At 63.2% G+C, this 55,315-nt stretch carries 59 protein-coding genes and 3 pseudogenes (2 of these 62 cut by a window edge); 20 read left to right on the plus strand and 42 right to left on the minus strand.

Going from position 1 to position 55,315, the window contains the following annotated elements:
- Positions 1-493 carry the 5' end (the start) of a peptide chain release factor 3 gene (locus tag V1288_RS30230; protein ID WP_334360495.1) on the minus strand. It extends 1,127 nt beyond the left edge of the window, so only the first 493 of its 1,620 coding nucleotides appear in the window; its start codon is at positions 491-493; its stop codon lies beyond the left edge, outside the window.
- 155 nt (positions 494-648) lie between these two features.
- Between V1288_RS30230 and sugE the strand changes: the two genes are divergently transcribed.
- Positions 649-972, plus strand: coding sequence for a quaternary ammonium compound efflux SMR transporter SugE (sugE, locus tag V1288_RS30235; RefSeq protein ID WP_334360496.1), 324 nt, complete (start codon positions 649-651; stop codon positions 970-972).
- Here sugE and V1288_RS30240 read toward each other — a convergent pair.
- The 7 genes from V1288_RS30240 to V1288_RS30270 all read right to left on the minus strand — a co-directional run bounded on the left by V1288_RS30240 (position 964) and on the right by V1288_RS30270 (position 7,439).
- The gene (locus V1288_RS30240; RefSeq protein WP_334360497.1) at positions 964-1,968 is read right to left on the minus strand and encodes an inorganic phosphate transporter; all 1,005 of its coding nucleotides are present in this window, start codon (positions 1,966-1,968) and stop codon (positions 964-966) included. The two genes, sugE and V1288_RS30240, sit on opposite strands and share 9 nt — an antisense overlap.
- A 15-nt stretch (positions 1,969-1,983) precedes the next feature.
- A complete protein-coding gene (locus V1288_RS30245; RefSeq protein ID WP_334360498.1) occupies positions 1,984-2,628 on the minus strand; it encodes a DUF47 domain-containing protein in 645 nt (214 codons plus the stop codon).
- A gap of 141 nt (positions 2,629-2,769) precedes the next feature.
- On the minus strand, positions 2,770-3,738 hold the full coding sequence (locus tag V1288_RS30250; RefSeq protein ID WP_334360499.1) for a branched-chain amino acid ABC transporter permease: 969 nt from the start codon (positions 3,736-3,738) through the stop codon (positions 2,770-2,772).
- A gap of 1 nt (position 3,739) precedes the next feature.
- Positions 3,740-4,603: a branched-chain amino acid ABC transporter permease gene (locus V1288_RS30255; RefSeq protein WP_334360500.1), complete on the minus strand. Its 864-nt coding sequence runs from the start codon at positions 4,601-4,603 to the stop codon at positions 3,740-3,742.
- 88 nt (positions 4,604-4,691) lie between these two features.
- Complete coding sequence (locus V1288_RS30260) at positions 4,692-5,909, minus strand: ABC transporter substrate-binding protein (RefSeq protein ID WP_334360501.1); 1,218 nt, start codon at positions 5,907-5,909, stop codon at positions 4,692-4,694.
- 38 nt (positions 5,910-5,947) lie between these two features.
- Positions 5,948-6,691 (minus strand): ABC transporter ATP-binding protein, encoded by a 744-nt coding sequence (locus tag V1288_RS30265; protein WP_334360502.1) that lies wholly within the window; start codon positions 6,689-6,691, stop codon positions 5,948-5,950.
- Positions 6,684-7,439, minus strand: a complete 756-nt coding sequence (locus tag V1288_RS30270; protein WP_334360503.1) for an ABC transporter ATP-binding protein — start codon at positions 7,437-7,439, stop codon at positions 6,684-6,686. Before V1288_RS30270 ends, V1288_RS30265 begins: the two co-directional genes overlap by 8 nt.
- A 369-nt stretch (positions 7,440-7,808) precedes the next feature.
- Between V1288_RS30270 and V1288_RS30275 the strand changes: the two genes are divergently transcribed.
- Positions 7,809-8,411 carry a PAS domain-containing protein gene (locus V1288_RS30275; RefSeq protein WP_334360504.1) on the plus strand — a complete coding sequence of 201 codons (603 nt, stop codon included), beginning with the start codon at positions 7,809-7,811 and terminating at the stop codon, positions 8,409-8,411.
- Here the strand turns inward: V1288_RS30275 and V1288_RS30280 are convergent.
- Positions 8,408-8,779: an ArsC family reductase gene (locus tag V1288_RS30280; RefSeq protein ID WP_334360505.1), complete on the minus strand. Its 372-nt coding sequence runs from the start codon at positions 8,777-8,779 to the stop codon at positions 8,408-8,410. The two genes, V1288_RS30275 and V1288_RS30280, sit on opposite strands and share 4 nt — an antisense overlap.
- A 250-nt stretch (positions 8,780-9,029) precedes the next feature.
- Positions 9,030-9,734, minus strand: a complete 705-nt coding sequence (locus V1288_RS30290; protein WP_334360506.1) for a glutathione S-transferase family protein — start codon at positions 9,732-9,734, stop codon at positions 9,030-9,032.
- 78 nt (positions 9,735-9,812) lie between these two features.
- Between V1288_RS30290 and V1288_RS30295 the strand changes: the two genes are divergently transcribed.
- Positions 9,813-10,685: an SDR family oxidoreductase gene (locus V1288_RS30295; RefSeq protein ID WP_334360507.1), complete on the plus strand. Its 873-nt coding sequence runs from the start codon at positions 9,813-9,815 to the stop codon at positions 10,683-10,685.
- A 20-nt stretch (positions 10,686-10,705) separates the two neighbouring features.
- Positions 10,706-11,341: an HAD-IA family hydrolase gene (locus V1288_RS30300; RefSeq protein WP_334360508.1), complete on the plus strand. Its 636-nt coding sequence runs from the start codon at positions 10,706-10,708 to the stop codon at positions 11,339-11,341.
- A gap of 42 nt (positions 11,342-11,383) precedes the next feature.
- Here V1288_RS30300 and thpR read toward each other — a convergent pair whose 3' ends face one another.
- The 7 genes from thpR to V1288_RS30335 form a co-directional block, all read right to left on the minus strand.
- Positions 11,384-11,926 (minus strand): RNA 2',3'-cyclic phosphodiesterase, encoded by a 543-nt coding sequence (thpR, locus tag V1288_RS30305; RefSeq protein ID WP_334360509.1) that lies wholly within the window; start codon positions 11,924-11,926, stop codon positions 11,384-11,386.
- 76 nt (positions 11,927-12,002) lie between these two features.
- Positions 12,003-13,682 (minus strand): dihydroxy-acid dehydratase domain-containing protein, encoded by a 1,680-nt coding sequence (locus V1288_RS30310; protein ID WP_334360510.1) that lies wholly within the window; start codon positions 13,680-13,682, stop codon positions 12,003-12,005.
- 122 nt (positions 13,683-13,804) lie between these two features.
- Positions 13,805-14,155, minus strand: coding sequence for a Lin0512 family protein (locus tag V1288_RS30315; protein WP_334360511.1), 351 nt, complete (start codon positions 14,153-14,155; stop codon positions 13,805-13,807).
- Positions 14,156-14,360: 205 nt separating this feature from the next.
- The gene (locus tag V1288_RS30320) at positions 14,361-15,221 is read right to left on the minus strand and encodes an NAD(P)H-dependent oxidoreductase (RefSeq protein WP_334360512.1); all 861 of its coding nucleotides are present in this window, start codon (positions 15,219-15,221) and stop codon (positions 14,361-14,363) included.
- Positions 15,222-15,343: 122 nt separating this feature from the next.
- Positions 15,344-16,060 carry an IclR family transcriptional regulator gene (locus tag V1288_RS30325; RefSeq protein WP_334360513.1) on the minus strand — a complete coding sequence of 239 codons (717 nt, stop codon included), beginning with the start codon at positions 16,058-16,060 and terminating at the stop codon, positions 15,344-15,346.
- 108 nt (positions 16,061-16,168) lie between these two features.
- Positions 16,169-17,119 (minus strand): 5-dehydro-4-deoxyglucarate dehydratase, encoded by a 951-nt coding sequence (kdgD, locus tag V1288_RS30330; protein ID WP_334360514.1) that lies wholly within the window; start codon positions 17,117-17,119, stop codon positions 16,169-16,171.
- A gap of 95 nt (positions 17,120-17,214) precedes the next feature.
- Positions 17,215-18,108 carry a LysR substrate-binding domain-containing protein gene (locus V1288_RS30335; protein WP_334360515.1) on the minus strand — a complete coding sequence of 298 codons (894 nt, stop codon included), beginning with the start codon at positions 18,106-18,108 and terminating at the stop codon, positions 17,215-17,217.
- A gap of 206 nt (positions 18,109-18,314) precedes the next feature.
- Here V1288_RS30335 and V1288_RS30340 point away from each other — a divergent pair, with 206 nt between their 5' ends.
- The 3 genes from V1288_RS30340 to V1288_RS30350 all read left to right on the plus strand — a co-directional run bounded on the left by V1288_RS30340 (position 18,315) and on the right by V1288_RS30350 (position 21,322).
- Positions 18,315-19,295, plus strand: a complete 981-nt coding sequence (locus V1288_RS30340) for a Bug family tripartite tricarboxylate transporter substrate binding protein (RefSeq protein WP_334360516.1) — start codon at positions 18,315-18,317, stop codon at positions 19,293-19,295.
- Between the two features lie 67 nt (positions 19,296-19,362).
- The gene (locus tag V1288_RS30345) at positions 19,363-19,821 is read left to right on the plus strand and encodes a tripartite tricarboxylate transporter TctB family protein (protein ID WP_334360517.1); all 459 of its coding nucleotides are present in this window, start codon (positions 19,363-19,365) and stop codon (positions 19,819-19,821) included.
- Between the two features lies 1 nt (position 19,822).
- On the plus strand, positions 19,823-21,322 hold the full coding sequence (locus V1288_RS30350; RefSeq protein ID WP_334360518.1) for a tripartite tricarboxylate transporter permease: 1,500 nt from the start codon (positions 19,823-19,825) through the stop codon (positions 21,320-21,322).
- A 276-nt stretch (positions 21,323-21,598) separates the two neighbouring features.
- On the opposite strand, the gene V1288_RS30355 is transcribed toward V1288_RS30350, so the two are convergent.
- The 4 genes from V1288_RS30355 to V1288_RS30370 form a co-directional block, all read right to left on the minus strand.
- Positions 21,599-22,348 carry a DUF899 domain-containing protein gene (locus tag V1288_RS30355; RefSeq protein ID WP_334360519.1) on the minus strand — a complete coding sequence of 250 codons (750 nt, stop codon included), beginning with the start codon at positions 22,346-22,348 and terminating at the stop codon, positions 21,599-21,601.
- Between the two features lie 48 nt (positions 22,349-22,396).
- Positions 22,397-22,930 (minus strand): SRPBCC family protein, encoded by a 534-nt coding sequence (locus tag V1288_RS30360; RefSeq protein ID WP_334360520.1) that lies wholly within the window; start codon positions 22,928-22,930, stop codon positions 22,397-22,399.
- Between the two features lie 3 nt (positions 22,931-22,933).
- Complete coding sequence (locus tag V1288_RS30365; protein WP_334360521.1) at positions 22,934-23,287, minus strand: ArsR/SmtB family transcription factor; 354 nt, start codon at positions 23,285-23,287, stop codon at positions 22,934-22,936.
- A gap of 86 nt (positions 23,288-23,373) precedes the next feature.
- Positions 23,374-24,459: an adenylate/guanylate cyclase domain-containing protein gene (locus V1288_RS30370; protein WP_334360522.1), complete on the minus strand. Its 1,086-nt coding sequence runs from the start codon at positions 24,457-24,459 to the stop codon at positions 23,374-23,376.
- A gap of 121 nt (positions 24,460-24,580) precedes the next feature.
- On the opposite strand from V1288_RS30370, the gene V1288_RS30375 reads away from it, so the two are divergent.
- Entirely contained in the window at positions 24,581-25,036 is a 456-nt protein-coding gene (locus V1288_RS30375; protein ID WP_334360523.1) for an SRPBCC family protein, read from the plus strand.
- A 21-nt stretch (positions 25,037-25,057) separates the two neighbouring features.
- On the opposite strand, the gene V1288_RS30380 is transcribed toward V1288_RS30375, so the two are convergent.
- The 3 genes from V1288_RS30380 to V1288_RS30390 form a co-directional block, all read right to left on the minus strand.
- Entirely contained in the window at positions 25,058-25,753 is a 696-nt protein-coding gene (locus V1288_RS30380) for a GNAT family N-acetyltransferase (protein ID WP_334360524.1), read from the minus strand.
- Between the two features lie 37 nt (positions 25,754-25,790).
- Entirely contained in the window at positions 25,791-26,762 is a 972-nt protein-coding gene (locus V1288_RS30385; RefSeq protein WP_334360525.1) for an SDR family oxidoreductase, read from the minus strand.
- 62 nt (positions 26,763-26,824) lie between these two features.
- Positions 26,825-27,358: a MarR family winged helix-turn-helix transcriptional regulator gene (locus tag V1288_RS30390; RefSeq protein WP_334360526.1), complete on the minus strand. Its 534-nt coding sequence runs from the start codon at positions 27,356-27,358 to the stop codon at positions 26,825-26,827.
- 150 nt (positions 27,359-27,508) lie between these two features.
- Here V1288_RS30390 and V1288_RS30395 point away from each other — a divergent pair, with 150 nt between their 5' ends.
- Both V1288_RS30395 and V1288_RS30400 read left to right on the plus strand, forming a co-directional pair.
- Positions 27,509-28,186 carry a VOC family protein gene (locus V1288_RS30395; protein WP_334360527.1) on the plus strand — a complete coding sequence of 226 codons (678 nt, stop codon included), beginning with the start codon at positions 27,509-27,511 and terminating at the stop codon, positions 28,184-28,186.
- Positions 28,187-28,268: 82 nt separating this feature from the next.
- Positions 28,269-28,757 carry a cupin domain-containing protein gene (locus tag V1288_RS30400; RefSeq protein ID WP_334360528.1) on the plus strand — a complete coding sequence of 163 codons (489 nt, stop codon included), beginning with the start codon at positions 28,269-28,271 and terminating at the stop codon, positions 28,755-28,757.
- Positions 28,758-29,567: 810 nt separating this feature from the next.
- On the opposite strand, the gene V1288_RS30405 is transcribed toward V1288_RS30400, so the two are convergent.
- Entirely contained in the window at positions 29,568-30,779 is a 1,212-nt protein-coding gene (locus tag V1288_RS30405) for an MFS transporter (RefSeq protein ID WP_334360529.1), read from the minus strand.
- A 354-nt stretch (positions 30,780-31,133) separates the two neighbouring features.
- On the opposite strand from V1288_RS30405, the gene V1288_RS30410 reads away from it, so the two are divergent.
- On the plus strand, positions 31,134-32,144 hold the full coding sequence (locus V1288_RS30410) for a calcium-binding protein (protein WP_334360530.1): 1,011 nt from the start codon (positions 31,134-31,136) through the stop codon (positions 32,142-32,144).
- A gap of 94 nt (positions 32,145-32,238) precedes the next feature.
- Here V1288_RS30410 and V1288_RS30415 read toward each other — a convergent pair whose 3' ends face one another.
- Entirely contained in the window at positions 32,239-33,117 is an 879-nt protein-coding gene (locus V1288_RS30415; RefSeq protein WP_334360531.1) for an NAD(P)/FAD-dependent oxidoreductase, read from the minus strand.
- 132 nt (positions 33,118-33,249) lie between these two features.
- On the opposite strand from V1288_RS30415, the gene V1288_RS30420 reads away from it, so the two are divergent.
- The 4 genes from V1288_RS30420 (at position 33,250) to V1288_RS30435 (ending at position 35,172) form a co-directional block, all read left to right on the plus strand.
- Entirely contained in the window at positions 33,250-33,660 is a 411-nt protein-coding gene (locus V1288_RS30420) for an Rrf2 family transcriptional regulator (protein ID WP_334360532.1), read from the plus strand.
- A 94-nt stretch (positions 33,661-33,754) separates the two neighbouring features.
- Positions 33,755-34,189 carry an antitoxin Xre-like helix-turn-helix domain-containing protein gene (locus V1288_RS30425; RefSeq protein WP_334360533.1) on the plus strand — a complete coding sequence of 145 codons (435 nt, stop codon included), beginning with the start codon at positions 33,755-33,757 and terminating at the stop codon, positions 34,187-34,189.
- Positions 34,186-34,671 carry an RES family NAD+ phosphorylase gene (locus V1288_RS30430; RefSeq protein WP_334360534.1) on the plus strand — a complete coding sequence of 162 codons (486 nt, stop codon included), beginning with the start codon at positions 34,186-34,188 and terminating at the stop codon, positions 34,669-34,671. The genes V1288_RS30425 and V1288_RS30430 overlap by 4 nt, the downstream gene beginning before the upstream one ends.
- Positions 34,672-34,674: 3 nt before the next feature.
- Positions 34,675-35,172, plus strand: coding sequence for a peptide deformylase (locus tag V1288_RS30435; protein ID WP_334360535.1), 498 nt, complete (start codon positions 34,675-34,677; stop codon positions 35,170-35,172).
- 491 nt (positions 35,173-35,663) lie between these two features.
- Here the strand turns inward: V1288_RS30435 and V1288_RS30440 are convergent, their stop codons facing one another.
- The 4 genes and pseudogenes from V1288_RS30440 to V1288_RS30445 all read right to left on the minus strand — a co-directional run.
- The gene (locus tag V1288_RS30440) at positions 35,664-38,174 is read right to left on the minus strand and encodes a DEAD/DEAH box helicase (RefSeq protein ID WP_334360536.1); all 2,511 of its coding nucleotides are present in this window, start codon (positions 38,172-38,174) and stop codon (positions 35,664-35,666) included.
- Between the two features lie 49 nt (positions 38,175-38,223).
- Positions 38,224-38,336, minus strand: a pseudogene (locus V1288_RS34180) (GMP synthase (glutamine-hydrolyzing)); the annotation flags it as partial.
- A gap of 4 nt (positions 38,337-38,340) precedes the next feature.
- Positions 38,341-38,433: pseudogene (locus V1288_RS34185) on the minus strand (GMP synthase (glutamine-hydrolyzing)); the annotation flags it as partial.
- A 43-nt stretch (positions 38,434-38,476) separates the two neighbouring features.
- Positions 38,477-39,835: pseudogene (locus V1288_RS30445) on the minus strand (amidase); the annotation flags it as partial.
- Positions 39,836-40,391: 556 nt separating this feature from the next.
- On the opposite strand from V1288_RS30445, the gene V1288_RS30450 reads away from it, so the two are divergent.
- Positions 40,392-40,658, plus strand: coding sequence for a hypothetical protein (locus V1288_RS30450; protein WP_334360538.1), 267 nt, complete (start codon positions 40,392-40,394; stop codon positions 40,656-40,658).
- A 21-nt stretch (positions 40,659-40,679) separates the two neighbouring features.
- Here V1288_RS30450 and V1288_RS30455 read toward each other — a convergent pair whose 3' ends face one another.
- The 12 genes from V1288_RS30455 to V1288_RS30510 all read right to left on the minus strand — a co-directional run bounded on the left by V1288_RS30455 (position 40,680) and on the right by V1288_RS30510 (position 50,387).
- A complete protein-coding gene (locus V1288_RS30455) occupies positions 40,680-41,255 on the minus strand; it encodes a histidine phosphatase family protein (RefSeq protein ID WP_334360539.1) in 576 nt (191 codons plus the stop codon).
- Between the two features lie 11 nt (positions 41,256-41,266).
- Entirely contained in the window at positions 41,267-41,755 is a 489-nt protein-coding gene (locus V1288_RS30460; RefSeq protein WP_334360540.1) for a hypothetical protein, read from the minus strand.
- A gap of 6 nt (positions 41,756-41,761) precedes the next feature.
- Positions 41,762-42,118 (minus strand): DUF6152 family protein, encoded by a 357-nt coding sequence (locus V1288_RS30465; RefSeq protein ID WP_334360541.1) that lies wholly within the window; start codon positions 42,116-42,118, stop codon positions 41,762-41,764.
- A complete protein-coding gene (locus V1288_RS30470; RefSeq protein ID WP_334360542.1) occupies positions 42,115-43,416 on the minus strand; it encodes an adenylate/guanylate cyclase domain-containing protein in 1,302 nt (433 codons plus the stop codon). The genes V1288_RS30465 and V1288_RS30470 overlap by 4 nt, the downstream gene beginning before the upstream one ends.
- 126 nt (positions 43,417-43,542) lie before the next feature.
- Positions 43,543-43,764, minus strand: coding sequence for a hypothetical protein (locus V1288_RS30475; RefSeq protein ID WP_334360543.1), 222 nt, complete (start codon positions 43,762-43,764; stop codon positions 43,543-43,545).
- Positions 43,765-43,800: 36 nt separating this feature from the next.
- The gene (locus V1288_RS30480) at positions 43,801-44,025 is read right to left on the minus strand and encodes a hypothetical protein (RefSeq protein WP_334360544.1); all 225 of its coding nucleotides are present in this window, start codon (positions 44,023-44,025) and stop codon (positions 43,801-43,803) included.
- A 109-nt stretch (positions 44,026-44,134) separates the two neighbouring features.
- Positions 44,135-45,232, minus strand: coding sequence for an ABC transporter ATP-binding protein (locus tag V1288_RS30485; RefSeq protein WP_334360545.1), 1,098 nt, complete (start codon positions 45,230-45,232; stop codon positions 44,135-44,137).
- A 154-nt stretch (positions 45,233-45,386) separates the two neighbouring features.
- Entirely contained in the window at positions 45,387-46,673 is a 1,287-nt protein-coding gene (locus V1288_RS30490; RefSeq protein WP_334360546.1) for an extracellular solute-binding protein, read from the minus strand.
- A 49-nt stretch (positions 46,674-46,722) separates the two neighbouring features.
- Complete coding sequence (locus V1288_RS30495; protein WP_334360547.1) at positions 46,723-47,559, minus strand: carbohydrate ABC transporter permease; 837 nt, start codon at positions 47,557-47,559, stop codon at positions 46,723-46,725.
- A 4-nt stretch (positions 47,560-47,563) separates the two neighbouring features.
- Entirely contained in the window at positions 47,564-48,457 is an 894-nt protein-coding gene (locus tag V1288_RS30500) for a carbohydrate ABC transporter permease (RefSeq protein ID WP_334360548.1), read from the minus strand.
- Between the two features lie 404 nt (positions 48,458-48,861).
- Positions 48,862-49,377, minus strand: a complete 516-nt coding sequence (gene ldtR / locus V1288_RS30505; protein ID WP_028345688.1) for a transcriptional regulator LdtR — start codon at positions 49,375-49,377, stop codon at positions 48,862-48,864.
- A gap of 536 nt (positions 49,378-49,913) precedes the next feature.
- Positions 49,914-50,387, minus strand: coding sequence for a DUF6163 family protein (locus tag V1288_RS30510; protein ID WP_334360549.1), 474 nt, complete (start codon positions 50,385-50,387; stop codon positions 49,914-49,916).
- 214 nt (positions 50,388-50,601) lie between these two features.
- Between V1288_RS30510 and hemB the strand changes: the two genes are divergently transcribed.
- From hemB to V1288_RS30530, 4 genes are all read left to right on the plus strand, one after another.
- Positions 50,602-51,663, plus strand: coding sequence for a porphobilinogen synthase (gene hemB / locus V1288_RS30515; RefSeq protein ID WP_334360550.1), 1,062 nt, complete (start codon positions 50,602-50,604; stop codon positions 51,661-51,663).
- Between the two features lie 169 nt (positions 51,664-51,832).
- Entirely contained in the window at positions 51,833-52,408 is a 576-nt protein-coding gene (locus V1288_RS30520) for an RDD family protein (RefSeq protein ID WP_334360551.1), read from the plus strand.
- 165 nt (positions 52,409-52,573) lie between these two features.
- Positions 52,574-53,350: an arginyltransferase gene (locus V1288_RS30525; RefSeq protein ID WP_334360552.1), complete on the plus strand. Its 777-nt coding sequence runs from the start codon at positions 52,574-52,576 to the stop codon at positions 53,348-53,350.
- Positions 53,351-53,484: 134 nt separating this feature from the next.
- Positions 53,485-55,315, plus strand: the 5' portion of a protein-coding gene (locus tag V1288_RS30530; RefSeq protein ID WP_334360553.1) for an ATP-binding protein. Its footprint extends 698 nt past the window's final position; 1,831 of the gene's 2,529 nt are visible here — the first part of the coding sequence; the start codon lies at positions 53,485-53,487; its stop codon lies off the right edge, out of view.

A 55,315-nucleotide genomic window follows, 5' to 3' on the forward strand; every position in this document is an offset into this window, starting at 1 on the left:
GCAGTTCGAACGTATCGCGGCTCTCGCGGTCCATCTTGTTGATGAAGGTGATGATCGGAATGTCGCGCAGCCGGCACACCTCGAACAGCTTTCGCGTCCGCGCCTCGATGCCCTTGGCGGCGTCGATCACCATCACGGCGGAATCGACCGCGGTCAGCGTCCGGTAGGTGTCTTCGGAAAAGTCCTCGTGGCCCGGCGTATCCAGCAGGTTGAAGACAAGGTCCTGGAATTCGAACGTCATCACCGAGGTCACGACCGAGATGCCGCGCTCGCGCTCGATCTTCATCCAGTCGGAACGGGTATTGCGCCGCTCGCCCTTGGCCTTGACCTGTCCCGCCAGATTGATGGCGCCGCCGAACAGCAGAAGTTTTTCGGTCAGCGTGGTCTTGCCGGCGTCCGGATGGGAGATGATCGCAAACGTGCGCCGCCGCGCCACCTCATCTGAGAGCGGCGAGCGGGACGACGATTCGGCGGAAACGGCAATGTCGGACATGAGGCTCGAGCGTTTGGCAGGGAAAACCGGGCTAATCAAGCCTCATTTGGTGGTTGCGGAGGCTGTTGGCCAGACCCATATCGGCAGCGGAAGGACGGCCTTCCAATTTCACAGCTCATCCGCGGGGACGGCCCTGCCTGGTTCGGAGGGTCGTGATGGCCTGGATCGTGTTGTTCGTCGCCGGCCTCATGGAAATCGGCTGGGCGATCGGCCTCAAATATACTGAAGGTTTCACGCGGCTTATTCCGTCCGTCCTGACGCTCGGCTGCATGGCCGGCAGCATCCTGCTGCTCGGTCTTGCCTTGAGAGCGCTGCCAATCGGAACCGCCTATGCGGTGTGGACCGGCATCGGCGCGGTCGGAACGGCAATCCTGGGCATCGCGCTGTTCGGCGAGCCTGCCACCGCCGCCCGCCTCGCCTGCATCGGACTGATCGTGGCCGGCATTGTCGGGCTCAAACTCGTCACCGGATCAGCGTAGCAGCAAGACGGCCCAATAGGTCAGCGCCGCCACCATCGCGGAAGCCGGAATGGTGATCACCCAGGCGTAGACGATCGAGCTCGCCACATTCCAGCGCACCGCCGAGACCCGCCGCGCCGCGCCGACGCCGACGATGGAGCCGGTAATGGTGTGGGTGGTGGATACGGGAACCCCGAGATAGGTCGCCATGAACAGGGTCGCGGCCCCGCCGGTTTCAGCACAAAAGCCCTGCATCGGCGTCAGCTTGGTGATCCGCAGCCCCATGGTGCGTACGATTCGCCAGCCCCCCATCAGCGTGCCGAGCCCCATGGCCGCCTGGCAGGAAATCACGACCCAGAACGGGATGGCGAAATCCGCCCCGAGGTGCCCCTGCGAATACAAAAGCACCGCGATGATGCCCATGGTCTTTTGCGCGTCGTTGCCGCCATGGCCGAGCGAATAGAGCGACGCCGAGACGAATTGCAGGATGCGGAAGGCGCGATCGACCGCAAACGGCGTCGAGCGCACCGACAGCCAGGACACGATCGCAACCAGCACCAGCGCCAGCAGAAACCCGACCAGCGGCGACAGCACGATCGCCAGCAGCGTTTTCGACAGACCGCTCCAGACCGCCGCTGATATCCCGGCCTTGGCCATCCCCGCGCCGACCAGCCCGCCGATCAATGCGTGCGAGCTCGAGGATGGAATGCCGAGCGCCCAAGTCATCAGGTTCCAGACGATGGCACCGATCAGCGCAGCGAAGATCACGGCTGCATCGACGACATCCGGTTCGATGATTCCCTTGCCGATCGTATCGGCGACATGCGTCCCAAAGACGAGAAAGGCGATGAAGTTGAAGAAAGCCGCCCAGATCACCGCGTATTGCGGCCGCAGCACGCGGGTCGAAACGATCGTGGCGATCGAATTGGCAGCGTCATGCAATCCGTTCAGGAAGTCGAACAGCAGTGCGACCGCGATCAGAAAGATCAGAATCGGCAGACCGAGCGTGGCGTCCACTGGATTGGCCCTGCCCTATACCTGTTCGATCACGATCGAGTTGATTTCGTTGGCGACGTCGTCGAAGCGGTCGGACACTTTCTCAAGATGCTTGTAGATTTCGGCGCCCACGATGAAGTCCATCGAGTTACCGCTTCGGTGCTTGAGAAACAGTTCCTTCAATCCGATATCGTGGAGATCGTCGATACGGCCTTCCAGCTTTCCGATTTCCTCGGTGATGGCGGTCAACATCGCGACGTTGTTGCCGATCGACTGCATCAGCGGGAGTGCACGGCTGACGAGATTGGCGCATTCGACCAATAGCGTGGCTATTTCACGCATCGGAGGTTCGAACGTTCGGACTTCGAACAGCACGACCGCCTTTGCGGTCTGCTGCATCTGGTCAATGGCGTCATCCATCGACGTGATCAGGTTCTTGATGTCGCCGCGGTCGAACGGGGTGATGAAGGTGCGGCGGACCGCGGTCAGTACCTCGCGGGTGATGCCATCGGCGTCGTTTTCGAACTGATTGACGCGCTGGCAGAAGACCGGCGTCTCCTCGCCGCCGCGCAGCATGTCCTGCAACGCCAGGGCGCCCTGCACGACCGTCTGGGCATGCCGGGCAAACAGGTCAAAAAACCGCTCCTCCTTGGGCAAAAAGGCACGAAACCAGCGCAGCATGGGCATTTTTCCGTCGTTCAGAAACGGCCGCCCAGGCGGCCTGTCACGAAGCTGTCATAGACCATTCGAGGGAAAAGCGCGCGACGGCGGGACCCGTGACCCGGGTCATCCACCGCTTTGTGGCGCCGAAAACCGGCCGTTTTACAGGGATCGGCGGAAATAATGCGCGATCTCGCCGATCACGCCGCGGCGGAAGGTCAGCACGCAGGCCACGAAAATGACGCCCTGGATCACCGTCACCCATTGGCCGAACCCGGCCAGATATTGCTGCATGGCGATAATGACAAAGGCGCCGACGACCGGGCCGAAGATGGTCCCGAGGCCGCCGACCAGCGTCATCAGCACGATTTCACCCGACATCGTCCAGTGCACGTCGGTGAGCGAGGCGTTCTGGGCGACGAATACCTTCAGCGAACCGGCAAAGCCCGCGATCGTACCCGAGAGGATGAAGGCGAGCAGCTTGTACTGGTCGGTCTTGTAGCCCAGCGAGATCGCGCGCGGCTCGTTCTCGCGGATCGCCTTCAGGACCTCGCCGAATGGCGAGTTAATGGTGCGGTAGATCAGCAGGAAGCCGCCGAGGAAGCCGGCCAGCACGACGTAATAAAGCACCGTCGGCTTGGCGAGATTGAAGATCCCGAACAGATAGCCCTGCGGGATACCCTGGATACCGTCTTCGCCATGGGTGAACGGCGCCTGCAGGTAGATGAAGTACAGGAGCTGCGACAGCGCCAGCGTGATCATCGAGAAGTAGATGCCCTGCCGGCGAATGGAGATGAAACCGGTGACAACGGAGAGCGCGGCAGCGCCGGCGACGCCGACCAGAATTCCGAGCTCCGGCGACAGTCCCCAGACCTTCAGCGCGTGCGCCGAGCAGTAGCCCGCAGTCCCCAGGAACATCGCGTGGCCGAATGACAGCAGGCCGCCATAGCCGATCAGCAGGTTGAACGCGCAGGCAAGCAGCGCAAAGCACAGCGCCTGCATCACGAAGAACGGGTAGATGCCGGTCATGGGCACGAGGCCCAGCAGTACCGCCATCGCGGCGAACACAATCATCTCGTCGCGCATCGCGCGCGGCGTTACCGGCAGTGAATCGTCAGTCAATGCGCTCATGTCAGGCTGCCCGTCCGGTCAGTCCCGTTGGCTTCACCAGCAACACCAGCACCATCAGAACGAACACCACGGTGTTGGAAGCCTCGGGATAAAAATACTTGGTCAGTCCCTCGATCACGCCGAGCGCAAAGCCGGTGATGATCGATCCCATGATCGAGCCCATGCCGCCGATCACCACCACCGCGAACACGACGATGATCAGGTCGGCGCCCATCAGCGGCCGCACCTGGTTGATCGGCGCGGACAGCACGCCGGCCAGCGCGGCAAGTCCAACGCCGAGCCCGTAGGTCAGCGTAATCATCCTGGGCACATTGATGCCGAACGCGCGCACCAGCGTCGGATTTTCGGTCGCGGCGCGCAGATTGGCGCCAAGCCGCGTCTTTTCGATCAGGTACCAGGTCGCGATGCAGACCACGAGCGAGAAGACAACCACCCAGCCGCGATAGATCGGCAGGAACATGAAGCCGAGATTCATGCCGCCCTTCAGCTCATCCGGGATCGCGTAAGGCAGGCCGGAAGAGCCGAAATAATTCTGGAACACGCCCTGCACGATCAGCGCGATGCCGAAGGTGAGCAGCAGCCCGTAGAGGTGATCGAGGCCGGCGAGCCATTGCAGCATGGTCCGTTCCAGGATCATGCCGAATATGCCGACGACGATGGGTGCGATGATCAGCGCCGGCCAATAGCCGATGCCGGTGATGTTCAACAGGAAATACGCGCAGAACGCGCCCATCATGTAGAGCGCGCCATGGGCAAAATTGATGATGTTGAGCATACCGAAGATCACGGCGAGCCCGAGACTGAGCAGCGCGTAGAACGATCCGTTGATCAGTCCCACCAAAAGCTGGGCGTATAGAGCTTGCATCGGGTTCGCACTCAATCTCGTTTAGGACGCGGAATCGCGTTGGGACGCGAGAGACGGCCCACCGGCGCGCTGCCGGCGGGCCGCTTTGTTACTTCTTTACTAGCGGACACGCGCTTTCCGAAAGCGGCCGGAAGGCCTGATCGCCCGGGGTGGTTCCGACCAGCTTGTAATAGTCCCACGGCCCCTTGGATTCGGAAGGCTTCTTGACCTCGAACAGGTAGGCCGGATGAAGCTTGCGGCCGTCGGCGCGGATCGTGCCCTTGCCGAACAGCGGATCGTCGGTCGGCGCCTCCTTCATTTTCGCGACCACCTTGACGCCGTCATGCGGATTGCCGCCCATCGCGTCGATCGTCTTGAAATAGTGGATCAGGCCCGAATACACGCCGGCCTGCACCATCGACGGCATCGCCTTGTTCTTCATGCGCTCGGAGAAGCGCTTGGAAAACGCGCGGGTGCCGTCGTTCAGGTCCCAGTAGAAGGTTTCGGTGAAGTTCAGGCCCTGCGCCACCTTCAGCCCGAGGGAATGGACGTCGTTAATGAACAGCAACAGCCCGGCGAGCTTCTGGCCACCCGAGACGATCCCGAACTCCGCGGCCTGCTTGATCGTATTGGTCGTGTCGCCGCCGGCATTGGCCATGCCGACGATCTTGGCCTTGGAGGCCTGCGCCTGAAGCAGGAACGAGGAGAAGTCCGACGAATTCAGGGGATGCCTGACGGTGCCGATGACCTTGCCGCCCGATTTAACCACGACTGCGGCGGTGTCGCGTTCCAGCGCGTGGCCGAACGCGTAGTCCGCGGTCAGGAAGTACCAGGTGTCGCCACCGGCTTTCACCAGCGCCTGCCCGGTGCTGTTGGCGAGCATGTAGGTGTCATAGACCCAGTGGATCGTGTTCGGCGAACACTGGGCATTGGTAAGGTCCGACGTCGCCGCGCCGGTGTTGATCATGATGGAGTTCTTTTCCTTCACCAGATTGTTGACCGCCAGCGCAACGCCGGAGTTCAGCACGTCCACGAAGATGTCGACCTTCTCGACGTCGATCCATTGGCGCGCGATGGTGGTACCGATGTCGGGCTTGTTCTGGTGGTCGGCGGAAACGATGTCGATTTTCCAGCCCTTGGCCGCCAGCCCGGAATCCTCGACCGCCATCTGAGCGGCAAGCGTGGAGCCGGCGCCGCCGAGGTCGGAGTAAAGTCCGGAATTGTCGGTGAGCACGCCGATCTTGACGGTCTTGTCCTGCGCCATGGCGCCGCCTGCGGCAAGCGCGAGCGCCGTGCCGAGGAAGAGAGCTGAAATTCGAAGTTTCATAGTATCTCCATTAATCAAGAGTGCAGCCATAGTACCGATTAAACGCCGAGATAGGTGTGGAGCTTGTCCATGTTGGCCGACAACTCCGAATTCGCAAACCCGTCGATGACCTTGCCGTGCTCGACGATGTAGTAGCGGTCGGCCACCGTCGAGGCGAAGCGGAAATTCTGTTCGACCAGCAGGATGGTGAAGCCTTCCGACTTCAGCCGCGCGATGGTGTGGCCGATCTGCTGGATGATGACGGGCGCAAGCCCCTCGGTCGGCTCGTCCAGCATCAGGAAGCGCGCGCCGGTGCGCAGGATTCGCGCAATCGCGAGCATCTGCTGCTCGCCGCCCGAAAGCTTGGTGCCCTGGCTGTTGAGCCGCTCCTTCAGGTTCGGGAACAATTCGAAGATCTGATCGAGCGACAGGCCGCCTGCGCGCACGATCGGCGGCAGCAGTAGGTTTTCGCGCACATCAAGGCTTGCAAAGATGCCCCGCTCCTCGGGACAGAACGCGATGCCCATCCGCGCGATCCTGTCGGACGAGGCGCGGATGATGTCTTCATTGTTGAAGCGGATGGAGCCAGTGCGCTGGCCGATAATTCCCATCACCGACTTCAGCGTCGTGGTCTTGCCGGCACCGTTGCGGCCGAGCAGCGTGACCACCTCGCCGGCCTTCACTTTGAAGTTGATGCCGTGAAGGATATGGGATTCGCCGTACCAGGCCTGCAGGTCGGAAACGGAAAGAACCTCCGCACCCGCCGGTTTGGCGGCGGCTTCGGCCATTTTCAACTCAGGCATGACCGGCCCCCAGATAGGCTTCCTTGACGCGCTCGTCCTTGGACAATTCAGCATAGTTGCCTTCGGCCAGTACCTGACCGCGGGTCAGCACCGTGATGATGTCGGACAGGTTGGCCACCACGGAAAGATTATGCTCAACCATCAGGATGGTGTACTTCGCCGAGATGCGCTTGATCAGCGCCGCGATCTTGTCGATGTCTTCATGGCCCATGCCGGCCATCGGCTCGTCGAGCAGCATCATCTCCGGGTCGAGCGCCAGCGTTGTCGCAATCTCGAGCGCGCGCTTGCGGCCATAGGGCATCTCGACCGCCGGCGTGTTGGCGAACTCGCTCAGACCTACGTCATTGAGCAGTTCGTGAGCGCGACCGTTGAAGCGATCCAGCACGCTCTTGGCGCGCCAGAAATCGAACGAAGAACCATGCTGGCGCTGTAACGCGACACGGACGTTCTCCAGCGCCGTCAGGTGCGGAAACACCGCTGAGATCTGGAACGAACGCACCAGTCCGAGGCGCGCCACATCGGCCGGCGCCATCGCGGTGATGTCCTGTCCATTGTACAGGATCTGGCCTGCCGAGGGCCTCAAGAACTTGGTCAACAGGTTGAAGCATGTCGTCTTGCCGGCGCCGTTGGGGCCGATCAGCGCATGAATGCTGCCGCGACGCACCTTGAGGGCGACATCGCGAACGGCGAAGAAACCCGCGAATTCCTTGGTCAATCCGTGGGTTTCGAGAATGAACTCATCAGCCAAACAAATTTCCCCCTCAGCCGTCTACGCGAAGTCGCTCGCGCGCGGCCAATTTTTCCCTGTTCGGGCAGGCTCTCCTGGACGTTCTGGAAACCGTCCCGAGCCCGCCGCCTCCGGGCCGGAATATGCCGTCAACGGTATGGGTTACGCAAGGTGGAAAGCTGCCACGGAAACGCGCGTGCCGGTTCCGGATGCGCCATAAGTCGAATTGCGCCGGCTGCCGGCCCGGTTGACTGCGCCACCCGCGGTCAACCGCGATCTTCGCGCCGGCAAGCCATCGTTAACGGTGTTCTGCTGCAATCAGGCGTTTTCACGGAATATTTCCGCCTCCGTCGCATTGTCACGCGATTTAGATAGCCAGGAATTGCCGCCTTGGAATTTGAAAGCGCCGGACCGTCGGTCGTCAAATCTATCAAGCAGCGCGACCTGCTGAACACCTGGCTGCGGCTATACGCCCGCGATCAGTCGATACCCCGCATGTCGGATTATCAGCCGGCGCGGATCGAGGACGAACTTCCAGACCTGGTATTCTACACCGTCGATACGCAGACAGAGCCGCCACGCCTGACCATCCAGAGCGACGGCACGCGAATGTCGGCAGCTTATGGGAATACCGGCAAGGGCCGCTATCTCGACGAGTATCTGGGCGCAAGGCTCGCTCCGATGGTGATGCCGGTCTATCATGTATGCATCGCGCGCCGCCTGCCCGCCTATACCATCGCCAACATGGATGACATCTACGGGCGAGTAGTCGCCTATGAGCGGCTGTTGCTGCCATTCTCCGACGGCGGCAGCGTCACCCACATCATCGCTTCGCTGAAGACCATCAGTGAGGACGGCGGCTTCGAGATCAAGAACCTGATCCGCGGAAACGACAAGCTGCCGGCGCCGAAGCTGCGCACCATCATCGACCGCGATCTCTTCCATCGCGCGCCCGGCCGCATTGCGTCCGGCGACGTGCTGGAATTCGACTAGGCCCTGCGCCCGCGCGACTTGGACGGCACTTCCTTGCCGTAGACGTCCGGCTTGAATCCGACCAGCAATTTGCCGCCGAGATCGAGTACCGGGCGCTTGATCATCGAAGGCTGTGCCAGCATCAGCGCCAGCGCCTTGCGTTCGTTCAAGCCTTCCTTGTCTCCGTCCGGCAGCTTCTTGAATGTCGTGCCCGCGCGGTTGAGCAGCGTTTCCCAGCCGAGTTCGTCGGACCATTGCTTGAGCTTGTCCTTGGCGATCCCGGCAAGCTTGTAGTCGTGGAAATCGTAGGCCACGCCATGATCGTCAAGCCAGGCGCGCGCCTTCTTCATGGTGTCACAGTTTTTGATGCCGTAGATGGTGATGGGCATTTTCGTTGCATTCCGGAAATGACGTCAGTGTCCTGCCAGGCCGTTCTTTATACAAAGCGGAACGGCGAATCTATCATAGACTGGCGCATCGTTCGCGAGCCGGGACCGCCACCGGCGGCGCCTTCGTACAAATCGCGGTGTGGCCCGTGATCGCGCTGACCGCGGCCAACGTGGTGACGACGCTGCTCGAATGCGGCTTCGGCGCCTGCGCTGACAATCCCGTCGTTTACGAACTGCTCAAGCGCACGGCTTAAGGCCCCTTCGGTATATCGAGCCCGCGCTGCACCGCCGGCCGGGCCAGCCCGCGGTCCAGCCAAGCCGGCACCTGCTTCAGCGTATCGAACGCAACGAGATCGCGCGCACCGTAGAAGCCGATCAGGTTGCGCACCCAGCCAAGCATGGAAATGTCGGCGATGGTATATTCGTCGTCCATGATCCATTGCCGGCCGGCAAGCCGCGCTTCCACCACATCCAGCAAGCGCCTCGACTCGGCGACATAACGCTCGAGCGGCCGCTTGTCGGCAAATTCCTTGCCGGCGAATTTGTGGAAGAAACCGACCTGCCCGAACATCGGCCCGATCCCGCCCATCTGAAAATGCAGCCACTGGATGGTCTGGTATCGCCGCGCCGGATCATCAGGCAGAAGCTTGCCGGTCTTGTCGGCGAGATATTGCAGGATCGCCCCGGACTCGAACAGCGGCAGCGGTGCTCCGCCGGGCCCGTCCGGATCGAGGATGGCCGGGATCTTGCCGTTCGGATTCAGCGAGAGGAATTCCGGCGTCTTCTGATCGTCCTTGTTGAAGTCGACCAGATGCACCTCGTAGGGCAATCCGATCTCTTCGAGCATGATCGAGACCTTGACGCCGTTCGGCGTCGGCAGCGAGTAGAGCTGAAGGCGGTCGGGATGTTTGGCGGGCCAGCGTCTGGTGATCGGGAAGGCGGAGAGATCGGACATTGAAACTCGTTTTGCATGGTTGTTGTTGCGCAGCTAATGTACGGCCGATGCCGCGCATAACAAGGGTCCGCGCCGTTCATGACCGATCAACCGTCTCCGGCGAAGCTCGGCCTCACCGATGAGGAGCTTGCGGCTCACCCGACCACGTTCGCGGCCGGTGCGCTGAAGGATCAGGTCGTCGTCGTAACGGGCGGCGCCGGCGGCATCGGGCGGGCGATCGTCTGGCTGTTCGCGCGGCTGGGCGCGCATGTCGCCGTGGTCGGGCGCGACGGAGGCCAGCTCGATGCGCTTGTGGCCCAATTGGCGGGCCGCGGTCTCAAGGCGTCCGCGCATGTCACCGACATCAGGGAGCCTGATGCGGTCAATCTTCTGTTCGATACGATCTGGGCCGCGCAGGGCCGCGTCGACGGCCTCGTCAACAGCGCCGGCGGACAGTTTCCGCAAGCGGCCATTGATTTCTCGGTGAAGGGCTGGAATGCCGTCATCAACACCAATTTGAACGGCACCTGGTACATGATGCAGGCCGCCGCGCAGCGCTGGCGCGACCACAAGCATCCCGGCAGCATCGTCAACATCGTGGTCGTGACGACGCATGGCCTTTACGGCGTCGCGCACACCATCGCGGCGCGATCTGGCGTGATCGGGCTTTCTCGTGCCGTTGCGGTCGAATGGGCGCCCTTGAACATCCGGGTGAACTGCGTGGCGCCCGGCGCGATCGAAACCGAGGGCTGGAACGTCTATTCGCCGGAGGCGCGCGCGGCCTACCCGCGCTCGAACCCGATGATGCGCGTCGGATCGCCTTGGGACATCGCCGAGGCCAGCGTCTTCCTCGCCGGACCGTCCGCGAAATTCGTCACCGGTGAGACGCTGACGGTCGATGGCGGCGGCCAGCTCTGGGGTGAGACCTGGACCACGGGCAAGCCGGCGTATTTCGGCAGCGATGACAGGTGATCCGCCAAAGGCCCTTCCGCATGACCCGCTATCGTCTCGCCATTTTTGATTTCGACGGCACACTGGCTGACTCGCTTTCCTGGTTTCGTGCCTCGTTCCAGGACATGATTACGCGGTTCGATCTTGCGCCCGTCCGCGACGACGAGGTGGAAGGGTTGCGCGGAATGTCGGCGCGCGAAATCATGACGCGGCTCAACGTATCCATGTGGCAACTGCCGGCCATCGTCAGTGACATGCGAAAGCGCAAGCTCGCCGCAGCGGACGAAACATCGCTGTTCGCCGGCATCCCGGCCATGCTGACCGACCTACAACGCCTCGGCATCAAGATCGCCATCGTCAGTTCCGATAGCGAAGCATCCGTCCGGCAGGTACTCGGGCCCACCACCGCCCAGATCACCCACTTCGACTGCGGCGCTGCGGTGTTCGGCAAGCACTGGAAATTTAGACGCGTTGCACGACAGCTTCGAGCCAAGCCTTCGGAGACGATCTGCATCGGCGACGAGATCCGCGACATCGAGGCCGCGAAGGCCGCCGGCATGGACTCGGGCGCGGTCGCCTGGGGCTACGCTCTCCCCTCTGCGCTGCAAGCGGCAGGGCCGACGCATCTGTTCAATTCGATCGAGGAGATGAGGCAGAGGCTTGCTGTGGCGAAATAGTGCAGCCGAAGCTTCCGCGCGATTTTTCCGTGCCAATTCCCATCATGCGCGCACTGGCCAGCGCCCAAGATAATCGTGACCCTTGATGCTGCGGATCAGCACGAACTCCGTCACGGTCCAGAAGATCGGCTGAATCGGATGCTCGTCGACGCTACGCGCGTCGTACAACAGCGTCACGTGCGGCGTAAAATTCGTGTTCGCCACCCATCTTAACCCGCTTCGCGTCAGCGCACCGCCGAGCATCCGGCGAAATGACTCCAACCGGCGCAATCCATTCTCTCCGATCAGGACAAACGGACGATTGCCCGGCCTGCCTCGAAAGCTCGCGGTGCGGTCGAACGAAACCTCGAACGGCTCGGTCCGCACTTCCGTGGCAGCCTCGCAAGCCGCGAGAATATGGCGCGCCGGCATATCGCCGAGAAAGAACAGCGAGATGTGCAGGCGCTCGGGCGCGATGAGTTTGCCGTCGAATTTGTGGGCGCGTTTCAGGACGCCGGCCAGCCGGTGAATTCGCTCCGCTGTCGCCGTGTCGGGAACTGTCGCGAGGAAAAATCGGGCACCACTACAGCTTGCAAACCTGTCCATGATGGACTAGAACAAATCATGAACATAACGTTGTAGCAAGGCTAGAATACAACCGTTTTGGCGGGTTTCCGTGGCGTCACAACACACACCCATAGTGCGCCGACGACACCAGCCGGATGTACTTGTCGTGCACCGATCCCGGCCGTACCGCGGATAACGAAGCCGGTGCGCGCCAGCCCGCCATGCGGCGGGCGATCTCTCCTGCAGGCACGTCGAGATTCACGGTGCGAGCAGTCGGATCGATCACAATCGTATCGCCGTCGCGCACCGCGGCGATCGGGCCGCCGCGCGCGGCTTCCGGCGAGACGTGGCCAATCAGGATGCCGTGCGATACGCCGGAAAAGCGACCGTCGGTAATCAGCGCCACGTCCTCGCCGAGGCCCCGCCCCTGTAACTGGATCGTCAGCATCACCATTTCCGGCATGCCGGGCCCGCCGACCGGACCGACATTGCGCACCACGATCACATTGCCCGATACGATGTCGCCGGCGCGGATCGCGGCCATCGTTTCGGCCTCTGACTCGAATACGCGCGCGGTGCCGCGGAACTGTCCCTTCTCAAGCGCCTTACCCGACAGTTTGAGCAGGCAGCTCTCCGGCGCGAGGTTGCCCTTCAGGACGCTGATATGGTTGTTCGCCGGCGCGATTGGTTTCGACACCGGGAAAACAATCTCCTGCGGCGGCATCTGCTCGAGCGTTGGAACATCGGCGAGATTTTCCGCCAGCGTCTTGCCCGTTGCCGTCATGGCGTCGCCATGCAGAAGGCCCGCGCGAAGCAATTCCTTCATCACGACCGGCACGCCGCCGATCGCATGCAGGCTTCCCATCGCAAACGGACCGTGCGGCTGCAGATTGGCCAGCAGCGGGACACGCTCACCGACTTGCTGGATGCGCTCGATGGTAATCGGCACCTGCGCCTCGCGCGCGACCGCGAGCAGATGCAGATACATGTTGGTCGAGCCGCCCATGGCGTAGACGGTCGTAATCGCGTTCTCGAACGCCCGCTCGGTCATGATGTCGCGCGGCCGGATGCCGGCCGCCATCAGCCGGTACAGCGCATCGATCGAGGCCCGCGCCTGCGCGCGGACGTCGGCGTGGATGTCGCTGCCGGCGTTGTAGTCGGCCGGATGCGAGGCGCCGCGCGGCAGCATCATGCCGATCGCTTCCGCGATCGTGCTCATGGTGTTGGCCGTGAACATCGCGCCGCAAGTGCCGCTTCCCGGCATCACGTTGCGCTCGACTTCCAAAAGCTCCTCGCCGGAGAGGCGGCCGGACTCGTTGGCAGCGCGCGCCTCGGCGTAATCCAGGATCGTGATGTTGTTGCCCTTGCTGGCCCATGCGCCGAACGAGACACGGCCCGGCGTGCCGGTGCCGGGATAGAGCACCAGCCCGAAGGCATTGCTGCGCGCGAGCGGCATCAGCGCCGCCGCGCCGGTCTTGTCGCAACCGGAAATCACGATCATGGCGTCGCCATGATGCGCATAGTGGCCGATCTCAAAACAGTCGGCGACGACGTCGCGGGATGCGAGGCTATAGCCCGCCGTCGGCGTGCCCTGAGTCAGGGCGTCCGACACCGCCGGCGCGCCGACGATCAGCCCCTGCCCACCGCGCTCCGCCAGCATCTCCACCAGCAGGTCGGTGATGGCGCGCACGCGGTTGTTGCAGCGGTGGGCATTGGTGTAGGCGCTGGCAATCGTCACCACTGCGTTGGTCTGGGCCGCACGGTCAGGATCGAATCCGGCAGCGCGCAGTTCCACTCGCCCTCGGTTCCAATAGGTGCCTGCTGTCCTGCGTCGTCATGGGGTGCTCCAGGTCTTCTGATCGATCGCGGACCAGGCGGCCGGCCTGCTTGGCACTAAACGAATTGAGCCCGTCTTGTTTAGCCGGTCTTGCCGTCGTCGAAACTCACGATCACGGCGGCGTTCGCGATGATGATGGAGTCGCTGCCGCTCTCGGCCGGCACTTCCAGCCCACCCTTGACCGCCATCACGTTCACGGTGCCGTACGGCAATTCCTTGGCAACCGCCGCAGTGTCGACCCCGCTCGGGTCCGGCACCGCGACGGTGACCTCGACAAACATGTCGTTGGCGGTCTTGTCCAGCATCCGGAAGAAGCCGAGGCTGGAGTGACGGATCGCGTCCGAGACGGCGCGCTTGGCGGCCTTGGTGGCGTCGCGCCCGTGAACGTCGACGCCCATGCCCATTTCAGTGATACAGCGTACGCGTGCCATCGGGTTTCCTCTTGTCGTTGGCGACCGAACGATATCGATCAGGCGAAGACCTGCTCTCTCAATCGTCGCTTGCAGCGGCGGCGTCAAGTCAAGCGGCGTGAACGGCAAACGCGTACGATTCCGCGGGCGCGATACGGGAGTTACCACGGTTGTGTCGGAAATTCAGCCAGCTTCCCCGCAACGGCTAAGGCTTATGCCGCGCCCCTCATGAGCTCGCGCAGGCCTCCACTTCGCGCGTTGCCGCGGCAGGACGATCCGAGCCATCAAGAACCTCCTTCGGATCGCCCGGCTGGACGAGGTGAATGCGCGTGCCGCCCTCGCCTGCGCCCAGGCCTGATTTCAAGACCTGCTGACCGTCATAATGCCCGCCATTCTGAGTGCGGTACGCGATCGGCTTTTCGCTGAAGAGCCTGGCCATGCGGCGCTTGTAGGCCTCCGCGACGGCGGGCCATTCGGCCTCGCTCAGCCGGTCGCTCTGATAGACGGCAAACGGCGGCAGGATCTGCATGCCCGGATAGAACAGCATGCCATGCTGGATCGGCCACAGCAGGTCGTCGAGCCGGCCATTCACACCGCGCTCGCCATAATGCGGCGCACGGCCGCCGATTGTGACCGACAGCATCGCACGACGTCCGCTCAAGGTGCCTTCGCCGTAGCGGTCGCCCCATCTTTCGCCGCCATGGGCGCCGACGCCATACGCAAAGCCGTAGGCGAAGACGCGATCGACCCAGCCCTTCAGGATGGCCGGCATGCCGAACCACCACATCGGAAAACTCAGGAGGATGGCGTCAGCCCACATGAGTTTCTGCTGCTCGGTCTCGACGTCGGACGATTGGGTGCCGGTGGCAAACGCGTGACGCGACTCCGCGACATAGCCGAGGCGGTCCGGTTGCGCCTGCTCGAGAAAATCGCCGCGATCGGCGACCGCCTTCCAGTTGGCCGCATAGAGATCGGAGACCTGCACCGTGTGCCCCTGTGCGGTGAGGCTTTCGACCGCCAGATCCTTCAGGGCACTGGTGAGTGATTTCCGTTCCGGATGCGCGTGAACGATAAGGACGTTGCTCAAAGACGTTGCTCCTGTTGAGGCCTGGAAACGCGCGGGTGGCGCGACACCCTCAACATGGTGAGCAAGATCACAACGGCGAGCGGACAAACCATGGAAACGCCATATGTTCAGCAATGCTGAACTCAGGCCCGCTCGACCTCCTTCATCATCATCCAGGCCATGTCCGTCAATGCTTGCGGCGACAGCCGCGTCGATGGTCCGCTCAGCCCGATGCTTGCACGAACTTCGCCGCCCTCACGCCAGGGAATGGCAACGCAATGCAGGCACGGCTGGTAGTTCTCGAGATCGAGCGCGAAGCCGCGCGTGGCCACCGTCTTGATCTCGGACAGAATCTGCGGACCGAGCGCGCCGGCGCGGCTGGCGAGGACACGCTTGCCGAGCCCGGGCATAAAGGCGAGGAAGACGAGGCCGACCGCAGATCCCTCCAGAGGCTCACGTACGCCGACAGGGCATGCGCCCGCTTTCACTGCGTGGGACGTTTCGATCGCATCGAGATAATAGACTTCGTCACCGCTCGGCACCGCGAGATAGACCATCTCCCCGGTGCGCCTTGCGACGGATTCGAGTGCCGGGCGCAGACGGCTGCGAAGCGCGCCATCGTCTCCGGCAATCCGCGCCAGATTCAGAATGCGGCCACCGAGATGATAGCGCGTATCTCCGACGCGGCGGTGCACGTAACCAAGCTCGTCCAGCGTTTTCAGAAGATTGTGCGCCGTCGTCTTGCCGAGCTTCGCCTGCTCGGCAATATGCCGCAGCCGCGCGGCACCGCCCTCCTGTGCAATGATTTCGAGGATCGCGGCCGCGCGTTCGATGGATTGAATCAGCCTGACTTCCGGCATTGCGCTTTCGTTCGTGACAGATACTATCCGCTAACATTGGCGTAGCGCTGCCCGACGACAAGTCCATCCGTATTGAATATTTGCGCTCCGATCGGGGCGACAGAACCGTCAGGCGGCCGCGAGCGACCGGCCGGCAAACTCGCTTGTTTTCAGCCGGCTGACCAGCCCAGACAGTTCCTCGACTTCCCCTGATGTCAGGTCGGTCAGCGGCGACCGCACCGGGCCGGAATCGCGGCCGATCACCTTCATCCCGGCCTTGATCATCGACACCGCATAACCGCGCTTGCGGTTGCGGATCGCGAGCAGCGGCATGATGAAATCGCGCAGGCCCGCCTGGACGGTTTCGCGGTCGCGCCGCCGCACTGCGGCGTAGAATTTGGTCGAAAACTCCGGCACGAAGTTGAACACGGCGGAGGAATAGGTCGTCACGCCCATTTCGAGGTAGGGCAACGCGAAGGTCTCGGCGGTGGGCAATCCGCCGACATAGGTCAGCCGGTCGCCCATGCGCAGATGGATGCGTGTCATCTGTTCGATGTCGCCGACGCCGTCCTTGAAGCCGACAAGGTTCGGGCAGCGTTCGCAAAGTCTTGCGATCGTGTCCTCGGTGAGGATGGCGTTGTCGCGGTTGTAGACGATGACGCCGAGGCTGGTCGCCTTGCAGACCGCCTCGACATGCGCCGCCAGTCCCGCCTGCTCGGAGAATACCAGATAGGGCGGCAGCAGCAGGATGCCGTCGGCACCGGCGCGCTCGACGGCGCCAGCAAGTTCGGTCGCCATCGCCGTCCCGTAGCCGACGCCAGCCAGCACCGGCACGCGGCCGGCGGTCTGCTGCACGGCAGTGATCACGACGTCGACGACTTCCGCCGGCGTCAGCGAGAAGAATTCACCGGTACCGCCGGCCGCGAACAGACCGGCCACTTCATAGCTGCACAGCCAGTCGAGATTGGAGCGATAGCGCGCGGCATCGAATTTGTTGGAGGCGTCGAACGGCGTGACGGGAAACGACAGCAGCCCGTTGCCGATCGTCAGCGCCATCTCCTTCGGGGTCATTCTGCTCATCGTGGCGGTCCTTGCAGTGGAAGCCACAGGATTAGACCAGGCCTGATGCCGCGGCAGACCAATTGCTGGATCGAATGATCCATTGATTGGATGGCTCAGGCGCCGCCCACGAGATTGCGGGCGATCGCCGCGATCACCGGCAACAGCGGATTGTCATTGTCGTCCCGCCAGACGAAGTAGAGTTCGGCCGCGCGTTGCGGCGGATCGGCCAGCGGCCGCAGCACGACGCCGCTGAACTGCAGATTCTCGGCCGCCTCCGGCACCAGCGCGACGCCGACGCCGGAATGCACGATGGCCAGGATCGAGTGGATCTGCGCGAGGTGCTGGATATAGACCGGCGCCAGTGCGGCGCGTGAAAACAGCTCCACCAGCAGGTCGTGGAAGTAACGGGCCTCATAGGGCGCGTACATGATGAAGGGTTCGGCCGCGAGGTCCGGGAGGCCGATCGTCGCGGCCTGGGCCAGCCTGTGCCCGGCCGGCACGGCCGCGACCATCGGTTCAGCCTTCACCCGGAAGAATTGCAGACCAGTGCGCGGGATCGGCGGCCGCAACAGGCCGATATCGATTTCACCGGCGCCAAGCCGCTTGAGCTGGTCGCCGCTGACCATCTCCTTGAGGATCAATTCGACATCCGGTAGCTGCTGGCGGCAGGCCGCCACCAGTTCGGGCACATAACTGTAGGAAGATGCGGCGGTGAAGCCGATATTGACCGAGCCGGCCTTGCCCTCGGCGACGCGCCTTGCCAGCAAGGCCGCACTCTCCGTGAGCTTCAAGATCAGTCGCGCCTCAGTGAGGAAGCTTTGGCCGGCCGGCGTCAGCCTGACCAGGCGATTGCCGCGCTGAAGTAGTTTTACACCCAATATCCGTTCGAGAATCTGGATCTGCCGGCTCAGCGGCGGCTGCGTCATGTTCAGGCGGGCGGCAGCGCGGCCGAAATGCAGCTCTTCCGCCACGGCCACAAAACAGCGCACCTGACTCAATTCGAACATGCCGCTCCTTTTTTCTCGACCGCACCGACAGTTTCCGTCTGGCTAGACTACTGCAATGCACGATTTGATCCAAAATTGGTATCGGACCATCCCCATTCTAATTCGCTATTGGATCGATCATCGCTTATCGTGCCACCAGCGCGGCCAAAGACCGCGATGCGCGACGTCGCAGAGCGCTTGCGCAAATTTCGACCGGAGGAAAAATAATGCTCCCACGTTTCGGACGCCGCGCCGCCCTTGCCGCCGCAGCCATCCTGTTCAGCCAACTGCCCGGCATCGCTTACGCCCAAAACTTCGATCGGCCGGTGCGCATCATCGTGCCCTATGCCCCCGGTGGAACTTCAGACATCCTGGCGCGGCTGATCAGCCCGAAATTGTCGGCGGCGATCGGCCAGTCGGTGGTGGTCGAGAACAAGCCCGGCGCGGCCGGCAATCTCGGTGCGGACGCCGTCGCCAAAGCGACGCCTGACGGCACGACCTTGCTGCTGACGGATGTCGGTTCGGTGGCGACGGCACCCAGCCTGTTTTCGAACCTGACCTATAATCTCGAGAAGGACCTCGCCCCCGTAACGATGGTGATGTTCGGCCCCTATGTGCTGGCCGTGCATGAATCGATCCCAGCCAAGACGGTGGCGGAACTGATCGCCTATGCCAAGGCCAATCCCGGCAAACTTGCGGTCGCGAATTCCGGTGTTGGCGGCGCCAATCACATCACCGCGGTGGTCATGGCGAAGGAACTCGGCATCCAGTTGAAGCATGTGCCCTACAAGGGTGGCGCAGCGGCCACCCGCGCCGTGGTCGCCGGCGAGAGCGGCGCCCTCATCAATGGCGCGTCGGCAACCCTTCCCTTCGTGACCAACAAGCAACTGGTCGGCCTCGCGGTGACTGGCGAGCACCGCGTCCCCTCTGCTCCCGATCTGCCGACCTTCAAGGAGGCCAAGCTGCCCGGCGGCGACGCCGGCACCTGGCAGGGCATCCTCGTGGCCAGCGGTACGCCGCCAGCGGTCATTGCACGGCTCAATACCGAGATCGGCAAGATTCTGGAGTCAGCGGAGATCAAGTCCAAGATCGCCGAACAAGGTGGCGAAGTCCGCGCCGGCACCCCGGACGCGATGGCGACGTGGCTGAAGGACGCGACCAAACGCTGGGGCGAAGTCATCCGTGAAGCCGGCATCAAGGGCGAATGACGGGACCTGAACCTGGACTTGGACCTGGACTTGGGCTTGGACCTGGGCTTGCGATGCGAGGCTTGCGATGAACGCGCGCCGAACGGACTGGCAGGATCTGCTCTTCGGACTGTTCCTGATCGCGGTCGCCGGCATCGCGCTGGCGGCGACGCGCACCTTGTCGGGCGGCACTGCCGCCGACATGGGGCCGGGCTACATGCCGCGCGCCATCGCCATCATGCTGCTGGCCTTCGGACTCTGGTTCAGCATCCGCGGAGTCCGCCGTCCGTTTGTCGGGATCGCGCCGGTCCGCCTGCAGCCCCTGCTCGCGATCACGGCATCGGTTGCCGTGTTCGCGCTCACCGCCACGCGCTTCGGCCTTGCGCTGTCGTCGTTCGCCGCGATCCTGATCGCAAGCCTCGCGACGCGGGAAGCGCGGCCGATCGAAACCTTACTGTTCGCACTGGGGCTCTCGGCGGCGGCAGTGCTGCTCTTCGTCAAGGCGCTGGCCTTGCCAGTGCCGATCTGGCCTGGAGCATGGTTCTGATATGGAGCTTTTCGACAATCTGCTAATGGGGCTGACGACTGCCCTGCAGCTCAACAATTTGCTGTTCTGCCTGATCGGCGTCGTCATCGGCACCGCAATTGGCGTGCTGCCCGGCATCGGACCGATCCCGGCGATCGCGCTGCTGCTGCCCTTCACCTTCGGCCTGTCGCCGCCCTCCGCCATGATCATGCTCGCCGGCATCTTCTACGGCGCACAGTATGGCGGCTCGACCACGGCCATCCTCGTCAACGTACCCGGCGAAACCTCCTCGGTCGTCACCTGCCTCGACGGCCACGAGATGGCCAAGCAGGGCAAGGCCGGGACTGCGCTGGCGATCGCCGCGATCGCCTCGTTCTTTGCCGGCACCGTCGCGACGGTGGTGATAGCTGTACTCAGCCTGCCGCTGGCGGCGCTGGCGCTGAAATTCACCGCGGTCGAATATTTCAGCCTGCTCGTGCTCGGGCTAATCGCGGCCGTCGTGCTCGCCCACGGCTCCGTCGCCAAGTCGCTTGCGATGGTGCTGCTGGGCATCCTGCTCGGCCTCGTCGGCATCGATGTCAATTCGGGCGCGCCGCGGATGACCTTCGGGATCGCCGAGATCTCCGACGGGCTCGACTTCGTGCCGGTCGCAATGGGCATGTTCGGCCTCGGCGAGATCATCGCCAATCTTGAACGTCCGGCGATGATGCGCGTCGTCAGCCAGTCGATCCGCAGCCTGATCCCGAGCGGCGCCGATCTTCGCGCCGCCTTCCCGGCGATGGTCCGCGGCACCGTGCTGGGCTCCGTCCTCGGCGTGTTGCCGGGCGGCGGCGCCGCGCTGCCACCCTTCTCGTCCTATGCGCTGGAGAAGAAACTCGCCCGCGATCCCTCCCGTTTCGGCAAGGGTGCGATCGAAGGCGTCGCCGGACCGGAGGCCGCCAACAATGCGGGCGCGCAGACGAGCTTCATCCCGCTGCTGACGCTCGGCATCCCCGCCAATGCCCTGATGGCGCTGATGATCGGCGCGCTGATGATGCAGGGCATCCAGCCCGGCCCGCAGATCATGCGCGAGCAACCGCAACTGGTCTGGGGCGTCATCGCCAGCATGTGGGTCGGCAATCTGATGCTGATCATCATCAACCTGCCCTTGATCGGCGTGTGGGTCTCGATGCTGAAAATTCCCTACCGGCTGCTGTTTCCGGCGATCGTGCTGTTCTGCTGCATCGGCACCTTCGGCATCGCCAACAATTTGTTCAATGTCTGGCTGATGCTCGGCTGCGCGCTGATCGGATACTTCTTCATTAAGGTCGGTGTCGAGCCGGCGCCGCTGCTGCTCGGCCTCGTGCTCGGGCCTCAACTGGAGGAAAACTTCCGTCGCGCGATGCTGCTGGCGGACGGCGATTTCTCGGTCTTTCTGCGCCGCCCGATCAGCGCCACGCTGCTCGCTCTCGTCGCGGTGCTGTTTCTGCTGATGGTATTCCCGGCGATCCGGCGCAGCCGCCAGGAGGCGCTGGCCGAGTGAGTTCATGAGGTGCCCCTCGACGGCCGGCGATCAGCTTCAGCCAGGGCGCCAAATGGAAGACGCTCATCAGCAAGTACATCGGGACCATTCCGCCGAGCGGTGACGCGCTCGCGATCGAACACAACGCGTCCGGCTGGCCACCGCCAAGGACGCCCGTCAGTAGCGCCATCATCGCAAAGGTCGGCGTGGCCGCGAGATAGAGCCCATTGGCCGACCTGAGCGCGGCGGCGCTCCAGCGGATCGCACTGCCTTCGGATCCGCTGGAGCATGCGTGGCTCATGGCTTCGCACTCGCGGACTGCTTCCGGAACGCAGCCTCGCCGGCGTCCGACACTTCGACCCATCTCTTGTCGGGTGCCGCGCCTTCAACGTAGCTGTCGTGCCAGTTCCACCACTTGTAGGTCGGGGTCTGCGGATAGCCTTCCGGAGAATCCTCCCACTCCTCCTGGCGCCCGAGCGGCGTGATGTCGAGATAATTCCAGGTGCCCCCCATCTGCTCGTCGCCGCGGTTGTTGATGAAGTACGTCCGGTAGATTTTGTCGCCGTCGCGGAAGAACACGTTGGTGCCGTGCCACTCGTCGACGCCGAAATCGGCATCGAAGCTGTCCGTGATGGTGTACCAGGGGATCATTTCCCATCCCATTTGTGCCTTCTGGCGCGCGATGTCGGCCTGCGGTGCGCGCGAGGCGAACACGAGCGTGGTGTCACGGGCGTTGAGATGGGCGGGATGAGCGACCTGGTCGGCCACCATCGAGCAGCCGCGGCAGGCGTGCTCGGGCCAGCCGAACACGCCGGGCTCGTAGAACGCGCGGTAGACGATCAATTGGTGGCGGCCTTCGAACAGATCGCGCAAGCTCGCTTTGCCCTTGGGCCCCTCGAACGTGTACTCCTTCTCCACGGCCAGCCACGGCATCCGCCGACGCTCGGCGGCCATGGCGTCACGGGCGTGGGTCAATTGCTTCTCCTTCACCAGCAATTTCTGGCGCGTGGCTTCCCACTCCTCAGCTGAAACGGCATGTATCTGCATAGCTAATCTCCTGTTTGTTGCAGTGTTTGTTGTAGTGTTGCGTGCTTGTCAGGCCGGCAGCCGGCGGTCGTATTCCTGCTGCAGGCGGGCCCAGCCATCCCAGAATGGCGCCGGTTCCTTGTCGTTGGCGCGGGCGACCAGGACATCGAGATGCATATGCCAGCCGGCCATGTGCTTGAGCAGCGTGGCGCGGTCGGGGAAGCGCCGATGGATGATCGTGAGCAGCACGCCCTTGCCTTTGGGCTCCAGTTCGAACGTCACGTCACCCGTGCTGTTCCAGGTGATCGACAATTTTCGGGGCGGATCGAATTCGGTAATCCGGCTCTGCATGCGATGTTCGCCGCCAAAGCCGGCCGGGGCCTTGCCGGGCGGATCCGTCAATTCGTCGTTGCGCCAGACGAGCTCGAACGGCGCGCCGGCCTTCATCTCCATGTCGCCTGCCGCCAGCCATTTACGACGCAACTCGCTGTCGGTGAGATAGGCCCAGATGCGTTCGATCGGGCCGGGCAGAAGCCTTTGGATCTTGAGTGTCGTCGGCTCGATCAACTCGCCATAGGCATCGGGCTTTGTCGTTGCATTCATTGTCTACTCCTTCACCTGCTTTGCCTTCGCCTCGTCCTCTGCACGCAGCAGGGCCTCCAGCGAGTCGAGTTTTGCGCTCCAGAAACGCTCGTAGCGCCTGAGCCAGGCATTTGCTTCCGCCAGCCGACTCGCTTCGAGGCGGCACAGATGGGTGCGGCCGCGGATCGTGCGCTTCACCAGCCCGGCATTCTCCAGCACCCGCACATGTTTCGACGCGCCGGCGAAGCTCATGTGAAATGGCGTCGCCATTTCCCCGATGGTGAGCTCCCGCTCGGCCAGATGACCAAGCATCGCGCGGCGCGTCGGGTCCGCCAGCGCGTGAAAAACAGCATCGAGATGTGCCGAATGCTCAACCATGTGGTTTAGTATAGAGGCGCGGCGCCGATAGTCAACCGATCGGTTTAACGTTTTCGTGATGGACCCCTGCGGTTCCGGAACTGCGCCTAGTTGTCGGGCGCCGTGTAGACGGCGCAGGGAGACGCGATGCCGCGCAGCGAATGCGTTCCCAGCGGGATCAGCGTCGTGCTTGTCTCAATGGCGACCGCGCCCGAGATCAAAACTGTTCGGCCAAGCGGCCGGCAGAGCCCTTCCAGCCGGCTGACCAGATTCACCGCAGGACCGATCGCGGTGAAATCCAGCCGGTCGGCCGCGCCGACATTGCCCCATAGAATTTCGCCAAGGTGCAGCGCCACACCGAACGCCAGCGGCGGTAGCCCCTGCTCTCGCCGGCTCGTATCGAGATGCGCCATGCCGGCCTTCGCGGAAGCAACCGCGCGCAGTGCCGCGTCGCAGGCCTCGCGCGGCTTGTCGCCGACCGGGAAGATCGCGAGCACGCCGTCGCCGATGAATTTCAACACCTCGCCGCCAAAGGCATGCACGGCGCCGCCGATGCAGTCGAACCAGCCGCCGAGTGCGGCGATGACGGCAGCGGGAGGCTCGGCTTCGGATAGCGCGGTGAAGCTGCGCAGATCCCCATAGAGCAGCACCGCCCGAATGGTCTCGCCGACCTCGCGCCGTAGCGGCCCCGCCAGCACGCGCGCGGCGCTGCGCCGGCCGAGATAGGCCTCGAGCGCGGCCGATAGCGTCGCGCGCGCCGAAAGTGCGGCGAGCGGCGCTGCGGCAAAGCGGGCGGCCTCGCGCAATCGATTGGCTTCCGCTTCCGTGAACCGGTGCGGCCCGATCCAGCCGAGCACCGGCCCGCCTTCTCCCGCGCCAACGGTGTCTTCATGCACCACGCCGCCGGCGAGCCCGGCCAGCCAGTTTCGGCCCGCATCGCCGGACGAACTCCCCGCGCGACCAAATCCCACCGGTGCAAATCCCACCGCCTCGATCACTTCGCCGTTCCCGGCCCGCCACAGCCAGGTGCGACGGGCGATGATCGGGTGCGGCACGGCCAGCGTCAGCGCCCCACCGGCGAGCGGCATGTCGTCCGCAAGCAAGCGCGTGCCGAGTTCGGCGAGGAACCGGTCTGCGCCCGGCGAAGCGCCGGCCGCGTCGACCAGCCATGTCAGCGTCGAACTTAGTTGCATGGTCCGACCCTATGGCAGAGACAATTCATTATCATCATCGGCACTTGGTAAATTCCCGCGCCGGCATATGTTCTCGTGCGGGTTGCAGTCCCCACCATGCCAATGAGAAGTGAGGTTTTCGATGCCTGAAACATTTGTCGTCCAGCGCGAGACCCAGATCGCCGCACCGCGCGCCAGCGTGTTCGCCTTCCTGACGGACCCTGAGAAGATCGTGCAATGGATGGGCACCGAGGCCGTGACGGAGATGCATCCGGGCGGGCTTTACCTGCTGAAGGGCGTCGGCAGCGCGACGGCGCGCGGCACGTTCCGCGAGGTGGTGCCGGTGCATCGCCTTGCCTACAGTTTTGGCTGGGAAGGCAATGACGAGGTGCCACCGGGATCAGGCCTGATCGAGATCGACCTGATCGAACAGGACGGCGGCACGTTGCTGCGCATGACCCATAGCGGGCTTCCCAGCGCGGCGCATCAGGCGAGCCATGCCAAGGGTTGGATCCATTATATCGGCAGGCTGACCAAGGTGGCTGCCGGCCAGGATCCCGGCCCCGATCGCGGGCCGAACGGCACCCGCAACGCGTGAGGATCGTATCGGTCAAGACGATCAGTCCTCTTTCTTCAACACGGTCACGTGGAGACGGCGGCGGATTTCCATCCCCTGCCGCCGGTAGAGCGCGATGGCCGAGTGATTGCTGGTGAAGACGTGCAGGAAGGGAATTTCTCCGCGCGACACAATCTGGCGGGAGATGGCGGATAGCAGCATCTGCCCATAGCCGCGGCCGCGGTGAGATGGATGCACGCAGACGGCGGTCATCTCGGTGTAGTGGGCGGGCTTCATCCGCTCGCCCGCCATCGCGACAAGCTGGCCGTCGACGCGGATGCCGAGGAACGTACCGAGCTCACGGGTCCGCGCGCTGAACGGGCCGGGCTTGGTGAGCGCCGTCAGTTCGATCATCGCTGGAACGTCGTCGGCACCGAGGGTAACGATGTCGACGCCGATGGTCGGCGTTTCGACCGGCGTTCCGATCATCTGCTCGCCGGTGTCCGCCAGCGCGATCTTGAATCCGGCAGGCGGCTTCACGGCATCCGGCGTGAACAGCACGGCGATGTCCCGCGGCGACATCAGCGCGCCAAGCGCTGCAAAGCTTTCGGGCGACATGTCCGCCGTGGCGGCGAACGGCGTGATCTCTGTCGGAAAGCGCCGTGCACGGGCGTCGCCTTCGGCCAACGCCTGCTGCGTGGTGGTCAGCGCGGTCCAGATCGGATAATCGAGCGGATGGTTTGCGTCGGGGACAGACATCGGACTGCTTTCATTCTCACCCAATTGCACGACAACGCTAGCGGTAATCGCTGAGCTCGGCCACCTTGCCGCCCTCCCGGACCTCGGCCGTGTAGCGCCAGATGTCCGGCCGCGAGCCGTCGATGTCCGTAAAGCCATAGTGGCGGGCGAGTTCGCCGGAGCTCACCGATTTCTGATTCCACTTGCCGCGATCCGGATCGGCGGCGAGCGCGGCCACGGCGCGGCCGACATAGCGTGGCGATTCCGACAGCGCGAAATCGGGCGGCGCCTGGTGCCGGCCTTCCCTCGCCGTCAGCGCCTCGCGCCAGTTCGTTTCGCGGACACCGAAATTCTCCAGCATCATTTCCGAGCGCAGCCAGCCCGGCGTGATCGCAACCGCCGTGGCCCCATGCGGCGCGAGTTCATGGCCTTGCGAGAACGCCAGACGGTTCACGCTCTGCTTGACGAGGTCATAGAACACGGAGATCCGATAGTGCTGCGCGTTGTAGTCGGCGGTGCCGTCGGTGACTTCGACGAGCAGGCCGCCGGGCTGCGCGACCAGCAGCGGCAACAGATAATGCGACGTCACCAGATGCGTCTCGATGCCGAGCCGCAGAATCCGCAAGCCTTTCTGCAGGTCGAGCTTCCAGATCGGCGTATTCCATTGCGGCGGCCCACCTTTCAGTACTTCGGCACCCCAGATGTCGTTGACGAGCATATCGATGCGGCCGTACTCGCCACGGATACGTTCGGCCAACGCCGCGACCTGCGCCGGTTCGAGATGGTCGACCGCGATGGCGATGCCCTTGCCGCCCAGCCCGGCCACAAGCTCGGCGGTCTCCTCGATCGTCTCGTGCCGGTCATAGTCGGATCGCGTTGGCGCACCGGCGCGCGTGCTGCGGCCGGTGCAGATCACCGTCGCGCCGGCCTCGCCGAGCGCTGTGGCGATGCCGCGGCCAGCGCCGCGCGTCGCGCCTGCCACGACGGCGATACGTCCGCGAAGCGAGCCCTTCTCTGCCACGCCATTCATTGCAGCTTCCCCTTCACGCGTCGCCGGAGGCCGACCACATCGAAGCGCCGTCGAGCGCTCCGTCACGCCTCCTCCGCCGTCGCCTTGATCAGATTGTCGCGCAACGTGACGACATTTTCCTGCAGCCGCGCGAACTCGTCCGGCTTGAGTCCGGTCGAGGCCACGAGGTTCATGTGCATGCCCTTCTCGCGCAACCGCCGGCCGGCCTCGGTAAGGCTGACGCGCACCTGCCGCTCGTCCGCGGGATCGCGCTGGCGGCGCAGATAACCCATCGACTCCAGCTTTTTCAGGATCGGCGTCAGCGTGTTGGATTCCAGGAACATCTTTTCGCCAAGCTCGCTCACCGTCTGGCCGTCCCGCTCCCACAACGCCACGATCGCGATCCATTGCGGATAGGTCAGGCCGAGATCGTCGAGGCCCTTCCGGTAGGCCCGGCCGAAGGCGAGGTTGGCCGAGTAGATCGCAAAGCAGAGGAAATCGCCAAGTCGCCGGTCGGCCCCCGGCGGTTTCGCCTTCTGGCCGGCCTTTGAATTATCTCGGGAATTGTCCCTGGAACCCGCCGCCTGGGCGGATTTGGGATCATCATTCGGTTTCATGGGGGTCGTCCTTTTCGACACGAACATGTGAAGTCTCGCATCCATATATATCGCATCCGATTAAATCGGAAGGGTTGACAGTTGGGCTCCACCGGCATTTATAGGACGTACACGAATATATCGTACACGATCTAATCAGAGGAGAGAGCCATGACCACCACATCTGCAAACCAGACGTCGAATGCGCCGGCGATTGACCTCAAGCTCGAAATCGTCGTCATCCCGGTCTCTGACGTCGAACGCGCCAAGCAGTTTTATGCAAAACTCGGCTGGCGGCTCGACGCCGACTTCGCCGGCCCCGACGATTACCGCGTGATCCAGTTCACCCCGCCCGGCTCCAACGCCTCGGTCATCTTCGGCAAGGGCGTCACTCCGGCCGCCCCCGGCTCCGCGCAAGGGCTCTATTTGATCGTCTCCGATATTGAGGCGGCGCGTCAGAACCTGCGCGCGCGCGGCATCGAAGTCAGCGAGGCCTTCCACCACGAAGGCGACGTGCACAGCGGCACCGACGAACCCTATCTGTTCGGACGGCGCCGGGTGAGCGGCCCGGATCCGGAACGCGGCAGCTACCGCTCCTACGCCTCGTTCAGCGATCCCGACGGCAATGGCTGGCTGCTGCAGGAAGTCACCGCGCGGTTGCCCGGACGTATCGACGGCAACGGCACCTCGTTCACCTCGTCGGCCGATCTCGCCGCCGCGTTCCGCCGGGCGGCCGCCGCCCATGGCGAGTACGAAAAGCAGAACGGCGGCAAGCACGATGAGAACTGGCCGGACTGGTACGCTGACTACATCGTCAACGAACAGCGCGGCCGGCAGCAGGCCGCATGAGCAGGCGAAGCTGTCATCGGCGGCGGCACGTCCCATGCGTTCGCCGCCGGTGAGGACGCCAGCCCAACAAAGGAGATCCATCGTGCGTAGACTATCCAAAAGCCTCTCATTCCTTTCGCTTCCCGCGCTCGCGCTGGCCGTGACGCTTTCGACCGGAACAGCATCGGCTCAGACCACACAGGGCGCCGCGGGTGATCGAGCCGCAACTTCATCCGAGCGCCGCGACGATCTGGCCGGCAAGCTTGTCCGGCGCATCATCCAGCGCGCGCCGTCATCGATCCCAGGCCGTGAGATCGTGCAGGTGGAGACGGAGATTCCCGCGGGCGTCGAGTCCGGATGGCACGTTCATCCCGGCGAAGAGGTCGGCTACATCATCGCCGGCGAAGTCGAGATGAAGGTCGAGGGACGTCCCACCGTCATCCTGCACGCCGGCGACGGTTTCCTGATCCCGCCGCGGACACCGCACAATGCGCGTGACCTCGGTCCGGAAACGGGGCGGATGCTGTCGACCTATATCGTCGAGCAAGGCCAGCCGCTCGCGTCGTTCGTGCATCAGCATGTGGAGAAGTAGGCGGCATTTCCGATTCAGTTTTCGAACAGCCCCGGTGTCATCGCCCGGCTCGACCGGGCGATCCAGTACGCCGCGGCTTCTCCGCGTCATTGCGAGCGCAGCGAAGCAATCCATTCTTTCTTTATGCCGGGACATGAATTGCTTCGCTGCGCCCGCAATGACGGTGGATACAGTTTCGCGATCTCGCGGCGCATTGCGCCCGAGGTGTGCACTTGAACTGTACCCTCTCGTTCAGAGGGCGCAGGGAAGACCGGGTGCTTGCTGCACCCGCGGTCTCGCGTGCGATTTGCGCAAACAAAACTGCACACGAGCATACAGGGCAGCGGGAGCATTCCGGCCTTCCCTGCGCAATGGCTTTACGGCTTACTTCGTGCTCTTCCCGGAGAACGGCTCTGTTGCCTCCGTCGCCAGCGGGATACTTCCCGCCAACTTAACGCCAGCACCGCGGCGCCCGAACCACACGACTTCGCCGTACGCGTCCGGCGCGTACGTCTAACGCGCCCTCAGCGTCCATCGCATCTCACCGCGCGTTCGTGACGATGGCCAACGCCCCTCATCTGCCGCGAGACGGGCGGAGGTATGCCGCTGATTTGGGTGAGAACGAAAGCAGAATATTTTTGCTGGGAGGGCTGGACAGGTTTTTACTGATTTGCCCGACAAGTGGTTTTGTCGCAGTTTGTCGCCGTCATTCCGGGGCGATGCGAAGCGTCGAGCCCGGAATCCATCGGCAGTGCGTTCTGCGGTGAAATGGATTCCGGGCTCATCGCTTCGCGATGCCCCGGAATGACGCGCTGGTGTCGGGTGGTGTCCTCACGCCGGCACCGGCACAGCCCGCGCCGCCGGCATCGGCCGGAACGTCAGGATGATCAGGAACGCGCCGAGTCCCATGAGCCAGGAGCCGATATAGAGCCAAGCGTAGCTCGCAAACGTGTCGTAGATCAAACCGCCGGCGAGCGGACCCGTCGCCATGCCGAGGCTGCCGGCCATCGCGGTGCCGCCGATCACGGTGCCCATCATCCGCAGCGGAAAGTTTTCGCGTGCCAAAACAGCATAGAGCGGCATGGTGCCGGCATAGATGAAGCCGAACAGCGCCGCGACCGCATAGAACGCGGCAAGCTCGCGCACGAAGACATAGCCGAGCGCGCCGAACGCCTGCGCCAGCAAGCCGAACACAAGCACGCGCTTGGCGCCAAAACGATCGCCGAGCAGGCCGAAGGCGATACGGCCGCCCATCCCGGCGAGGCCTTCGATGCTGTAGATGGTGACGGCGGCGATCAACGGGATGCCGCAACTGATGGCGTAGCTCACGGTGTGGATGATCGGGCCCGAATGCGTGGCGCAGCAGAAGAAATTGGTCAGCAGCAGGATGATGAATTGCGGCGAGCGCAGCGCCTGCGCGAGCGTCATGTCCGGTTGCGAAGCATCGCCGGATGGCGTGGATGCCCCGCTCTCGAGCGCAGGCGCGCGGCGCACCAGCAATGAGACCGGGATCATGATCGCGGCGACGACAAGCGCCACTATCTGCATCGAGGTCCGCCAGTCATGGTTCGAGACCAGCCAGGCGGCGAGCGGCGACATGGTCATCGGCGCCATGCCCATGCCGGCCGAAACCAGCGACACCGCAAGGCTGCGATGGGTATCGAACCAGCCGGTGACACAAGCCATCATCGGCGCGAAGATCGCGGCGGTAGCGCCGCCGACCAACAGCCCGAAGACGAACTGAAATAGGACCAGCGAGGTCGCAAGGCTGGCCAGGCCAAGGCTCGCCGCCAGCACCACCGAGCCGGTCAACACCACCGGCAACGGCCCCAGCCGGTCGGACAAGGTGCCCCAGATCATGCTGGTGAAGGCCATGGCGAGGAAGCCGATGGTCATGGCGCTGGAAATGCCGGTGACCGACCAGCCGGTATCCCGCGCAATCGGCTGCAGGAACACGGGCAACGAAAACATGCCGCCAATTGCGACGCAGCCAAGAAGGCCGCCGGCCGCAACGATCACCCAGCGATAACGAGAATTTTCCATTCCTGGTCTCCATCACAGTTCTCTGGCTGGAAGACGAACGGGATTGGCCGGAACCGACAGGCCGGCGAGCAAGCTGCCTCACTTTTTTGCGAGGCAACGGCGGCGGCAAGGCGAGGCTTCTCGCAGTTACTGAAACTGGCCGAACTCCCTGCAGGGAGACATGATCCATCCACCTTCAAAGGTGATTGCGTCGGCATCTCAACCTGCAACCTCGGAGTGTCGCCACTCACACCTCGCCTGCGGCAGATTGACCCCGCCTACAACATGTCCGTTTTGCTTTGAGACCTCATTAATTTTTCTCGGGCAAAAACGGGAAACACCTGAGGTTGTATATCCAGAACGGAGTAAACAGTCATGCAGATCGGGACCCCGGGCGCTTGGAATTTGACGCTGTCGATACTTCAACCGCCGGCACCGCCTCGATTCTCCTGGTCCAGTCCGACTGCCGAGCAGAATACGGTCGCCACGGGCGTGCCTGCCATTGATCCGGCAGCGGAGAAGACGACAACCAGCATTGGTCTCTCCCCGGTGGTGCAGGCGTTCCTGCTCCGTCTACAGGAGCTCGGAATGACACATGTCAGGGGAACGGACGGCCACGACAAGCTTTCAGGGTGGAGCAGGAGCCTGGTTGATGGCGGTGACGGCAACGATACGATCGATGTCTGGTCGGGTAGCGTGGTCGACGGCGGCGCCGGCGACGACTCCATCCGGGCCTGGTCGGAATCCGCCGTCTATGGCGGGGCTGGAAACGACCAGATTGATATCTGGTCGGACAGTGCCGCGCATGGCGGGGATGGCGACGACGCCATACGAGCCTGGTCCAATACCGTCGTCCTCGGAGGCAACGGCGACGATACCATCAGCGCGTGGTCCGAAAGTCAGGTCGACGGCGGCGCCGGCAACGATGTGATCAGCGTATGGTCCAATAGCCGCGTGAGCGGCGGCGAGGGCGACGATCGGATCTCCGCATCGAGTGACGGCTTCGTCGACGGTGGTTCCGGCAACGACACGCTTACGGTCGATAACGGCACTGTCGCGTCTGGCGGCACAGGAGACGATACGATCTTTGCCAACCGCGGCTCCACGGTTCTGTTCTCGGCCGGAGACGGCAAGGACACGGTCTACGCCGGTCTCGACACCACCCTCAGACTGGGAGAGGGACTGACGGCCGACAACATGCAGGTCGCGGTTTCCGGCAGCACGGCCACGATTTCCTTCGGCGATGGATCAGATCAGATCACACTCCATCTCGGCCCGGGATCTCCCGTCACCCTGGTATTTGCAGACGGAACGACGGCGGAAATCAAAGCCGACCACCCCACGATCGGCCCGGCATGGGCTCCCGCGTTGAGCCGACTGGCATAGGCTGCGCAACGCCCTGCGGTGGACTGCGCCGGAGCCTGTCATCGGGCCGCGCATCGCGCGGCCCCGCTGAGCTAATCCATCCCGCGAGCTCAGCTTAAAAGATGAGGGAGCGATGGGCGGCCACGCCGGCCATGCTTCCGTCTGATACGGCGAGCGCGATCGATCCGGCGGCGCGCGCAACATCGCCACAGGCGAACACGTTGGGAATTGACGTTTGCTGCTGCTCGTCAACCCCGATGAATTTTCCGAGTGGTCCGTCCTTCAACTCACAGCCAAGCTGTTCGGCAATCGGCCCTGCCATGGTGCGGCCAAGCGTGAAGACGCCGGCGAATTCAATGGTGCGGCCATCTGCGAGTTCAACGGTCGGGCGCTGACCGAATATCCGCCGGACGCGCCCCTCCTCCACCGAAACGCCTCGCCTCGCCAGAGCTGACCGTTGCGTTTCGTCGGGGATAAAGCTGTCGTTGATCAGAAGCGTGGTTGGCCCCCAGTCGGGCAGCATCATGGCATGATGCATGGAGAGCGCGCTGGCGGCCAGCACGCCGATCGCGCCGCGTTCGAGCTCGTAACCGTGACAATAAGGGCAGTGGAAGATCGACTTGCCCCACCGATCGGCGAGGCCCGGAATGTCAGGCAGGATGTCGGCGACGCCACCGGCAAGTATCAGCCGCTTGCCATGGAAGTTGTCGTTGTGCGTCTCGACGTAAAACCCTTCCTCGGTGCTTCCCGCCTTTAACGCGGATCCCTTCAGGGTTGCGACGGTGACATAGCGCGCCAACTGGCTGGTCGCTTCGGCGATGATCTCGTCCGGCGCCACGCCATCGCGCCCCAGAAAACCGTGAGAGGCCGATGCAAATCGGTTGCGCCGCTCCCCCGCATCGATGAGGAGCACGGTCCGGCGCGCCCGACCCAGTTGAAGCGCCGCCGACAGGCCGGCGAAACCGCCGCCAATAATGATGACATCAAAGTGCATGCTGATCTCCCGTCACTACTCGTAACTGTTACTAGTACAATATTCGGAAATGCGTCAATAATTTGTCACTGTATCTGTTGCGATAACCGGCGAAGCGGTCTAGACTGCGATGACATCAAGCGAGGTACCGCCGTGAGCAAGGACACCCGGCTTGCCCGCGTTGCTCATGTCCTGGTTCACATGAGCTTCAACGAGGGCACAGCAACATCCGAGACGATCGCTGCGATGCTCGATACCAATCCGGTCGTCGTGCGACGGATCATGGGTGCGCTCCGCGAAGGCGGCTATGTATCCTCCGAGCGCGGGCCGAATGGCGGATGGCAGATCGAGCGGCCGCTTCGCGAGATCACGTTCCTGAATATCTACAAGGCGTTCGAGCCGGGATCGCCCTTCACGATCGCAACCAGCGACGATCATCCCAAATGCGTCGTCGAACGTTCCGCCAACCGCGCTTTGTCGCGCGCATTATCCGAAGCGGCAGCCTGCTTTGAGCAAGCTCTTTCGAAAATTACGCTGGACCAGTTATTGCCTGGAAAACGCTAGGCTGTGTGGTCCCGGCCCGCAACGGCACGGCGGGGCCCCTTGACTTCGCCTCATCTGAGGCATATATTTGCCTCAACTGATGCAGAGGGTTTTCATGGGCTACCAGGCTGCGACCGCCGCCGAACTGCTCGGCGTCAAACCGAAGGACACCGAGACGACGCTGACGCTGGCCTACTCCGTCGAGAAGGGCCTGCCGGTCTCGGCGCTGGACAAATTCGCGGGCCGTGTCAGCCCGAACGATGTCCGCCGCTTCACCTATCAGGTCGTGCCCAAGCCGACGCTGGAGCGCCGGCGCAAGCAGAAGCAGCTTTTGACCAGCGAGGAAAGCGACCGCCTGGCGCGCGTCGCCAAGGTGTTCGCCTTCGGGATCGATGTCTTCCGCGACGAAGCCAAGGTGCGCGCCTTTCTCGAACGGCCGCACCCGATGCTGGACGACAAGGCGCCGCTCGAAGTGGCGCTCGCGACCGGCCCTGGCGCCGATGCAGTGATCAACCTGATGGGCCGGGCGGCGTATAGCGGCGGCGTATGAGCGTTCAGAAGAGCGACCGGGTCCTCACGTGCTATCGCATAGGCGACCCGGGCGGCACCTTCCCGATCTATGATGCCGACGGCGCCCGCCTCTATCCCGGACGCTGGAACACGCATACGAGCCCGGTGATCTACACCTCGGAGCATTATTCCACTGCGCTGCTGGAAAAGCTGGTGCACGCCAACCTGGTGATGCCCGCCAACCAGCACTTCATCGAGATCACGATCCCGAACGGCGTCTCCTACGAGGTGTTTCAGACCGCCGCGCATCCCGGCTGGGATTCCCGAAACGAAACCATCTGCAAGGCGTTCGCGCAGGCCTGGTACGAGGAGCGGCGCGCCGCGCTGCTGATGGTGCCGTCCCTCCCGGCAAGGCTGGAGCGCAACATCCTGATCAATCCGCTGCACCCCGACACCAGCGGCATCACCTACACAATGCCCGAGCCGGTATGGTGGGATGAGCGGCTTTATTCGAGGCGGTAGATCATGACCATCCGCCCCATCGTCCGTTATCCCGACCCCAGGCTTGCGCTCCCGGCGCAGCCGGTGACCGTATTCGACGACGCGCTGCTCGAGCTTGCGAGGGACCTGCTCGAGACCATGTACGCCGCGCCCGGTATCGGGATCACGGCGCCGCATATCGGCGTCCCCCTGCGGGTCGTGGTGCTCGACCTCGACGCAACCGACGGCGCGCGGACCTATGTCAATCCGGAAGTAACATGGGCGTCGCCCGAGACCATCCTGCATCAGGAAGGCAGCGTCTCGATGCCCGGCGTCAACGACGACATCGAGCGCCATGCGCGAGTTCGGATCAGCTATCAGGACATCGACGGCAACCTGCAGACCGAGGAATCGAAGGGGCTGCGCGCCGTCTGCCACCAGCATGAGATCGATCAGTTGAACGGCCTGTTCTGGATCAGGCGGCTGTCCCGCCTCAAGCGCGAGCGGCTGATCAAGCGCTTTGAGAAGATGTCGCGCAGTTGAGATGAATGCGCCCCTCCGTTAAGATTACGTCTTAACTAATAATTAAGTATGCCTTTGCGGGCACAAAAGGTCCGGCTTAGCGTCTTAGGAATGCTGCTCAGTAACCTACCAATGGGTGAGTGCCATGACCTATAAAACGACGTTTATCGCGTCCATCGGTGCAGTCGCGCTTGTCCTTGCCGCAAGCGAGACATTTGCCGATCCGGGAGTAGCGCGCGGTGCAGGGGTTGCTCCACAGCGCCCGGCTTTCCCGTCATTCCCCCGACATCACCATCACCGGGGCGGTTTCTTCCCTGGGACCGGGGGCGTCTTCTATGGTCTCCCGAATGAGGTTCGCGAACCGGTGGTGGAGGCTCCGCCACTGAAAACGTCGGACGACCTCCGTTACACCTGCGTATTGGATATTCCCTGGGACTATGTCCATCGCTGTCCGCAGTTCACGACGCCTCGTTGATGGTTTCAGAACGCAGGACTCGTAGGGCTACGCATCGTCACGTAATCTTGCCGCGCAGGCCATCGGCGAGTGCAGAAAGCGCATTGGCAAGTTGTCGCGCGATTTCCGGCGGCGGCAGCGGCATTTTGAGGCTTTGCACGCCAGTTGCCGGATCGCGCTCGATCCAGGGATGCGCCGCAGCCTTGTGATCAGCCTTGGTGTCAGCCTTGGGATCATTGGCCGCCGCCAGTGCGGCAACAAACTGCGCACCGACCTGCATCAAGGCTTGCCACGGATCGGGAGCCGTATCGCGAGGCTGTGCCCCGGACCCGTCAGTCCGCGCCGTCTCACCGGCGCGAATGCTCGCATCGGCATTCATGTCTTCCGCCGATTCGGCATCATCGGCAGCGACGCTCCTCCCCACTTCCTCGGCCGGTGTCACCGCTTCGCCCTCACCCATGCTTCCGGTGACGCTTTCCACCTCCTTCATGAAGCGGTTGAGGCGCGAGCCGCCGAGCGAAATCTCGCCACTGCCGCCGTCGAGAATTCCCGCCGACAACGAGCGCTTGAACGCCAGCACCGAAAGCATGCCCTCCTCGATAGTGCCCTTCGCCACGAAATTGATGACCCGCACCGGCCGCGCCTGGCCCATGCGATGGATGCGTGCGATGCGCTGTTCGAGGATTGCCGGATTCCACGGCAGGTCCATGTTCACCAGCGTCGAAGCATGCTGCAGATTGAGACCCGTGCTGCCGGCATCGGTGGACAGGAACACGCGGCAAGCGGGGTCGCCGCGAAACCGCTCGATCAGTGCCGGCCGCTTCTCCGATGGCACGCCGCCGTGGAAGCTGACATAGCCGTGTCCATGCGCTTCGAGACGGCGGATGACGATGTCATGGGTCCGCGTCCACTGCGAAAACACCACCGCCTTGGCCTTGGGATCGGCGAACAAATCGTCGAGCAGCGCCGCCAGTTCGTCGGCCTTGACGCCGTGGTCGGTTTCCTGATTCAGCAGATAGGTGCTGTTGCACGACATCCGCATATTCTGCAGCGCAATCATTAGCCGCCGCTGATCCATCTCCGACAGAAACCTGGTCTTGCGCCAGCGCCGGACGATCTTCGCCACCTCGTCGGCGTTTTCCTTATGGTACTCCATTTGCATTTCGGTCATCGGCACCAGCAGGTTCTGGTCGGTCCGGCTGGGCAATTGCCGCAGCACCTCGGATTTGCGGCGGCGGATCATGACCGGCGCCAGCGTCTGGCCGATCTTGTCCAGCCCGGTATAGCCCGTGACGCGTCCGGCTTCGTCCTTGACCTGATGCTCATGCAACAGCTTCCAGGTTGGCCCCAGCCGATGCTGATCGACGAACTGGACGATGGAGATCAGCTCCTCGAGCTTGTTTTCCAGTGGCGTGCCGGTCAGTACGATCGCATAGGAGCTATCGATGCGCTTCAGGGCGCGGGCCGCAATCGTATTCCAGTTCTTCACGCGCTGCGCTTCATCGACGATGACCAGTTCGGGCGACCATGCGGCGATCTGATCGAGATCGGGCTTGAGCTTCTCGTAATTCGTGATCTTGCAGAAGTCATCCAGGCCGTAATCCTTCGCCCGCTGCGCCCGACCGCCGCCGATGACGCGTGCCGCATGTTTACCCTGCCGCCCCGAAAAGCGCGCAATCTCGCTTTGCCACTGGTATTTGAGCGAGGTCGGGCAGATTACCAGAACTTTCGAGACGCCAAAATGCCGTGCCAGTATTTCGGTCGCGGCAATGGCCTGTATGGTCTTGCCAAGCCCCATGTCGTCGCCGATCAACGCCCGGCCGGCCCGCACCGCAAACAGCGCGCCCTCGGCCTGGTAGGCATAGAGCGGGACCTTCAGAAGCGCCCGCAGCTTTGGATCGGCTGCGCCGCGCGGGAACAGCTGCTCCAGCTTCGAGGCCCGGCGATCCGCGTCCCGTCTTCCCGCGACAAAATCGAGCGCATCATCATAAGCGCGCAGCTCATGACCGGACTTCGACGCCGTGGTCATGAAATGCTCAAGTTCGCCAAACCGCCCCTCCGGCAGCATCCCGTCGCGTTCAACGTCGAACAGGCCGGCGGCGGCCTCCTTTAGCGCCGGCGGACAATCCGTTCCGGCGCGAAAATGCACGCGGCGTTTGCCTTCATTGCGCAAATACAATTCGGAAAATGCAGGCTGGTAGCCGCGCGCGAACGCCGCCTTTGCGCCGCGCTTCTTCTCCAGCTTCGCAAGCGCAAATTCGAGGTGCTTGCAAGTCCCCAGTTCGCTGGTGGCGTAATCGGGGCAAGAACAGAAATTGCCGCCCGGCCCCAAGCCTCGAATCGCGACGCGATAGCTGGACTTCGACGCCGGGTTGCTGACGCGAAACTCGGAGAAAAACGGTTCATCGGTCAGATTTTCAAGCCCGAAGGCCTGCTCGCGGCCGAACTGTCGGCGCAAGCCGCGTTGCCAGTCCACCGGCGACAGGTCGGCCGGAGCATGGGTGCGGGAAAGCCTGGGTTCCCTGTTCGGCTTGGCAACGAGTTTCGGTTTTCGGCGCGTAGATTTCATCAGGTACATTCCGTGCAGAAGGTTTCACCGATCCGGCGGCCGTGCCGTCCCCCGGCGGCTTGCTCGTCACGTCATACACCACCCGGTTGACGCCTTCACCTCGTTGATGATGCGGGTCGCCGTCGTCCCCAGGAACGACATGTCGAACTGAGAGAAACCCGCCGCCCTACTCCCACTCGATCGTGCCCGGCGGCTTGGTTGTCATGTCATGCACCACCCGGTTCACGCCCTTCACCCCGTTGATGATCCGCGTCGCGGTCATGGCCGCCCGCTGCAAGGCTCGGTCGCGCGCCGGTGGCGCAGGCCTGCTCGACGCAGCGGCCGGCCCGGAGGATGTTCTGCTCGCTGAACATCGGTCCCACGATCTGCAACCCGATCGGCAGACCCTCGACAAATCCAGAAGGTACCGAGGCCGCAGGCTGGCGGGTGAGGTTGAACGGCCATGTCAGCGGCGTCCAATCGAACCATTGCGGGAAGCGCGTAGCATCGGGCGTGTCGATGCCGGCCGCGAAGGCGGTGATGGGAACGGTCGGCGTCAGCAGGAGATCATAATCCTGATGAAACAACTGCATCCTCTGGCTCAGCGCGCGCATCTCGGCATAGGCCGCCTGCAATTCGCTCGCGGAAATATTTTGGGCCGATATGACCAGCCGCAGCAGGCCCGGATCGAGCGCCGCCCGTTGCGCGCCGTCGAAATCACGCACCAATGCGGCATGTGATGCGCCCCAGATCACTTGCAGCGTATGCTGCGCACCGGAAAGATCGAGAGAAACACGCTGCACGTCAGCACCGGCCTTCACCAGCGCGTCGATGGCCGGTTGCATGCCGGCCACGACGGCAGGGTCGGCGACCGGGAAGCCGAGATCGGGCGACCATGCGACCCGCATGCCCGCCACTCCGCGCCCGATACCGTCGAGATAATCGATGCCGCGATAGGGAATGGCGAAGGAATCCCGGGCGTCCGGCCGCGTCAGCGCGTTCAGCATCAAGGCGCTGTCGGCGACATCGCGCGACAGGCCGCCATAGACCGCGAGCGTGCCCATCGGGCCCAGAAAATTCGGCACCACGCCGTAGCTCGGCTTCAATCCGAACACGCCGCTGAACGCCGCCGGGATACGGATCGAGCCGCCGCCATCGCCCCCGGTTGCAAGGGATACAACGCCTGCCGCCACCAATGCGGCCGAACCGCCGCTGGAGCCGCCGGGCGTGCGGGAAACATCCCAGGGATTACGGGTGATGCCGGTCAGCGGGCCGTGGGTGATGCCCTTCCACCCGAATTCGGGAGTAGCTGTCTTGCAGAAGAACACTGCACCCGCCTCACGCAGGCGGGCGACACCGGGCGTATCCTCCGTGCTGGGCACAGCTAGCGTCGCGTGCGAGCCGAAGCGTGTCGGCCAGCCGGCGACATGCGCCGTGTCCTTGATGGCGACAGGCACGCCGTCGAGCGGCCCAAGCGGCGCACCGCGACGCCAACGCTCCGCCGACTCGGCCGCAAGACGCCGACCCTGCGGTTCATCCAGCAGGCAGATGGCATTGAGAACCGGATTGACCGCGTGCAGTTGCGCCAGGGTGGCTTCCAGCACATCAACCGGCGACACCTCGCCTTCGGCGAAGCGCCGCATCATCTCGCGGGCGGACAGCCAGTTCAGGTCGTCAGACATGCCGCCCGATCCAGAAATGTGATGAAGCCTTCGAACACGCTGCTGAACATGCCATGACAGACAGTGAGCCGCAGCCTCTCGACCAGAATGGCAGATCTGCAACCATGCCCGAGGTCGAACGCGCACAGTTGCGTGCGATCGAAATATTTTGCGAGAGCGGCTGAACCCAACATCTAGCTGATTTGCCTATCGGGTAACGCATTCGATATCTCTTGGCGACCAAACAGCTCTTGCAGCCGCGACACGCGCGGCCGCCGAGTGTGTCTTGCTTACCGCATGATGTGGCATGCTTACCCGCGCAAAGCCGCGCGAGCTCCTGTTAGATAGCCCGCAATTTCCGACACCTGTCGCGGCCCTTCATTTAATTGGCCGGACGTTGAACCACGCAGCTGTTTCCCTGACGTACAGTCGTGGGCTGGGGAAGCGGAGGTTTCCTGGCGAAGCGCAATCAGCCGCCTGCTCCGCAGCGTGCGCCGGAATCATTGAAATGTATCCGACGTGATCCAGTTCACATTGCAGTGCTTCGGCTAGGTCCATAAACGCCTGGGGCTGACAGATGGATTTCCCCAACATGGAAAGCTCATTCCCACAGAAAGAGCGCCGGACCAATTCACGGCGCTGGCTGACAACGGCCTTCCTGATCTACGGCACGATGGTCGTCGGCCTGCTCGGATACTTTATCGTTTTTCCAGATACGAAGACCCATCGGACGCAAGGCGAAGGCGCGGCCATCCAAACTGCAGCGAAGGCGGTCAGATATGAGGCCGTGATCGCCAACTGGAATCGGTATCGCAACAAAGACGCGAGGGCGGACGCGCGATAGCGTCTGGACGCGAGCTACGGCTCAATCGAGAAGCAGGCGACCGACAGGCTCAGTGCGATCGCTTCCGCCTTTGACCACGACGATCTCGCCGCTGGCCGGCGAGATGCCGGTCAGCGCCTGAATGTTCGCACCGTGCGTCATGACGAGGAGGTTTCCGCGCGCCGTCCATTGGGCGATGAGCGCGCGGGCGCCGGAAGTCAAGCTCTCTCTTTGATCTCGCAGCACCACGACATTGCCGAATGTCGCCTCCGTCTCGACTGTCCCCAGATTCAACAACCTGGCGGTGTCGACGCATCGGCACCACGGCGAGCTCAGAATTTTCTCGAACGCAATCCCTTCCCGCTGGAGCCGCGCGCCAATTTTTGCTGCATCCGCCTGCCCCTTTTTGCTGAGGTTGCGCTGCGTGGCGCAATCATCGACGCGGAATCCCGGTGGATCGCCGAAGCCGCCCGGCGCATCGGCATGGCGCATCAGGGCGACATGGCCGCCGGCGCGCAACGCCTTCCAGGCATCGGTCGCGTCGTCGGCACTGGCGATCTCCGTCGTGCCGAGGAAGCCGAGAAGGACTGCGAAGACGGCGAAGCGCATGCGGCGCATGACGGCCTCCATCAGAAATACGCAATCAGGCGGCCGGCGCCGATCGCGCCGAGCCACAGCGCGAGCGAGATCAGCGCGGTGGCTTTGGCTGCGCCGGAGGCCTCGTCACGCCAGCTTTCAACATGACGCCATGGGCCAGCATGCGCGATCACGACATTGACCAGCGCCGCCGCGATCAGCACCACCTTGCTCTGGAATGCCGGATTTTTCACGACATGTGACGCATCGGCGGAAAACAGCAAAAATCCCATGCAGATCGCGAGCACAAAGCCTGCGCGCGACAACGGCAGCAACAATTGCGCCATCGGCTGGATCGCAATCGCCCGCCCGAGCCCCAGCATCCTCAAATCGAGCGCCAGGATCGATCCTACCAGCACGACGAAGCCGATGATATGCAGGATCTCGATCGCAGGATAAAGCGCGGGCGAAGAGCGCATCGCGTGGCCCAGCGCGCTTTCCTGCAAGGTCAGGAATATCGATGGGGCAGCCTGGTGCTCCACGCTGCCCTACCGCAGTTCGATGCGCTTGCCTTCGAGCACGATGTATTCGATCCGCGCCTCGTCCGGCTTGCTGGTATGGGGATAGCCGAACACCGTGCAGGTTTTGCCAGGCGCGATCAGGTCAGCCGTTGCACCCCGCGCCTGCATGCGCGATGGCGGCGCCAGGACGAAGCGCCAGTGCTTGCCGTCGACCTCCATCTCGATCTCGCAGTGCGGGTTCTCGAAGGTCGATTTCAGGATCTTGCCGGTCACGGTGAACGATTTCGACGTATCATAGCCGCCCCAGCCGTGATGGGCGATGGCCGAAGCCGGCGCAAGGCTGGCCGCCAGCGACAGGAACAAACGACGCGTGATTGAGGTCATGGCGAGCCTCCATGGAGCGGCAGTCCGTGCCTAATGGTTTCCCATTCCTTTTTCCAGAATCCCTCATTGGGCATCGTGCCGGCTGGATCAGAGGAGAATTCCGGTTTAACGCGATTGAGGAAGTACATGTTCACCAGGCCCTTGTGCTTCACCTCGACGGCGCCGCGGGGTTCCGTCTCAAAGCGCCCCTTGATATGCTGCCAGGTGGCTTCGGAAATCGTGATGCGACCCGGAATTCCGGCGGCTTCGACGCGCTCCGCCACATTTACGGTGTTCCCCCAGATGTCATAGGTGAACTTGTGCTTGCCCACCACGCCGGCAATCACCGGCCCGGTATTGATTCCGATCCTCGCCTGCCATACCGGAAGATGCAGCTTTTCCCGTTGTCGGTTCAGCTTCGTCATGTGATCCATGATCTGCAGCGCACATAGAGCGGCGTCCATCACGTGCGAGCGGTTGGGCTCCGGCACGCCGCCAACGGCGAGATAGGCATCGCCAATCGTCTTGAGCTTCTCAAGGCGGTGTTTGGCGATGATATCGTCGAACCGGGTAAAGTGCTGATCGAGCTGATCAATGACGCTGGCAGGCTCCATTGTTTCGACAATGCGGGTGAACCCACTGAAATCGATAAAGATGACGGTGGCCAGATCGAAGAATCGCGGCTTGACGCGCGAACTCGCCTTCAACTCGGCTGCGATCGATGCCGGCAGGATGTTCAGCAGCAGCCGCTCTGACTCGGATTTCTCGGCAACGGCGCGGTCGCGGGCCCGCTCCAGACCACGCAGCAATTCATTGCGCTCGAGCAACTGCCGGCGCAATTCCAGATGAACCATGGTTTGCCGCGACAGCCGTCGCAAGGCTTCGCGCTGCTCAAAGCTCAGCTCGCGCGACTTGAAGTCGACCACGCACAGCGTGCCCAGCGCATAACCGTCGTGCGTGATGAGCGGAGCGCCGCAGTAGAAGCGGAGGTTCAAGCCGCTTGTCACCAGCGGGCTGGTGTTGAATCGGCGATCGCTGAGCAGATCGGGAACGCAGAGAATATCGTTGTTGCAGATCGTGGCCTGGCAGATCGAGATTTCTCGGGGGCATTCGGCAAGATCCGGAGGGAGACCGTATTTTGCCTTCATCCACTGGCGCGATGGATCGACGAAGCTGATCAGCGCGGCCGGGCAGTCGCAAATCTGCGCCGCCAGTTCGGTGATTTCGTCGAAGCCGATTTCCGGAAGCGTATCGAGAATGGCGTAGCTTTTCAGCGCGTCAAGCCGCTCAGGCTCGTTGGCTGGAATAGCTACGTCCATAAAAAGCCCCTCACGCCAGATAAGGAAATCTATGGCGGAGCGTGCCCGGCAGGCAAGGCCCCCTTCAGGAGGGGCCCCTGAGCGCACGCCGGCCGGACCCGGACGCGAAGCAGGACGGCGTCCGCCTTACAGCCCCGTGTACCCCGCCTTCACCGGATCGTTGCTGCCGTCGAGCTGGCGCAAATAGGTCAGCCCGCACACCGTCAGCCGGTGCGGATCCTTCTCGCCCGCTTCCACCAGCTTGGCGACGTATTCGGTCACCTTGGCGCGCGCCTCATCGCTGGCCGCGGTGGTGCGGTTCACGAGCAGGTCATAGGTCTGCATGATGCGGTCGATCGCGGCTTCCATGGATTTCTCCTGAGTTGCGTGATGCGGGTGATGCGGTCAGGCCGCTATGCGCGCTTCGAATTCGGCGATCGCCTTGTTGGCGAGCCGGAGCCTGTTGAATTCGCCGTGCTGGACCATCTTCACGATGATTGCGAGCAAGCGCTCGTCGGTAGCGAAGGTATCGGCGATGGCGCCGGTCTTGCGGAGATAGTTCGAGGCGATAGCGTAGGCATCGCCCACCACCTCGAAATTCATGACCTGAATACCGCGCTCGACCAGCATGCCTCACCTGTTCCGTGACAGGGCCGACAATGCGTGAGGTTCGGGATGGTTCCATCCTTTTTGGAAGCCCGGCCTTTTGGCCACAAAAACAGGACGTTTCGACCCGATTTCACCTCGAAATCGGCAGCTCGGTCTCGGGATCGAAGAAATGCAGACGCCCAGCCTGCGCCGACAGGCGGACCTGATCGCCGCGCGCAATCACAGTTTCCGCCGGCACGCGAGCGGCGGTGACGCTGGCGGCACCTACCCTCGTCTCCAGCAAAATTTCCGAGCCGAGCTGTTCCACGACCTCGACGCGGGCATCGAAGCCCAAGCCCGGGGCGCCATGGCCGAGCACGAGATGCTCCGGCCGCATACCCAGGATCACGCGCCGGCCGCTGTGGGCTACGAGCGCCGAAGCGTCCGCAGGCCCGACCGTGAGCCGCAGGCCTTGTGTCTCGACTGACGTCACACCCGCTGCACTGCGCACGGTGACGTCGATAAAATTCATCGCGGGTGCGCCGATGAAGCCGGCCACGAACTTGTTGGCCGGCTTGCCGTAGACCTGCAGCGGCGTGCCGATCTGCTGGACCCGGCCGTCGCGCATGATGACGACGCGGTCGCCCAAGGTCATGGCCTCGACCTGGTCGTGAGTCACGAACACCGACGTGGTCGGAATCTCCGCGTGCAAACGTTTGATCTCGATGCGCATCTGCGCGCGCAGCTTGGCGTCCAGGTTCGATAGCGGCTCGTCGAACAAGAACACCTGCGGGTTGCGCACGATGCAGCGGCCGAGCGCGACGCGCTGCTGTTGGCCGCCCGAGAGCTGCCTCGGCTTACGCTGCAGCAGATCATGCAGCCCGAGCATGCCGGCGGCGCGGTCGATCGCCACCTTGATCTCGGCTTCCGCCGTCTTCTTGTTGCGCAGGCCGAAAGCCAGATTGTCATAGACGCTCATATGCTGGTAGAGCGCGTAGTTCTGGAACACCATGGCGACGTCGCGGTCGCGCGGCGGCAGATGGTTGACCACCTTGCCGCCGATCCGGATGTCACCGCTGGTGATGTCTTCCAGGCCCGCGATCATGCGCAGCGTCGTCGATTTGCCGCACCCGGAGGGGCCGACCAGCGCGACGAACTCCCTGTCGGCGATCTCGAGATCGACGTCCTTCACGGCGTGGAACAGCGAGCCATAATGCTTGTTGAGCTTGCTCAGTGAAATTGCTGCCATTGCCCCAGCCGCACCCAAACCTGAAGCCTGTTTCAAAAGCCCGCCGCGCGCTTGACGCGGCGGGCTCCACATTCTCGACTATATTTGAGCATGATCTCCGCGCAAACGCGTTTGTCGCGAGGGAAAACCGGTACCCACTTTTCCGGATCATGCTCTATTGCGCGGCCTTGCTGACCAGCGGCGCGCCTTCGGCCAGCACCTTCGCGATGTCCTCGCGCTTGCCGGTGACCGCCTTGGTGACGGCGTCGTTGAACGCCTTGTGCACGGCGGGCCATTGCGGGAAATAATAGGCGCCGCGCACCTTGTCGGGGGAATCCAGTACCGACTCCTTCAACAGCTTCATGAACTGATCCTGCTCGGCGATCTTCGGCCAGAACGAGGTGTTGGGCGGCGGCGCGCCGGTCGCCTTCCAGAGCTTCATCTGGCCCTCCTCGTCCAGCATCATCGCCTCCAGCATCTGCTTGGCGAGCTTCTTGCGCTCGGGCGCGATCGACTTCGGGATCGCCCAGCCCCAGATATCGTCCCAGGCGAACGGCTTGGTGCGGTTGGGACCGAGCGGAAAGCGCGCGGCTGCGATCTTGCCCGCGATCTTCGACTTGGCGGGATCATTGAAGGTGCCCCACCACAGCGTATCGGCCACGGTGAAGGCGGCATCGCCGGACATGAAGATCGCGTTGGCCTCGTTGCGGTCATAGGCCGGCATGCCGCGCGGCACGATCTTGTGGGTGTTGATCGCGTCCCACCAATATTCGACGGTCTGCTGCATGCAGGGTTCGGTCAGGCCCGACTTCCAGCCGGCTGCCGCAAGCTTCTTGTTGTCGCGCTCGTAGGCCGGCATCAGCACGTCGCAATTGTTGCCCCACATCGACCAGAGCCAACTGAACCAGGTATGGTTCATCGCCATGCCGGCGACAAAGCCGAACTTGACCTTGCCGTCGGCCTGCAGCTTCTTGCTTGCGGTGACGAGCTGTTCCAGCGTCTTTGGCACCTCCTCCGGTTTGACGAGATCGGAGCGGTAGAAGAACACGCTAAACGTCTGGCCCATCGGCACGACGGTGTTCTTGCCTTCCGCGTTGGCGAACACGACCGGGGCCATGCTCCATTTGTCGGCGAATTTATTCGCCTCGACGTCGTCCATCGGCTCCAGCAGATGCGCCCAGGTCTGTCCCCAGTCGTCATTGTGCCAGATCACGTCGTACTGGTCGGCGTTCGAGGTCAGCGACGCCGTCATCTTCTCGACATAGACGCCGTAGGAATTCGGCACCTTGACGATCTTGACGCCGTTCTTGGCGCCCCAGGCCTCGAACATCGCAATCGAAGCGTCCTGGATCGGGCTCGGCTGGTAGCCGATCCGCAACTCCTTCACCTGTGCAGCGGCACCGCCGGTCGCGGCCACCAGGGCCGCGGTCGCCGCCATGAACCATCTCGCCAGTCCCTGCATCGCCACTCCTCCTGTTTTTGTCGTTGTGTCGTCTCTCGCTTCTGCTTGCCTAAATCCTCAAACCCCGGATGACGTATTTCTGCCCGAACAGCGCGATCAGAAACGCCGGCACCAGCGCCATCACCGCGGTCGCCGCCATCAGATTCCAGCGCAGCCCCATCTCGGTGACGAACTGCGCCATGACAACCGTGATCATCGGCACGCGGTTGCCGGTCAGGATCAGCGCGAACAAAAACTCGTTCCAGGTAAATAGCCAGCACAGCACGGCGAGTGCGGAAATCGCCGGCAGCGCCGACGGCACCGCGACGCGGATGAACGCGCCCCACCGGCTGCAGCCGTCGATCATGGCGGCGTATTCCATCGACGGGTCGATGCCGTCGAAAAAGCCCTTCATCAGCCAGGAGAAGAAGCAGATATGCACGGCGACATGCGGCAGCAGCAGGCCGGTGTAGGTATCGTAGATGCCCCAGCTTTGCGTCACGAAATACAGCGGCAACACCCAGGAGATGTAGGGCACGCAGCGGAACACATAGATGGTCCCGAACCAGAGCCGCGAGGCCGGCCCGGTGAAGCGCGACAGCATGTAGCCGCTCGATACGGTGACCAAAAGCGAGAACACGGTCGCCAGCGTCGCGATCAGCGCGCTGTTGAGGAAGGCCTCGACGATCCGTTCCTCGCGCAGCACCTCGGCGAAATTGCCGAGCGTGAACTCAGTACCGCGATGGACGTAATAGACGCCGGATTCCGGCCGTAGCGAGGTCAGGATCAGCCACAGCACCGGAAAGGCGAACGCGAAGCAGATGAAAGCGACCACCAGCGCGAACAGCGTCTTGCGCCCGATCGGCGGCAGCCACGGCAGGAATTCGGAGCGGCTCACCATGGCCATCGGATCAAGCCTTTGCGATGCGGTCGACGAAGCGATAGAGCACCACGCCGATCACGAGGATGATGAGCCCACCGATGATGGCCGCCGCCGAACCGCGGCCGAGATCGAGATTGAGGAAGGCGTGGACATAGGCATAGAGGCTGAACAATTCCGTCGAGCGCCCGGGCCCGCCGCCGGTCAGCGTCCATACGATGTCGAAGGTGCGGAAGGCATCGATGGCGCGGATCACCACGCAGACCACGATCACCGGGCGCAGCATCGGCAGCGTCAGGTAGCGAAACACGCGCCAGGCGGTGGTGCCGTCGATGGCGGCGGCCTCGAATGGCTCCTTCGGCAGGCTCTGCAGGCCTGCAAGCAAGAGCAACGTGAACCACGGCGTCCACAGCCAGATATCGGTCAGAAGGATGATGCCGAACGCGCTCCAGCGCTGGACCAGCCAGGGCTGCCCTTCGAGGCCGATGGCTTCCAGCACCACGTTGACGATGCCGAACTGGTCGTTGAAGATCCAGCGGATCATGATCGCGGCGATCACCGGCGCCACCATCAGCGGCACCAAAAGGATCGTCTGCACCAGCTTCTGGCCGCGGAACGGCCGATTGAGCAGCAGCGCCAGCATCAGCCCCGCCACCAGCGCGCCGGCGACGCTGAGCACCATGAACACGAAGGTATTCGGCAGCACCACGTAAAGGAACGCCGGATCGGTTATCACGGCGGCATAGTGGTCGAAGCCGATCCAGGTCTTTTTGGGATTGTAGAGCGCCCAGTCGCGAAAGCTGGCGTTGGCGCCGATCACGATCGGCACGACCTGAAACAGCAGCAGCAACAGCGCAGCCGGCGCGATCAGAAACAGCACGAAGCGCTGTTGCTCGCCGAACATGGGACGCCGCGATGCCGACAAGCCCGTTTTTCCCATTTGGGCGTCAAGCCGTCACGACTCTTGCGGCCGGTACGTGCGTGAAGCCTCTATTCCCGGGATTATGGGCGGGGCGTCGAAGGCTAGTCAATCCGGATAGTGCAAGCGCACAATCGGATTGTGCAAGCGGCACAATCGGATTGTGCAAGCGGCACAATCGGATCGTGCCACAGGCAAGCGATCGGACAGACGCACATTCAAAAGCATCAACTTGAGGTTTTCCAAAAAGCAGAACGCACCGGACCCGGAGGACCGGGACCGATGCGCTTTCAGCAAGGCTTACTGCCTTGCCAGTTCATTTGTCTGCCGTTGGCTGCCGGTCTTTTCGATCATGATCCGAGAAATCGGATCATGATCTGGCCGGCTTGACCGCTAGACGAACGAAATTCTCAGAGCCGATACAGGATCTGGTCGGTCCAGAACCGCTCGAGGCGGTGCAGCGACTTGTTCAGCGTCGCGAACTCTTCGTTCGAGATGCCGCCGACCTGCTCCACCGTCTTGACGTGCTTCTGGTAGAGCGCGTCGACGATCTTGCGGATTTCCTGGCCCTGCGCGGTCAGACGAATGCGGACCGAACGGCGATCGACGCGGGAGCGCTGATGATCGAGGAAGCCGAGCTCGACGAGCTTCTTGAGGTTATAGGAGACGTTGGAGCCGAGGTAGTAGCCGCGCGTGCGCAGCTCGCCCGCAGTCAGCTCCTTGTCGCCGATGTTATAGAGCAGCAATGCCTGCACCGAATTGATGTCGGCGCGGCCGCGGCGGTCGAACTCGTCCTTGATGACGTCGAGTAGCCGGCGATGCAGCCGCTCCACCAAGGTCAACGCTTCCAGATAGAGCGGCTGCACCGGAGTTTGACCGGCAGAGCGTTCAGCGGTTTCCACCGCCGTTGCAACGGCTTTGATCATGACACTTCCCCTGTCGTCGTTTTTGTCGACTTATTTCGACGAAACTTTTGTCCCGCCTGATAGCTTCAACTTAAGGGGGCGGTTTGAAGATCCGCTTAAATAAGAGAATAAAGAGATCATGAATTTAAGACAGTGAATCGTCGATTAAGCCCATGGATAAAGGGCTTTTCGCAACCTTTCATTGACAGTGGGGGCCGCCTGTTCACGCTTCGTCTGCATGCCCTGTCGCATTCGGAAACAGGTGCGTCTGAAATCGAAACCCTCGCGTAACAGGTGTGGTGGAACTCTTTACGGCCCTTAACGGTGACTGAAGCGTTACCGGAAAAAAATCTGAAAATTTTACGGGATAGCGTCGCGGTTTCTGCACGCGGATGAATTATGGCAGGAAACTGACACGTTGAAGCGGCGGTGGCTTTCATCCTTCGAGACGCAGCCAAGTGGCCGCTCCTCAGGATGAGGTCTCAGACCCTCATGGTGAGGAGCGCGGCAGCGCCGCGCGTCTCGAACCACGAGGCCACTGGACGTGCCGCGTGATCCTATGGCGGGCGCTCGCGCGCGGCCATCCAGGCGAGCGCCAGATACGCCGCCAGCATCACAGCTTCGAATCCCACCACCGTGAGACTGCCGCCGTAGATGCCGGGAAACATCAGTTCGATCACCGCCATCGACACCACGGTGGTGAGCCACACCACCGCGCCCCAGGGCGTTGCGAGCCACAGGCCAACAGCGGCGACGAGTTCGATCACGGCGAAATAGACGGTGGCGGTCTGCCAGGCCATCGACTGGTTCTCGAACGCCTCTTCCTCGCTGCCGATGAACCCCGTCACCTGAGCCCAGTGGTACAGGCCCTTCAGGATCGAGATGACCGCCATGATGCGCAGGAACAGCACCAGCCGCCGCGTCCACACATTGTCGTCGGGCTCGATCCGCTCCGACGACATCGCCGCCATCGACATCGCGTTGTCCCTGCCCTTGTCGCGCCCCTGATCGCGTGCCGAAGTATCAGACATGGCAGTTGACCTGGTAGCCGACCTCGGAATCGGGATTCAACGCGGGCTGGAATGTCCTCATGGCCCCAAATGTTCTCATAGCGATGTCTTGGCCCGCCGGGACGGTAAAATCAATTGCCGATGAGATGGATCAAGGCGCGGTGACGGGACACCTTCAAGGTGCTAGAACTGGAACAAATCAAAACTGACCCGCGCCTTCAGGAGTACCCATCACATGGCGATCAAATTCGGGCGTCCGATCGAAATGCGCGACGCGCCGCGGCGGCAGACCGACCTCGCCTCCACCCCGCTGGACCTCGCCATCCGCCCCCGCCGCAACCGCAAGGCGGAATGGGCGCGGCGGCTGGTGCGCGAAAACGTGCTTACCACCGATGACCTGATCTGGCCGATGTTCGTGGTCGACGGCAACAACGCGCGCACGCCGGTGGCCTCGATGCCTGGCGTCGACCGACTCACCGTCGATCAGGCGGTGCGCGACGCCGAGCGCGCGATAAAGCTCGACATCCCCTGCATCGCGCTGTTCCCCTATACCGAGCCATCCTTGCGCGACGAGAACGGTTCTGAAGCGCTCAACCCGAACAACCTGGTCTGCCAGTCGGTGCGCGCGATCAAGCAGGAATTCCCCGAGCTCGGCGTGCTGTGCGACGTGGCGCTGGATCCCTTCACCAGCCACGGCCATGACGGGCTGATCGAGGACGGCAAGATCCTCAACGACGAGACGGTGGCGGTGCTGGTGCGCCAGGCGCTGGTGCAGGCGGAGGCCGGCTGCGACGTCATTGCGCCCTCGGACATGATGGACGGCCGCGTCGGCGCGATCCGCGAGGCGCTGGATGAGGCCGGTTTCCTCGACGTGCAGATCATGTCCTACGCGGCGAAATACGCCTCCGCCTTCTATGGCCCGTTCCGCGACGCCATCGGCTCGGCGAAAACGCTGACCGGCGACAAGCGCACCTACCAGATGGACAGCGCCAATTCCGACGAAGCGTTGCGCGAGGTCGAACTCGACATCGCCGAGGGTGCCGACATGGTGATGGTGAAACCCGGCATGCCCTATCTCGATGTCGTGCGGCGGGTGAAGGATACGTTTGCGATGCCGACCTTCGTCTACCAGGTGTCCGGCGAATACGCGATGATCGCGGCCGCCGCCAATAATGGCTGGATCGACGGCGACCGCGCGATGATGGAAAGCCTGCTCGGCTTCAAGCGCGCCGGCGCGGACGGAATTTTGACGTACTTTGCGCCGAAGGCCGCGGAGAAGTTGAAGGCGCAGGGGTAATCCTCCCTCGTCGTCCCTGCGAACGCATGCGTTCGCAGGGACGACGGAGGCGTTGTGCCCAGCTCCCCAGCCCACCGAATATTGCACGCTGTTAATGGTTGCAGGCCCTTGGCGACCGCTTGGCCGGTTCCCATGTTCCGTTCGGGAAATTCGGCCTGGAGGACAGACCATGTCTTATAGCGGCTCTGGCGCTTCAAATTCTGGCGGCGCTTCAAATGCCGGCGGCGCCTGGCGGAACGACGGCGGGGTGCCGCCGCATGCGTTCGATCCCGATTTGCAGCCGGAACTGTTTCGCGGTGTGCTGACGCGGCGGGTGTTTGCGTTCCTGATCGACCTCGTCGTGCTGTCGGTTCCGGTCATCCTCGGCTACATCTTCATTGCCGTGTTCGGCGTCATCACGCTCGGCCTCGGCTGGATGCTGTTCTGGCTGGCCTGGCCGGCCACCATCGTGTGGGCGATCGTCTATTACGGCGCCTCGATCGGCGGCCCGCATTCGGCCACCATGGGCATGCGCGCGATGGATCTGGAGGTGCGCACCTGGTACGGCGCCCCCGGCTATTTCGTACTCGGCGCCTGCCATGCCGTGCTGTACTGGGTCTCGATCTCGTTCCTGTCGCCGCTGGTACTGCTGGTCGGGCTGTTCAACGGCCGTCGCCGGCTGCTGCACGACATCATCATGGGAACCGTGGTCATCAACAGCTCGGTTCGTACCCAGGTAGCACCCTCGGCACGCAGCAGCTACTGAGCGAGCCGCAAACTGTAATTGACCGTCAGCCCTCGGGGCGCGATGTTAGAGCCGGTCCAGCCTGGAAATGAAATCAGGCCCGGATCCGGCTCTTTTTCGTTTTGACGCGTTTTCTTAACGGGAAAGCATTATGGATGATTTGTTTCGGAGGCCTGACGATCCGACGTGACCCAGCACTCGCGTGACACCCCGCAATTCTACCTGACGGCGCCCTCGCCCTGCCCCTATCTGCCGGGCCGGCACGAGCGCAAGGTGTTCACGCATCTGGTCGGCGACAAGGCCGGTGACCTCAACGACCTCCTGACCCATGGCGGCTTCCGCCGCAGCCAGTCGATCGCCTACCGCCCGGCCTGCGACCAGTGCCGCGCCTGCGTTTCCGTGCGCGTCATCGCCAACGAATTCCGCCCCTCGCGCAACTTCAAGAAGGTCCTGGCGCGCAATGCCGACATCGTCGGCGAACAGCGCAGCGCGGTGCCGACGTCGGAGCAGTATTCCGTATTCCGCGCCTACCTCGACAGGCGGCACCGCCATGGCGGCATGGCCGACATGACCGTGCTCGACTACGCGATGATGGTGGAGGACAGCCATGTCGAAACCCGAATCATCGAATACCGCAAGCGCGGCGTCGATTCCGGTATCACCGGGCGCGGCGAGGAACTGATCGCGGTGGCGCTGACGGACGTGCTGAGCGACGGGCTGTCGATGGTGTATTCATTCTTCGAGCCGTCGCAGGAAAGCCGCTCGCTCGGCACCTTCATGATCCTCGATCATATCACCCGCGCCCGCAGGCTCGGACTGCCTTACGTCTATCTCGGCTACTGGATCGAAGGCTCCAAGAAGATGGACTACAAGGGCCGCTTCCTGCCACAGCAGCGGCTGGCGCCCTCAGGCTGGCTGCGCGTGGACGCATCGGGCGAAGTGCCGTCCGAGCCGCAGGATTGAGCAGCTCTCGCTGCCGCGTTTCGCCCTTCCCGTCGGCGTTCTTGCCGGGCGGCTAATATCTTCAACTTGTAGTGCCGTGATAAAGCGTCGATGGGTAGTTCCCACGCGCCCGTTCGGTGGAGCAGTTACCCGTCATGAACGAGCTGGACCCTTCCGCCGCTACGATGCCTCCTCACGTATCTTACGACTGGCTGCAGCGGCGGATCGTCACCGCATCGGTCGCGTTCGCGCTTGCCTTGCTCGCCGTGCAGGCCTTCCAGGCCTGGCATGGCTATCGCACCGCGCGGACCGAAGCAGAGCGGCGCGCCACCAACCTGGTCTACATTCTGAGCGCGCACATGCAGGCGGCAGTGGCCGCGCTCGATGCCTCGCTGGCGCAGATCGCGGCGGCAAGCCAACGGCTAGGCGGTCCGTCCGGCGATGCCGACGACTGGAATGCCGTGCTGATGGGCGCGATCGCCGGCCTGCCAAACACGGGATCGCTCAGCGTCACCGACAGCGAAGGCATCATCCGGCATGCGACGGTCGCGAACATCCTGGGTCGGTCGCGGCAGGATCTCTACTTGTTCCAGACTCTGCGCCGCCAGGCGAATGCCGGAATGGTGGCGGACAGGCCCTTCAAGGGCGCGTCCGGCGAGATGTTGATTCCTCTCGGGCGTCGGCTGGAAGGCCCGGCCGGCGTGTTCCAGGGCGTCGCGGTCGCCACCTTGCGCCTGCAGCAGCTACGCGAATTCTACCACTCGATCGATGTCGGTCCCGGCGGGCTGATCCGCATCCTGCACCCTGACGGGCAGGTTCTGTTCCGCGAGCCCTCGTCACGAGACCCGATCGGCGAACCGGCGTTGGAAGACCCGGTCTACCGGGCTTGCCGGGCCGGCAAAGCCGATGGCCTGCTGGACGAGGAAACCGGCCCCAATGGACGCCCCCTCATCACCGCCTTCCATGCGCTGCCGTCGCCCGGACTGCTGCTTGCGGTTTCGCTCGATCGCAGGGCGGCATCCGCGGAATGGCGCAACAATCTCGCCGTCGATGGCGGCCTCCTCGCCGCGGAGATTTTGGCTCTCGCGATTGCGACCGCGACGATCCTGCGGTTGCTGCGAGCGCGCCACGCCGCAACGCTGCGGCTGGCAAGCCGGGAGCGGCAGTTGCTGCTGGCCGAGTCAATCGCCCACATGGGCGCCGTCACCTTCGACGTCGCGGCTAAAATGGTCCGGCCGTCGCCGCAGATCGCCGCCATTTTCGGCTGGCCGGAGCCGGTCGAGGAAATTCCGCTGCAGGCGTTCCTTGCGGCCGTGCACGAAGCGGACCGGCAGCCGCTCGGCCAGACGATCGCGCGCTGCGCCGAAGGCGGCGGGCCGTATCGCCAGGAATTTCGCATCACGCGCCCGGATGGCGGCGTGCGCATCATCTGGTCCGAGGGATTCCAGGACGATGGCACGCCAACGGCCGCGGCTGGCGTCGTCGCCATCTGCCAGGATGTAACGGATCGCAGGATGGCGGAACGCCAACTGGCCCAGGCGCTGAAGATGGAAGGCGTCGGCCAGCTCACCGGCGGCGTCGCCCACGACTTCAACAACCTCCTGACCGTGATCATCGGCAATCTGGACATGCTGGCCGAATGGCCCGGCGCCGACGCGCGTGCCCGCGAGACGGCCGAGATCGCCCTGCGCGCCGCCGATCGCGGAGCCGATCTCGTGCGCAGCCTATTGGCCTTCTCACGCAAGCAGCCGCTGCAGCCGCGCGTGGTCAATCTGAACGAGATCGTCCTGGAAACCGACCATCTGCTGCGGCGAACCCTCGGCGAGCAGGTGGAGCTGGAAACCAGCCTGGAACGCCAGATCTGGCTGACCATGGTCGATCCCGCGCAACTGCAGGCCGCCCTGGTCAACCTGGCCGTGAACGCGCGCGATTCCATGACGCAAGGCGGCAAGTTGACGATCGAGACCGGCAACGTCGTGCTGGATG

This window comes from Bradyrhizobium sp. AZCC 2176, assembly GCF_036924645.1.
Classification (GTDB): domain Bacteria; phylum Pseudomonadota; class Alphaproteobacteria; order Rhizobiales; family Xanthobacteraceae; genus Bradyrhizobium.

What these genes read in the sequence shown, in the direction of transcription:
- sugE (WP_334360496.1), top strand. Translation starts at nt 649, where the DNA reads ATGGCCTGGATCGTGTTGTTCGTCGCCGGCCTCATGGAAATCGGCTGG.
- V1288_RS30245 (WP_334360498.1), bottom strand. Translation starts at nt 2,628, where the DNA reads ATGCTGCGCTGGTTTCGTGCCTTTTTGCCCAAGGAGGAGCGGTTTTTT.
- V1288_RS30250 (WP_334360499.1), bottom strand. Translation starts at nt 3,738, where the DNA reads ATGAGCGCATTGACTGACGATTCACTGCCGGTAACGCCGCGCGCGATG.
- V1288_RS30255 (WP_334360500.1), bottom strand. Translation starts at nt 4,603, where the DNA reads ATGCAAGCTCTATACGCCCAGCTTTTGGTGGGACTGATCAACGGATCG.
- V1288_RS30260 (WP_334360501.1), bottom strand. Translation starts at nt 5,909, where the DNA reads ATGAAACTTCGAATTTCAGCTCTCTTCCTCGGCACGGCGCTCGCGCTT.
- V1288_RS30265 (WP_334360502.1), bottom strand. Translation starts at nt 6,691, where the DNA reads ATGCCTGAGTTGAAAATGGCCGAAGCCGCCGCCAAACCGGCGGGTGCG.
- V1288_RS30280 (WP_334360505.1), bottom strand. Translation starts at nt 8,779, where the DNA reads ATGCCCATCACCATCTACGGCATCAAAAACTGTGACACCATGAAGAAG.
- V1288_RS30290 (WP_334360506.1), bottom strand. Translation starts at nt 9,734, where the DNA reads ATGTCCGATCTCTCCGCCTTCCCGATCACCAGACGCTGGCCCGCCAAA.
- V1288_RS30295 (WP_334360507.1), top strand. Translation starts at nt 9,813, where the DNA reads ATGACCGATCAACCGTCTCCGGCGAAGCTCGGCCTCACCGATGAGGAG.
- V1288_RS30300 (WP_334360508.1), top strand. Translation starts at nt 10,706, where the DNA reads ATGACCCGCTATCGTCTCGCCATTTTTGATTTCGACGGCACACTGGCT.
- thpR (WP_334360509.1), bottom strand. Translation starts at nt 11,926, where the DNA reads ATGGACAGGTTTGCAAGCTGTAGTGGTGCCCGATTTTTCCTCGCGACA.
- V1288_RS30315 (WP_334360511.1), bottom strand. Translation starts at nt 14,155, where the DNA reads ATGGCACGCGTACGCTGTATCACTGAAATGGGCATGGGCGTCGACGTT.
- V1288_RS30325 (WP_334360513.1), bottom strand. Translation starts at nt 16,060, where the DNA reads ATGCCGGAAGTCAGGCTGATTCAATCCATCGAACGCGCGGCCGCGATC.
- kdgD (WP_334360514.1), bottom strand. Translation starts at nt 17,119, where the DNA reads ATGAGCAGAATGACCCCGAAGGAGATGGCGCTGACGATCGGCAACGGG.
- V1288_RS30335 (WP_334360515.1), bottom strand. Translation starts at nt 18,108, where the DNA reads ATGTTCGAATTGAGTCAGGTGCGCTGTTTTGTGGCCGTGGCGGAAGAG.
- V1288_RS30340 (WP_334360516.1), top strand. Translation starts at nt 18,315, where the DNA reads ATGCTCCCACGTTTCGGACGCCGCGCCGCCCTTGCCGCCGCAGCCATC.
- V1288_RS30345 (WP_334360517.1), top strand. Translation starts at nt 19,363, where the DNA reads ATGAACGCGCGCCGAACGGACTGGCAGGATCTGCTCTTCGGACTGTTC.
- V1288_RS30350 (WP_334360518.1), top strand. Translation starts at nt 19,823, where the DNA reads ATGGAGCTTTTCGACAATCTGCTAATGGGGCTGACGACTGCCCTGCAG.
- V1288_RS30355 (WP_334360519.1), bottom strand. Translation starts at nt 22,348, where the DNA reads ATGCAGATACATGCCGTTTCAGCTGAGGAGTGGGAAGCCACGCGCCAG.
- V1288_RS30360 (WP_334360520.1), bottom strand. Translation starts at nt 22,930, where the DNA reads ATGAATGCAACGACAAAGCCCGATGCCTATGGCGAGTTGATCGAGCCG.
- V1288_RS30365 (WP_334360521.1), bottom strand. Translation starts at nt 23,287, where the DNA reads ATGGTTGAGCATTCGGCACATCTCGATGCTGTTTTTCACGCGCTGGCG.
- V1288_RS30370 (WP_334360522.1), bottom strand. Translation starts at nt 24,459, where the DNA reads ATGCAACTAAGTTCGACGCTGACATGGCTGGTCGACGCGGCCGGCGCT.
- V1288_RS30375 (WP_334360523.1), top strand. Translation starts at nt 24,581, where the DNA reads ATGCCTGAAACATTTGTCGTCCAGCGCGAGACCCAGATCGCCGCACCG.
- V1288_RS30380 (WP_334360524.1), bottom strand. Translation starts at nt 25,753, where the DNA reads ATGTCTGTCCCCGACGCAAACCATCCGCTCGATTATCCGATCTGGACC.
- V1288_RS30385 (WP_334360525.1), bottom strand. Translation starts at nt 26,762, where the DNA reads ATGAATGGCGTGGCAGAGAAGGGCTCGCTTCGCGGACGTATCGCCGTC.
- V1288_RS30390 (WP_334360526.1), bottom strand. Translation starts at nt 27,358, where the DNA reads ATGAAACCGAATGATGATCCCAAATCCGCCCAGGCGGCGGGTTCCAGG.
- V1288_RS30395 (WP_334360527.1), top strand. Translation starts at nt 27,509, where the DNA reads ATGACCACCACATCTGCAAACCAGACGTCGAATGCGCCGGCGATTGAC.
- V1288_RS30405 (WP_334360529.1), bottom strand. Translation starts at nt 30,779, where the DNA reads ATGGAAAATTCTCGTTATCGCTGGGTGATCGTTGCGGCCGGCGGCCTT.
- V1288_RS30410 (WP_334360530.1), top strand. Translation starts at nt 31,134, where the DNA reads ATGCAGATCGGGACCCCGGGCGCTTGGAATTTGACGCTGTCGATACTT.
- V1288_RS30415 (WP_334360531.1), bottom strand. Translation starts at nt 33,117, where the DNA reads ATGCACTTTGATGTCATCATTATTGGCGGCGGTTTCGCCGGCCTGTCG.
- V1288_RS30425 (WP_334360533.1), top strand. Translation starts at nt 33,755, where the DNA reads ATGGGCTACCAGGCTGCGACCGCCGCCGAACTGCTCGGCGTCAAACCG.
- V1288_RS30430 (WP_334360534.1), top strand. Translation starts at nt 34,186, where the DNA reads ATGAGCGTTCAGAAGAGCGACCGGGTCCTCACGTGCTATCGCATAGGC.
- V1288_RS30435 (WP_334360535.1), top strand. Translation starts at nt 34,675, where the DNA reads ATGACCATCCGCCCCATCGTCCGTTATCCCGACCCCAGGCTTGCGCTC.
- V1288_RS30440 (WP_334360536.1), bottom strand. Translation starts at nt 38,174, where the DNA reads ATGAAATCTACGCGCCGAAAACCGAAACTCGTTGCCAAGCCGAACAGG.
- V1288_RS30450 (WP_334360538.1), top strand. Translation starts at nt 40,392, where the DNA reads ATGGATTTCCCCAACATGGAAAGCTCATTCCCACAGAAAGAGCGCCGG.
- V1288_RS30455 (WP_334360539.1), bottom strand. Translation starts at nt 41,255, where the DNA reads ATGCGCCGCATGCGCTTCGCCGTCTTCGCAGTCCTTCTCGGCTTCCTC.
- V1288_RS30465 (WP_334360541.1), bottom strand. Translation starts at nt 42,118, where the DNA reads ATGACCTCAATCACGCGTCGTTTGTTCCTGTCGCTGGCGGCCAGCCTT.
- V1288_RS30470 (WP_334360542.1), bottom strand. Translation starts at nt 43,416, where the DNA reads ATGGACGTAGCTATTCCAGCCAACGAGCCTGAGCGGCTTGACGCGCTG.
- V1288_RS30475 (WP_334360543.1), bottom strand. Translation starts at nt 43,764, where the DNA reads ATGGAAGCCGCGATCGACCGCATCATGCAGACCTATGACCTGCTCGTG.
- V1288_RS30480 (WP_334360544.1), bottom strand. Translation starts at nt 44,025, where the DNA reads ATGCTGGTCGAGCGCGGTATTCAGGTCATGAATTTCGAGGTGGTGGGC.
- V1288_RS30485 (WP_334360545.1), bottom strand. Translation starts at nt 45,232, where the DNA reads ATGGCAGCAATTTCACTGAGCAAGCTCAACAAGCATTATGGCTCGCTG.
- V1288_RS30490 (WP_334360546.1), bottom strand. Translation starts at nt 46,673, where the DNA reads ATGCAGGGACTGGCGAGATGGTTCATGGCGGCGACCGCGGCCCTGGTG.
- V1288_RS30495 (WP_334360547.1), bottom strand. Translation starts at nt 47,559, where the DNA reads ATGGCCATGGTGAGCCGCTCCGAATTCCTGCCGTGGCTGCCGCCGATC.
- ldtR (WP_028345688.1), bottom strand. Translation starts at nt 49,377, where the DNA reads ATGATCAAAGCCGTTGCAACGGCGGTGGAAACCGCTGAACGCTCTGCC.
- V1288_RS30510 (WP_334360549.1), bottom strand. Translation starts at nt 50,387, where the DNA reads ATGTCTGATACTTCGGCACGCGATCAGGGGCGCGACAAGGGCAGGGAC.
- hemB (WP_334360550.1), top strand. Translation starts at nt 50,602, where the DNA reads ATGGCGATCAAATTCGGGCGTCCGATCGAAATGCGCGACGCGCCGCGG.
- V1288_RS30520 (WP_334360551.1), top strand. Translation starts at nt 51,833, where the DNA reads ATGTCTTATAGCGGCTCTGGCGCTTCAAATTCTGGCGGCGCTTCAAAT.